Here is a 57671-nt window from a genome sequence, read left to right on the forward strand (position 1 = left end):
GAGAGCGCCATGACGGGCAAAAGCAGAAGCAATGGATGGATGCCCGGCGCGATCGTCGTCACCCAGAGGCCAATGAACGCGCTCAGTGCGATGAATTCGCCATGCAGAAGATTGACGATCCGCGTAACCCCGAACACCAGGGCGAGCCCGACACCGAACAGGCCGTAAAGTCCGCCAAGCAGCGCGCCGTTAATGACGGTTTCAACCCAGACCACTGACGAGTTCCTTTTCCTTGGGTCCCGACCGCCCCATTCCGAAATACGCGCGCGACAGCGCATCGTGATCCAGCTCTGACGATCTGGCGCACAGGGAAATCCTGCCTTCGAGCAGGCAATAGATCCGGTCAGTGGCCGACGCCGCGCGCTTGACATCCTGCTCGACGATGACGATCGACGTACCCTGTGAGCGGATGGACGCGAACGATGCGTAGATCTGGTCGATGGCCACAGGTGCGAGGCCTAGTGAAATCTCGTCGCAAAGCAGAAGCTTCGGATTGGCCATGAGCGCGCGGCCGATCGCCGCGAGCCCTTGCTGGCCCCCAGACAGGGTATCCGGCATCTGCGCTCGCCGCTCGGACAGCAGCGGAAACAGCTCGTAGACCCGAGACAAGTTCCAGTAACCCGGCCGACGGTTGAATGCGCCGATCTTCAAGTTCTCCTCGACATTGAGCGAGGGAAACAGTTTGCGCCCCTCGGGAGCAAGCGCAACCCCGATCCGCGCGATCTGCTCCGCAGGAGCGCGCGACAGATCTCGTCCGTCCAGCGCGATCGTCCCTCGCTTCTCGTCGATCAGACCGGCGAGGCATTTGAGAAATGTGGTCTTGCCCGCGCCATTCGCACCGACCAACGCGATACTTTCTCCCGCGGCGATCTCGATGTTCAGGCCGAAGAGAGCCTGAAAATCGCCGTAGAAGGCTTCCAGGCCGGAAACGCTAAGCAACGTCATCGGCCGGAATCCCCATGTAGATCTCGCGTACCACCGTGCTGGCCATGACCTCGGCGGGAGGCCCCTCGAGAATCTTGCGGCCGAAATGCAGAACGGCGATCCGATCGGCCACGACCTGCAATGTGTTCGGGATGTGCTCAATCCAGATGATCGCGTGGTTGGCCCTCAATGCGACCACGAGATCCACCAGCGCGCTTACCTCATGCTCCGCGAGACCTCCCGCAATCTCGTCCAGCAGGAGAAGCTTTGCCCGCGAGGCGATCGCCTTTGCGAGCTCCAGACGTTTGCGGTCGAGCAGACGCAGACCGCCTGCCGGAAGATTCGCCTGGGCGAGCAACCCGGTCGTCGCAAGGACTTGGCGCGACCATTGCTCGGCATCCTGCCCGGCAAGGTTGGCGGCATAGCACGAAGCTGTCAGCACGTTCTCGTAGACTGACAGATGCTCGAACGGTCGCGGAATCTGGAAAGCCCGCACGATTCCCGAGCGCGCACGACTGTAGGGCCGTGCCGGCCGCAGCTCGCGGCCGGCAAGGCGGATCTGACCGGCGTCCGGCGTGATGACGCCGGTCAGCATGTTGAATAACGAACTCTTGCCCGCGCCGTTTGGCCCGATCAGCCCAAGGCACTCGCGCTCACCAAGCGACAATGCGATGTCGTCGGCAACGACAACTGCGCCGTAACGTTTTGACAGGCCGCTGATTTCGAGAAGCGCGTTCATCGGAGCAAGCGACGGAGATTCCTTGTCGATCTTCCCAGCTAGGCGAGTTGGGAAAGCAGTTTCAGCTCTGCGTCGGGCTTCACCCCTGACGTACCGCTATTCACGATCAGGAGCTCGAACGGATGTTTACCCGACTTTGCCTTGCGCCATTGGCCGCCAACCAGCGGCTGCACTGCGACGTTCTTGATCGGCGAATCCTTGAAGTTGAGTGGACCGACGATCGTGTCGATCTTGAGGGTCGCGATGGCCTCGCGGAGGGAGTTCTTGTCCTTCGGATCGGCAGCGTTCTTGATGGCGGCGAAGCCGACCTCCCAGAGCGAATGGGAGATGCCGAGCGGCTGGGTCCATTGCTTGCCGGCCGACGCCTCGTATTCGTCGGCCAATTGCTGCGCGGTCTGCCCGGTCAGCGAGGAATTGTAGCCGAGGTGCGGATTCCAGAGGACCTCTGTCGACATTCCGTCACCGCGATCGCCGAGCGCCTGAACCCCGCTGGGAAACAGAAACGGACCCGCAACCGTAATCACCTCGGGCCTGAAGCCGGCTTGCGCGGCCTGATTCATGAAGGTGACGAAATGGCTCGGATAGGTCGTGCCCGTGACGATGCCCGCATTCGCGTTCTTCATCGTCGCGATCTGGTTCGTGAAATCGTCGTTGCTGAGCTGGAAATACCCGGCTGGGGCTTCGGTATAACCGGTCTTCTTCAATACTGCAGGCAAGCCGCGCGCCGGGTCGGAGAATCCCCGACCCGCCGGCGTATCCATGTAGAGACTGCCGACGATTTTGTTCGTCTTCACCGTGTTCCACATGTTGGCGTAGAGATTGAAGACGTCGCCTGCGCCGATGCAGTAGTGGAACGTGAACGGAAAGCCCTTGTCGGGCGCACCATGACGGCCGAAGAACCAGGCCTCCCACGGCGACAGGGTCGAGATCAGCGGCACCCCGCGCGCGTCCGCGAGCTCGTCCGCCGCGCCTGCGATGTTCTCGCCGTCATTGGTCAGAACGAGATCGCACTTCTCGCGGAGGATAAGCTCGTTCGCCACGGTGTTGGTGCGATTGGCATCCGACTGATTGTCTTTCATGACGAGATCGACGGCATAGGTCTTGCCCCCGACATTGAGGCCGTTCTTGATCGTCGCCTTCACGCGCTCCAGCACCCAGGGATCGGTGGCCCCGAAGTCGGCGCGCGGGCCAGACATGCAGGAGATGTAGCCGATCTTGATGGTGCGGGTATCGGCACGCGCGACGTTGGCCAGTGGGACGCCACCAGCAACGGCAAGCGCCGCGACGCTGCCGGCCTTGAGCATGTCACGGCGCGTCGGTCCCGACCCTCTGGTCTCCTGAGAATTCTTGCTGGTCATCCTCCCCTCCCTGGATTGAGGAAATCGCTGTTCGTTTCTCACCCATGCCTCTCGTGCGTGAAACGCCGAGTTTTTTTGAACGTGATCATAAATGATCGCGTTCATATTTATTGTCAAGCGTGAATCCGGCGGCTTCGCGATGAGTTGCGTTGATGGATGCGGACCCGGCGAACAAGCGGCTGGTTAAAGGCTCCGCCGGCGCGAACCCGCGGCCTAAATGAAAAAAGCGGCGTTGCGCCGCCGCCCGACCCTAGCGCAATGAGCTCGATGCGCTGCGTAGGGGTCCGAAAAAATGCGGCGTCAGGTAGAAGGCCCCGGTTGGAAAAGCCAAAGCCTCGAGTCCATTTTTACAGGACTCGAGGCTTCTCGCACGATGCGCCCTGAGCAACAGGACGGACGAAGGATGGGCACCTCCTTCGGCTACTTGTGGTACAATGGAGACTTCGGTGCAGCAGGCTGATCGGGCGCCCAGAGACGGAAGCTCAGGTTCGCGAACACCGAGAAGCCTTTCGTGATCGTCGCAGTATCCACTCCCGCAGCCGGAGTACCTCCGGACGCGTTCGCGGAAAACTCGTTGAGGGCCCAAACGTTCAACGCGACGGGCCCGAAGTCGTAGCCGACCAGTGCTCCCGCGGCCCATATATTGTATCTGTTGACGTTGATGGCGTTGCCATAGAAGGCGCTGGATTTGTCGTCGCTGACCTGGCCGACGTAATAGCCGACCGGACCCACCGTCCATTTCCCGATGGTCTTGGTCGCCGTGAAATCGGCATGGAAGACGTTGCCGCTCTGGTACTGAGTGATCGTGTTTTTCGTATTGAATTCCTCATAGAAGTTGGCGGTCAGATTCCAGCCATCCTTCAAGTAGGAGACAATAAACTCGGGCTGGAATGTCCACCAGGGATTGCCGATGTTGCCCAGTCCGTTGGCGCCGGTGATCGTGCCATCCGGTGCGTAGATGCCAAGGCCAGTCTTGATGAAGAAGCCGCTGTCGCCAAGCTTCCAGCTCAATTCAGCCGGCACGACATAGGTGTTGTGAACTCCGGCCATCTGGACGTTCACGGGATTGCCGACGCTGGCCATGATGAACGGCTGAACGACGACTGCAGTGTAAGTCGCGCCCAGAAACGTCCAGCCGGGAACGAACAAGAGACCGTTTGCCTCGGCCGCGACCTGCACGCCGGTCTTCGTACCAGTGGGATTCAGCAGCGCATTGCCTGGCCCGGTGAGATTGGTCTGATAGGTCAGCGCCTGGTTGAAACTATAGATGCCCGGGGGTGGATCGCCTGCACTGGCACCGATGGTGATGCCGGGCTTTTGGGCCCAACCGGGAGAGCCAAATTCGTATGCGAGCGCCGGCGTTGCCATCGCTGAGGCGGCAGCCGTGAAAGCAATCAAGGTACGCACCGTTCTCATGTTTTCCCCCTGGTGGTTGACGCCTGTTGAGGCGCTTTCATCCCGCGCGATCCGTCGTTTCTTGTCTCGACTGCGCCCCTCCCTAGACACCCCATCGGAGAAAACGCATCTTTTTTGAACATGATCGATTTTGATTTTGATCATAAATGACTGCGTTCAATATTTTGTCAATAGCGAAGTTGCGCGCTCTTGGAAGACCGGCGGCGCTTTCCCGAAGCCTCCGGCAGAGCGAGTTGCCGATCTGCTCAGCCGAACGGAGGCGGATCGGTAACGATCCGCGGGCGCCAACTGCGAGCATCGCATCTTCGCGGTGCGTTACCGAAGCTGTCACGCGCGTGCTGCGCGACTCCGAACATCGATAAATGTCCAGCATCAATGGAATGCAAAACTGGCCTTGGACGCAGCGCAGTTCGGAGAGCTATCTTCCTATCGAAGATCGGCGTTCCAAGCCGACAGACAGAAATAACGGTACGGCTTCGGCGAAGATGGCCGGAAGCGAGTGACCCCGACCGCAAGGCGCTCCAGCTGCTTTCGGCGAGTCGCTTCTACAACAAAGTCAATGGTGGGGAGACATCTGGTGGGCGGCTTCAGGCGCATATTCGTCTATACGCTGTTGTTCTTTCTGTTGGTCATAAACTATATCGACAGAGTCACGATCTCAGTGGCCGGAAGTTCAATCGCGTCAGAGTTCAAGCTGACTCCGATTGAGTTGGGATATCTCTACTCGTCGTTTCTCTGGATCTACGTCTTTTGCCTGCTTCCGGCAGGAGCCGCGACGGACCGTCTTGGAACAAGACGTATCGTGGCGATTGCCGTCGGCTGCTGGTCCGTGTTTCAGATGCTGGCCGGATTCACGACCAATTTCGTGACCCTCGTTATCACCCGCCTCGGGTTGGGCACGTTCGAGTCTCCGACCAACGCAGCGGCGAATCGGGTCATTCGCGAGTGGGCTCCCGACAAGGAGCGCGGTCTGGCGACAGCCGCCTACATTACGGGATCCTTCGCCGGCCCCGCCTTCGGCGCCCCTGTTGTGGCGTGGCTTGTCGTGGATTTCGGTTGGCGCACGGCCTTCATCGTCACCGGCAGCTTCGGATTGGTCTGGCTCACGATCTGGCTATTCTTCTTTCAAACTCCCGAAAAGGCGCGATGGCTGGGCGACGCCGAGCGCAGGAAGATCCTGGACGAGCGCCGCATCCCCCCACAATCGGCGGCGGATTCCGCCGGCCTTGGCTACCGGCAACTCGCGATGTCGCCGGCCATGTGGGGCGTGGCCGCGACCGCAGCCTGTATGACCTACACTCAATACATGCTGCTGGCCTGGCTCCCGGGCTATCTACAGACGGCACGCGGCCTCAGCGTTCTCAAGAGCGGATTCTATACTGCCATCCCCTACGCTACCGCCGTCGTCGCATGCCTTGTCCTGAGCTCGTTGGTGGATCGGCTCTTGACCGAGCAAGGCCGCAAGGCAGGCAATCGCCGCTACGCCGTCGCAGTGGCCATGCTGCTGACTGCCACCATATTGCTGGCGCCCTACACGGACTCGATCAACGTGGTCATTGCGCTCATGGCGATTTCGCTGACATTCAGCGCCTGCGCAGTGTCCTGGAACTACGCCCTCACCAACGATCTCTTGCAATCCTACGCCGACGCAGGCCGCGCGTTCGCTTTCCTTACGCTCGGCGGCAATTCATTCGGCATGCTCGCACCGATCGTCACCGGCTATCTGGTCAACGATCTCGGCAGCTTCAACATCGCATTCGCGGTCGCCGGCGTGCTGTCACTCCTCGGAGCCGCGCTCGTGCTGATCGTGACGCGGGGAACAATTGGCGATCGCCGAACCCCGATGGTCGGAGCTCAATCCTGCAACACCATATAGGGCGGCGCCTGCCAATCCTTTCCGACATTGCGCAGCATGGGCTCGACCGCCGTATAGGACGAGCGCAGATGAGCTTCGAGTGCGTGAGCAGCACCTGCGATATTGCCAGCTGCGAGCGCCTCCAGGACGACCAGATGCTCGTCAAGCGCCCGCTGCCGCGACGACATGCCCTTCACATGGCTCAAGGAAATATTCGTCGCGATCAGTGGCAGCTGACTGCGCCTGATCGCCTCCGCCATGGGCCGGCTGGCGCATTGCAAGACAATGTCGATGTGCAGGTCCCGCTCCAGCCTGTTAAGACGCTCGACGGTTAGGGATTTCGGACGCTCGCGAAACAGACGCGCCCGCTCCACCCTTTCGGTAACGATGGCCTTGTCGACGCGGGTTGCCGCACTCCGCAACGCCTGGGGCTCGAGAATCCATCGCATCTCATAGTGAGCCTTGAGATCCTCCGCGGTCATCCGGCCTGCATACCAGCGCGAGGATTCCTGACGCACAAGTCCAAGACGTTCGAGCCGCACCAACGTTTCGTGCGCCAGCGTCCGGCTGACCCCGTAGTATTCGGCCAAGCGGCTGGCGTTGATCGCGAAGCGGCCGAACAACAGGCAGGCAGCGATCTCCTCCTCCAGCTTGGGGTAGAATTTGGAGCGCCAGCTTCGCTGACTGACTCGCTCCTCATAGTGTTTCGGCAGGATCAGATCGGCGCCCGTGATTTCACGGCGGAAAGGCGGCTCGTTCAAACCGATCGCATAGCCGCGCCCCTCCGCCGCTCGCACCATCTCCTCGCTTTCCAACGCGTCCAGTGCCGATGCAACGGTTGTCCGGCTGAGCGACAAAGCGCGCGCAAGGGGAGCTACCTCGAGAATCATTCCTGGCGGAAGCTTCCCGATGACGATGTTGTGCTTGAGCGTCTCATAGGCGAGCCTGGACAAGTTCATCAATTACGCTCCGGCCATGCCGGTCCCTCATCCACTTTCCCGCGCGCAATCTATCACATCGGCCGCGCCCTCATTTGTAAATGCGGGTCGCGACCGCGTTCTTGCGGATATAGCCCCAATCATAGGCGACGCCCAGTCCCGGCCCTTCGGGCACGGCCACGCAGCCATCCTTGCCCACGCAATCGAGCTGGTCAGTGTAACCACAAGTGTAAACCGGCGCCACCATGTTCGGCATGTTCGGGCCAACCAAGGCCAGCTCGTAATAGTTCGAGTTGCGCATTGCCGACATCACGTGACGCATTGCAGGTCCGCAGGCATGAACCTCGCAGTCGAGGCCGAACGATTCCGCCAGATGCGCCGTCTTCATGGCGCCGGTGATTCCGAAATCATACTCGGGATCGACGCGGAGGTAGTCGGTGCCGCCGGCAACGATGATGTCTGCTTTCGGCTCGAGGCCACGGATATATTCCGTGATCAGGATAGGCGTCTTGATCAGCTCGCGCAGCTTCTTGTGCACGAAGGCCGAGCGCCCCGAATCGCGCATCGGGTCCTCGTACCAGAAGAAATCGGCCTCGTCGCATGCTTTGCCGACATAGAGCGCATCCGAAAATTTGCGCAGCTGGCAGCCCGCATCCAGCATGAGCACCATGCGATCGCCGACCTTTTTGGCGCAATGGAGCACATTTTCGGCCTCGCGCCGTGCATCGCCCTCATTCCACCCATGGATCTTGTAGGCGCGGAAACCGCGCTCGTAGCACTCCTCGGCAAACGCGACATAGGCTTCCTTTGAGTCCAAGCCGCCGTCGTCATCGCCCAGATAAGTCGAGGCATACACCGGCAAACGTTTGCGATAGCCGCCGAGGAGCTCGCTGACCGAGGCGCCGTACTTCTTGCCGGCAAGATCCCAAAGCGCGATATCGAGCGGTCCATAACCGAGACCCGACCATTGTCGCATCTCGCGTTTGCAATCGTCATGTATCTCCTCGCGGTGCATCGGGTCGCGCCCGACCAGGAACGGCGCGAGCATGTCCATTTCGCCGCGCGTGCCCGGGCTTGCACCCCAATTGGTGACATATTCGCCGCGCTCGCCGGCATCGGTCTCGATGGCAATGGCATTCTTGGTGACCGTGACCGAGCCGCCCTTCTTGAACCCGATACGATGCCCTGAGCCGATCCGGTAAAGGTTCGGCGCCTCAAAGGTGAAGTCTACGATTTCTATGGATTTGATCTTGCTCATGGCCGTCCAGATGGGGTTGATCGAGCGGAAAGCTCGGTGGAACAAAGAGAGCGACCGTTGGTCGCCCAGCGAACTAGTGAAGAAGCTGTCCGAGAAAATTTCGGACGCGCGGATGGGCGGATGCCTCGAAGAACTCGGCAGGCGCGCCTTCGAAGACAACCGTGCCCTGATCCATGAACACGACCTTGTCGGCGACCTGGCGTGCAAAGCCCATCTCGTGGGTGACGCACAGCATGGTCATGCCCTCCTCAGCGAGCGAGACCATCGTATCGAGCACCTCTTTGACCATCTCGGGATCGAGAGCCGAAGTCGGCTCGTCGAACAGCATGATCCGAGGCTGCATGCACAAGGCTCGCGCGATCGCGACGCGCTGCTGCTGGCCGCCTGAGAGCTGACCCGGAAACTTCCGGGCCTGTTCGGGGATGCGAACCTTTTCGAGGAAGGTCATGGCGAGGTCCGCGGCTTCCTTCTTCGGCACCTTTTTGGCGTGCACCGGAGCGAGCATGCAGTTCTCGATGACGCTGAGATGCGGAAACAGGTTGAACTGCTGGAAGACCATTCCGACATGCCGGCGGACCACCTCAACACCTCGAAGCCCCGGCTCCAGACGCACACCGTCCACGGTGAGCGAGCCGCCCTGGAAATCCTCAAGCCCATTGACGCACCGAATGAAAGTCGACTTTCCTGAACCCGACGGTCCGCAGATCACGACCCGCGCGCCTTGATCGACCGAGACCGAGACCTGGCGCAAGGCGTGGTGAGAGGCGTACCACTTGTCCACGGCTTCCGCTCGCACAGCCGTGCTGGCCTGCTCTTGTTCAATCGCCGCCATATTATTTTCTCTTCGTTAGAAGGCAGAAAGCGCGGGCAGCGGCACGCCGACATATTTTTCGTGCAGCTTTGCAAGCTCGCCACTCAGACGCTCCGCGTAGACAAAAGTGTTGATCCACTGAAGCAGGTCGAAAGAGCCCTTGCGCACGCCCATGCCGAAATGAGATTCGCTCAACGCGAACTTCATCTCGAAATTCTGCGAGCCCTGGGTCTTGGCGATGTTTGCCGGGATCAGCCAATTTTCGGCGATTGCATCGACCTGGCCGGACACCAGCGCCTGGATGCAGGCCGAGGGGTCGTCAAGACGCACAAGCTGCGCCTCCTTGGGCGCGACAGCCGTGATCATCGGCTCGGCGGCGCCGCCGCGAATGACCCCGACCTTGAGACCCTTGAGATCATCCGGGCCCGCAATCTTCTTGTCCTTGGACGCAAGAACGCCGAACTTCACTCCGCCATAGGGAATGGTGTACATGACCTGCAGCGCCCGCTGCGGGGTGACCGCCAAGGTGGCGAGAAGAATGTCGGCCTTGTTGGTAATCAGGAACGGAATTCGGTTCGGTGTCGTCACCGGCACGATCTCGAGCTGGACGCCGAGGGCCGTTGCCATACGCTTGGCGAGCTGAACCTCGTAGCCGTCCGGCTCCATCTTCTCGTTGACCGTACCGAAGGGCGCGTTCGTCGTATCGATCGCGACCAGAACCTTACCGCGCTTGACGATCTCGTCGACGGTCTGGGCCTTTGCCATCGGCGCAGAGACAAGCGCCGCAGCGAGGCCGACTACTGCAAGCGCTGTGAAGCGCCCAAACTGCTTGAATATGGTCATGCGATAATCCTCCCTTTGTCGTCTTTGGGCTTTCTCAAGCCGATCCGCCCTGCAGCGTCGGCTCGAGTGTTTTGAGATCGGCGGCTTTGGGATGAAATCCCCGCGCCAGGCGGGACTCGAGATATCTGCTGAGCAGCGACAGCGGCCAGCACAGCATGAAATAGATCGCCATGACCGCGGCGTAGACGAGGAGCGGCTTCAACGTCACATTGCTGACGACCTGCCCGGCGCGGATCAGCTCGGCAAAGCCGACAATGGCGGCAAGCGACGTGCTCTTCACCACCTGCACAAGGAAGCCGACCGAAGGCGCAAGCGCGATGCGCAGAGCCTGAGGCATGATGACGAGCCGCAGCCGCTGCGGATATGACAGCGACAGCGCAATCGCCGCCTCGCTCTGCCCTCGCGGAACCGCCTCGACGCAGCCGCGCCAGATATCGGCCAGGAACGCGCTCGTGTAGAAGGTCAGCGCCAGGCTGACCGCAGTCCACGCATCCAGCGGAAAGCCGGCAAAGCTCAGTCCGAAATAGAACAGAAAGAGCTGCATCAAGAGCGGCGTGCCCTGGAACAGCCGGATATAGCCAGCGGCGAGCAGCCGCAGTACGCGGCTTGCCGGCTGAACCCGCACGAAGGTGATCAGCAGACCGCCCAGGCCACCGAAAACGAAAGCGATCAGGGAAAGAGCGATTGTCCAGCGCGCCGCCAGCAACAGATAGACGATGTGATGCCAGGCAAATTGCTGCATCGCGCTATCTCGTCGCCTGGAGGAACGGAAACGCCTTGCGACCGAGCAAATCGAGCGCACCTTGCAACAGCATCGCGCTCACGAAATACAGCACGGTGACCGCGATATAGACCTCGAACGACCGGAAGCTGCTGGACTGCAACGATGCGGCAACCGAGCTCAGATCGTCTGCGGAGATGCTTGAGATCACGGCACTGCCGAGCAGAACCAGAATGCACTGACTGGCAAGCGCCGGATAGATCGTGGCGAGCGCCGGCTTGAGAATGATGAGCCGATAGATCTGTGCGCGTGTGAGAGCGAGCGCAGTCCCCGCCTCGATCTGCCCCTTTGAAATGCTTTGGACGCCGGCCCGGATGATCTCCACCGCATAGGCGGCGAAATTGAAGGTCAGCGCGACGACCGCCCCGACATCCGCGCTCATTTTTACGCCGAGCGCAGGGAGGCCGAAGAAGACGAAGAACAGTTGCGCCAGCAGCGGCGTGTTGCGAACGATCTCGACATAGATCGTCCAGAGCATGCGCACAAAGACCGATCCGTAGGTCACCTGATAGGCGCCGATCGCGGCAATCATCGTTCCCAGCGCGACCGAAACCAGCGTGATCCGAACGGAGAGCCAGGCCCCATGCAACAGAAGAGGCCAGTTCCCGAAGATGACGCCGAAATCGAGCGAATTCTGCAAGGCCGGTCATCCGTTGGCGCGTTAAAGGTTCCGGACACACAGAAGACGTCGGGCGCAAACGCCACGCAGCCACACCATTGCTGTCGCGAAACCCGGGGCGACGTGCGCCCCTTCTCCCTGTGCATCTCGGAGGCGCTCAATCCACCCGGCGCCACCTTTCCTTGAAGCCTGATTAGCGCATATGCACTTTGAATGCAATATGCACTTTCCCGTTTCGGAAACTCAAAACCCGTGGAGCGCTCCACCATCGACCACGAGAATATGACCCGTGACATAAGCGGCGGCATCGGAAGCAAGATAGGTCATGGCCCAAGCGATGTCGGAATCCGTGCCGAAATGCTGCATGGCGATGCGCCCATCGATCTTCGCCTTGCGCACGGGATCGTTCGCCAGCGCACCGCGCGACAGAGGCGTGTCCACCCAACCCGGTGCAACGCCGTTGACGCGCACCTTCTCGGGCGCAAGCTCGGTCGCCATCGCACGTACAAGGCCGATATGGGCGGATTTCGCCGCCGAGTAGCCGATGACCAGGGGAATTCCCAGGAACGAACACATCGACGCTGTGAAGAGAATCGAGCCCCGCCCGGACTGCGTCACCTGCGGCAAAAACGCCCGGGACAACGCGTAGGCACCGGTGACATGCACGTTGAGCACCGATTGAAACTCTGCCGGCGTCATCTGCTTGATTGGCTTCTTGATCGTGAAGCCGGCATTGTTCACCACGATCGAAACGGGGCCGACGCGCTCCTCCACGGAGGCCGCAAACGATTCCGCTTCGTCGGTCCGCGTGACATCGAAAACAGCCGACTGCGTACCACCGCCAAGTTCCTCGGCTGCGGCTTTGAGCTTGCCCTCGTTTGTTCCGTTGATCGTGACCTTGGCGCCCGCAGCAAGAAAGCAGCGCGCAATCGCAAGTCCAAGACCGCTGCCACCGCCCGTGATCAGCGCATGATGCCCTGCTAGTCCGAACACGGACAAAGCTTGCGGAACAGTTGCCTCAGCCACGGCCAGGACCTTTCACGTCGACCAGGATCTTGAGCGCGCTCCCCGGCTCCATGCTCCAGCGCCGCATGGCTGTGTCGGCCTCGCCAAACGGAACGACCTGCGAGACGATTGCGTCACCGATCTTGGGATTCCGGCGCATAAACGCGATCACATCGTGGAAATCCGCCATCTGGGAGCCGCGCGATCCACGGATCTCGATCTCCTTCATCACGAAATACTTGGTCTCGTAGGCGACAGCGCTCTTGGCGTAGCCGACATAGACGACCCTTCCGCAGGAGGCAGCGAGCGTCACCGCCTGCTGGAAGGTGATTTCGCTGCCGACGGCTTCGATGACCACTTCCGGTCCGTCATCGCCTGTGATCGCCGCAATTGCCGCCACGACATCGCCGGCCGACGCATCGACCACATGCTGAATGCCAAGACTGCGCGCTGTTGCGAGCTTTGCCGCGCTGAGATCCACGCCGATCACACGCGCGCCGCGATCAAGCGCCCCAAGCGCGGCGCCAATTCCGATCATCCCGCAGCCCAGCACCACCACCGTCTCGCCTGACTTGACTTCGGCGCGGCGCACCGCATGAAACCCAACCGCAAGCGGCTCGATGAGGGCAAGATCCCGCGGCTTCATACCTTCTACGGGAATGACCTTCCCATGAGGTACGCAGATCAGTTCGGTCAGCGCCCCTTCCCGCTGCACGCCGAGGGTTTGGTTGTGCTTGCAGGCATTGGGACGGCTCATGCGGCAGGAATTGCAACGGCCGCAATTGAAGTAGGGCAGCACCGTCACGGCCTGACCGACCTCGAACTGAGATGGCACGTCGGCGCCGAGGCCGGCAATCACGCCGGAGATTTCATGACCGGGAACGCGCGGATAGCTCATCAGCGGATTGGCTCCGCGATAGCTGTTCAGATCCGTGCCGCAATAGCCGATGAACGATATGCGGATGGCAATCTCGCCGCATTCCGGCGAGGGCTCGGCGATATCGACGAACGAGAGCTCGCCGGGTCTCACCATTGAAACTGCCTTCATCGGCCTGTTCCTCCCAAAGTTCGTTCAGGGCGACCGCAAAGTCGCCCGTAAGTGCACTTTGCATGCACATTTCATTTTCGTCATACGCCATCGTCATGACTAATGGCAAGGCGCAATTTTCAGGACCTGGCGGATCGCCGGCCCTCGCCGCGGCTGACCAACACCGCCCTCAACTGCCCGAGCGGCCATGCATCTCCGGAAAATAGAGATCCTTCCAGTCCGCAGGCTTTCTCTGGATAATTCCGGTGTCGTACATGAAATCGATCATCGCGACCGTGTTCGTCGGCGTGGTCGTGAATATCGCGCCCGGCTGGCTGAGGATCGCCACGACCTCATCAACCGTGAGCTTGTCCTTCGAAACGCCGAGATAGAGTTCCGCGGCTTCATGCTTGTTCGCGTTGATGAAGGAATTCGCTTCGTCCAGGGCCGCGATCAGAGCCTGAATGACCTTGGGATCGCTGTCGTGAACACGCTTTGTCGTGAAGATCAGGTTGTTGGTCGATGGGCCGGAGAACAGCTCATTGGAATCGAAGACTTTGTGGATGCCGTTTGCCTTGAGCTCGATCTCGGCATAAGGCGAGCTCGAGAAATGGCTGTTGACCTCGTGGTGCGGATTGAGCAGCGCTTGCACGGCTTCAGGATGGGGAAGCTGTACCGTCTGCTGATCGAGCTTGTTGCGTCCTTCCTTGCCGTAGATCTTGTCCAGGCCCATCGCGAGCATCACGGCCTGGTTGGACACTTTCACGGTCGGAACGGCGATGCGGTCGCCGGCCGAGAAATCTTTCAGGGACTTAACGTTGGGGTTGCGCGTCAGAAGCGCCAGCGGCAAGCCCGACGCCGCAGCAACCGCCTTGACGTCTCCGCGCGTTCGATTCCAGATGATCGCGAAGTTCGATATGCCGGCCAGGACGAAGTCGACATTGCCGGAAATCAGCGCATCGAGCGTGGCGCCGCCATTCGCGAAGGTCAGCCACTGTGCTGACAGATCGGAGGCACCGAGCGCGGCCGCATGCTTCTCGAACAGCTTCTTCTGCTCCATCACGATGAGCGGAAGGTTGTTCATCTGAAGCTGCTTGGCGAAACGGACGTCCTTGGCCCTGACGGTCCCGGCGCTCAAAGTCACAGCCAAGAAGGCCACGCAGGCAGCGGCGATGCACCTCTTCATCAATATCCTCCCCTTGCTGGCCCCTGTTGGCGGTGCCAGGCGTTCTTGTTTCTTGTCGAGGCGACCGCGCTTCAGACGCCCGGCCGGGTCACGCGCGGAGAATCATTTATGATCGGCAATTGCGCGCTGTAGCCGACGAAGCAAATCATCGAGCTCCGCATGATGATGCGCGGAAAGCTTCGGCCCCGGGGTACGCATGGTCGCATGCCGGATCGCACCTCTGCGGCGCATCACTTCCTTGCGCGCGGCAACGCCCCAAAATCCTTGCGCCTCATAGTTGAGTAGAGGCAGATGGCGATCGAACAGATCCTGAGCCGCATCGCGCTCGCCACGCGTGAACAGACGCCACACGCCTGAAAGCATCTCCGGGTGCGAGAAGCCCGCCATCGGACCGTCGATCCCACGGCCAAGCTCATAGGGAAGATACAACCCGTTATTGCCGGTCAGAATAGCAACACGGCGCTTCTGTCCGGCGCGGAGCTGAGTGATCTTCTCCAGACTCGGGAGATCCTCCTCCTTCACGACCTGGATTTGCGAAAAGCTCTCGATCAGCCGCAGCATCGATGGAACCGACATCCATACGCCGGTCGAGAACGGAAAATCCTGCAGCACGGTCGGCACATTTCCGATCCGCTCGAACACGGCGGAGAAATAGGAAAACAACTCCTCTTCCGTCCTCAGGCCCGGCGGGGGCGCGATCATCACCCCCGAAGCGCCCGCATCCATGGCACGGGCGCAGAGCTCGCTGAGGTGCACGAGATTCGGGCTGCTCACGCCAACGATCACAGGCTTGGATGACGCGCGCGCGATGAAGCGAGAGCTGACGGCAACGGCTTCTTCCTGTGTGAGCTTTCCGCCCTCACCGCTGACGCCAAGCACGACGAAACCGTCCGCGCCATGCCCGAGATAGAAATCGGTGAGACTGTCGATGCTTGCAAGATCAATCGCACCGCGATCGTCGAACGGCGTCTGAGCGATGATGAAGCTGCCCTTGATGTTGCTGAGCATCGGCGTTTCTCCCACCATCGAGATCGGCTTAGCGATCTCTGATATCGAACACGTGCTTTTGCTTGGTGTGCGATTTGATGAAGTCCCAGTCATAGCGCACGCCGAGGCCGGGACCGGTGGGTACCGGCACCGTGCCATCCTCATCAATGCAATCGATCTGGTCGGAGTAACCGCAGGAGTAGACGGGCGGGACCGTATTCGGACAATCCGGCCCGACCAGGGCGACCTCGTAGAAATTGGAATTGCGAATAGCGCCCATCACGTGACGATGCGCCGGGCCGCAGGCATGAATTTCCGCATCGAGCCCGAAAGCCTCCGCAAGATGCGCCGTCTTGATCGCACCGGTGATGCCCATGTCGTATTCCGGATCAAGGCGAACGAAGTCAGTGCCGCCGGCCACCAGAAAATCGGCCTTTGGCTCCAGACTGCGAATGTGCTCGCCGATCAGCAAAGGCGTCTTCAGCATGCTGCGCAGCTTGTTGTGGGCAAAGGCGGATTTGGACGCCCGAAATGGGTCTTCGAACCAAAAATAGCCGCCCTCATCGCAGGCACGACCGACATGAAGTGCATCGGCGAAGCTGAGCAGATCGGATGCGCCATCATACATCAGCGCCATCTTACCGCCGACTGCGCGAGCGGCTCCCAGGATCGCGCCGGCTTCCGCAATCGGATCGCCATCGAACCAGCCATGAAGCTTGTAGCCGCGATAGCCCATGTCATAGCAGTGCTGCGCAAAATCGCCATACGCCTGGGGACTGTCGAGGCCACCGTTGCGGTCGCCATGGAAAGTGCTGGCATAGGCCTTCAGTCGGTTACGGTAACTTCCCAGCAACTTCGAGATCGACGCATTCAGTTGCTTGCCCGCCAAGTCCCAGAGCGCGATGTCGAGTGGGCCATGCCCCATGTGATCGTGATGACAGAGGCGACGGTTGAACTCGTCGTAGATTGCCTCGCGCTGATCGGGATCGCGGCCAAGAAGATCCGGCGCGAGCATGACGGTCTGCGTCAGTGCGGGCCGTGTGGCCCCCCAGCACACGACGTATTCGCCGCGAGCGCCATCATCCGTCTCGATGGTCACCGCGTATTTGGTCAGTTTGAGAGAGCCACCTTTCAGGTAGGCCACGTGGTTGTGCGTGTGCGCCGCCTTGGTGGCGACCGCACCGAGGTTTTTGACCTCATATTCGAACTCGTGCACCTCAACGCGCGAAATCAGCGACATGACGCCCTCACTGGCCAAGACAATCTAGAGAGACCGCACGAATGGGACTGGGGCGTCCATTTGTCGCGTCGCAAGGTGAAGAGTCGGTCAGCTTCATGGAGGCGACTTTCGTTGTTTGGCATTGATCGGCGCAGACGACCACGAACGCTAGACGACTCCCTGCATGAACGTCCAAGGCCGTTTTCTCATTACATTAATGCACATGACGCATTAATTGCGCGAACGCGCCGCGACAGCACGGCCAAATATCGCTATCCTTCACTTCCCACCGATGCAGGAGCGACATGAATGCTGGAGTTGGCCCACATCAGATCATTCATTGCCGTAGCTTCTGAGCTGCATTTCGGTCGCGCCTCCATTCGTCTGAACCTGACTCAGCCGGCTCTCAGCCGGCAAATTCAGTCACTCGAACAAATCTTGAAGGTCGAACTCTTTGTTCGAACCAGCCGGTCGGTACGTTTGACGTCGGCTGGACACGGCTTTCTGCGCGAGGCTCACCGGCTGCTGGAGCAGGCCGAGACAGCGGTTCGTGTCGCCCGCCGGTCCGAACGAACGGAAAATGGCGCAGTGGTCATTGGATTGATCGGCGCGGCCACATACGATGTTCTGCCGAAGTTGATACGCGAGGCACGCGCTGCCTTCCCCGCGCTCGAGCTATCCTTCACCGAGATGTTGACATCCGAGCAGATCGACGCACTGGCTCGCCGCCGGATTGACCTCGGCTTGGGGAGGTTGCCATCCGGTGCGCGCGGACTGTGCACGGCAGTGATCGCCAAGGAGCGGCTCGTGCTGGCTATTCCGACCGATCACTCTCTTGCGCGCGTCGCGCGGATCACCCTGCAGGATCTTACCCGGCACTCTTATATCGGCTACGAGCCCAACCCCACGACGGTGCTCTACGAATTGCTGGAGCAGGTTTTTCGCGATTCTCAATGCAGCCCGCAAGTGGTCCAGCGCAGCAAGCAGACGCAGACCGTCCTTTCCCTCGTCAGCGCGGGAATCGGCGTTGCGCTCGTTCCAGAAACGGCTCGGCGTGCATCCTTCGACAACGTCACGTTCCGCAAGGTGGTGGGTCTGAACGGCCGCGCACTGGAAATGCACGCGATATGGAGACCGGACAACGACAATCCAGCCCTGCCCAGCTTTCGGACCCTGCTTTTGTCGGTCCTTGGATGAGCATTGACCGGCCGGCGCGTCTCCCATGGCGCTTGATCGCGGCCAATCGGGCGCCGGTCCGCAATCGATGGATCATCTCCCCGGAACAAGGGCCGTTGTCAGCGTACTGGCAACCCTAACGTCGAACTTTGTGACCGCGCGGCTTCCGTGGCGACTTGCATGGTATTGGCGCCGACCACGCTGAGGCTGACCGCGGCGTGATCCGCGTCTGCATCGATCCCAATGCAGGCCAGGCCCGCTCATACTGCTTAAAATGACAAGTTCGCCGTGACCGATCGGAACGAACCTGACAAGGCGCGTTTATCGATCATGGCCCGCAATCGGTTTGAACTGGTGAACGACAGGACTGTTTCTGACCAGGGCGGTCGGCTGTTCGAAAACGACGCCTTACTCGGCGGATCGCGGACACACTTGCCGGGGGCGACTCCCTCCGATGCCTAACACCTCGATCTCGGCGCTTTCTGCCGAAACCGGATTCTCCGGTTCACCGCAGACCCGTGTCGGGCAGGCTCCCGATCCTTCTGCGATGCTTCTCGCGCTCGGGATCGTCTATGGAGACCTGGGTACCAGCCCTCTCTATACGTTGCAGGCGATCCGGAACATCATGGGCCAGGGTTTCTCTGCCGACGCGGCGCTTGGCTCGTTATCGCTGATCTTCTGGGCGTTGATTCTCACCATCTCGATCAAATACGGAGTCCTCGTCATGCGCGCCGACAATCACGGCGAGGGCGGAATTCTGGCGCTGATGGCGATAACGGGGTCGCGCGGCTCGCGCCGTGGTCGCGCCTTGGTCGTCGTCGGGCTCTTTGGTGCCGCGCTCATCTATGGGGATGGCATCATCACGCCGGCAATCTCGGTTTTGAGCGCCGTCGAGGGCCTGAACGTGGCGACGTCGATCTTCAAGCCGTACACGATGCCGGTTGCTGTCGCGATCCTCGTCGGATTGTTCGCACTCCAGAGCCGCGGCACTGCAAACGTCGGCCGGGCCTTCGGCCCGATCATGCTCGTGTGGTTCATCACGATGGGACTGCTTGGACTTCTTGGTATCATCCATCATGTCGGTGTATTGGCCGCGCTCAATCCGAGTTATGGCATCAAGCTTCTATTCGGTCACGGCCTGATCGGCTTCATGCTGCTTGGTGGTGTCTTCCTTGCCTTGACTGGTGGTGAGGCTCTGTACGCCGACATGGGGCACGTCGGACGTGCTCCCATCAGATTGGCATGGTACGGCATAGTACTTCCGGCCTTGGTTTTGAACTACGCCGGCCAAGTCGGCAATTTCATTGATACGCCGAACGGCGACGGCAACCCATTTTTCCTGCTCGCGCCTGCCTGGGCCATCTATCCCTTGGTGGCTCTTGCAACCCTGGCGACCATCATCGCGAGCCAGGCCATCATCACCGGTTCGTTCTCGATGACCAGGCAGGCCATGCAGCTCGGCTGGTTTCCAGGCGTCCGGATTTTCCAGACCTCTGCCGATCAATACGGCCAGATCTACGCGCCTTTCGTGAATTGGACGATGATGATCTTTACCGTCGCTCTTACAATTGTATTCGGCAGTTCGGATCGGCTCGCTGGTGCTTACGGGACCGCCGTCTCCACGACCATGGTGCTCACAACCGTTCTCTTGTTCGAGGTGATGAGAACTCGTTGGCACTGGAGCCTTTGGCAATCGGCCGGAGTTGCCGGCAGCCTGGCGCTGGTCGATTTGGCATTCTTCGGAGCCAACCTGCTGAAGGTCATGGAGGGCGGATGGATTCCGCTGGTGTTCGGCGCGCTGGTGTTTACGATGATGATCACGTGGCACCACGGCATAGCCGCGCTGCATCGTCGAAACACCGCGCGATCCGAACTCATCGAAGACTTTCTCGATCGACTTGCGAAGGAAAACATCGCACGCGTCTCCGGGACCGGTATATTCCTGACGCGCCTGGGGACGGGCATGCCCCCGATGATCGTCAGCTACGTGAAGCAGACCCAATCGCTCCCTCAGACTGTGATTGCACTTACCGTCGGTTTTGAAGCCGTGCCGCGCACAAGTACGCATGATCGCATAAGGTGCGAAAAGCTTGGCGAGGGCGTGTGGCACATGACGGTTCACTTCGGCTTCGTCGAGATTCCCGATCTCCCGTCTGTACTTGCACAGGCCAAACGCGAGGGGCTGCCCGCCTGGGAACGGCCCACGTACTATGTCGAACGATACGATCCGGTAAACCGCCCAGGCAATTCGCTGCTGTCGCGCTGGCGAACGAGCCTCTTTGCCTTCATGGTTCGCAATTCCGCCCATGCCGTGGATCGCTTCCGGATGCCCACCAACGCGCTGGTCGAGGTCGGCCACAGAATAGAATTGTGACCACGCAGGGGCGAACACGACGAATATGACGCCGGCGCGATGGGCTCAGCGCGCCCATGGAGGAAGCGCTTCGTTGCCCCTTGCGCTTGCTACCGCAACCAAGATGTCAGCCAGGGCTTTCGGTTGGGAAATGAACGGCGAATGTCCGCTGTCAATATCGTAAACCTTGGTCGGCTTGCCAAATGCGAATGCATCTGCCTCGCGAATAAATCGGTTTTGCAATGCTATCGGCAGGGCATTGTCTCGTAACGTTCGAATATAGCTGCGCGGCACGCTTCCCCATTTTTCGAGCGTTCGATGTGTCAGCGCCGCAAAAGGCTCGATCGGATCATCGGGCGTGAGCAGATTAGCGGCGGACCGGAAGGTAGGCAGGTCGACATCGTTGTAGAGAGCAAACTGGAGTGCCGCGACGTATTTGGGGTCGGCGCTGCGCATGTCCATCCTCACGCATCCGATTTTGGCGGGGTCGCCCAGCAGTAACGGACCAAACGCTGACGCGGAATTTTCCGGAGCACTGAGGTAGCTCAATGCCGAGGTGCCGTCGCTCGGCATGAATGCTGCCAAATACACGACATGGTGGATCTGCTTTGCGTGCTGCTCGACGACCGCGGTCGTCGTCACCCCGCCCATGCTGTGCCCGACGATAATAATAGGCCCCCATCCCGCCTTGGTCGCGAAGTTTATGCCATCACCGACGGCCTCGACATATTGATCGAGGGTAACTCCAGCGAGCGGAGAGACTTCCGTCGAAAACTTTGAGATATCAATCGGCCGTTGAAAATAACTGTTGGGGAATCGAGCGCTCAGTCCATGCCCCGGCAAATCGGGCGCAATAACAGCGTGCCCTGCAGCGGCGAGGAGTGACGCGAGGCGCTCCCAGTGGCCGGTCGAGTGCCAGGCACCGTGGACGAGGATAAAGGTCTTTCTCTTCATTGTCTGCATATTCATCTCAGTCGATCCAACGGAGGACGACGAGACGATCATGGGCGCGACAACGCCGGCGGCAAGAAGATTTCTACGATCAAACAAAACGCCCTCCTGTTCGGGGTCCCGCCGACAGGCTGGTGTCGGCGCAATTTGGCTCTCGGCTGCGGCGATTTCCGTTGCCAGCTGCTGCATCCATCCCGCGATACGGTAGTCCTTGGCGCGCGCGGAAAAAGGGTTTTGCGGACAATTCAGTTTTCGTGAAACATGAAGAATTGGCGCCGCCGCCTCCATGCGGCGGCTTTCGCGCAGGATGTCCAAACCCCTGACGGCAGCTATTCGCAAGCTGCAGGGCATCAACGATAGCGTCGACACGATCGCCGCCGATTCCGACGCAGCTTGCGTCGCCTTCTGAAGACGGCAACGGCAGCAACACCACACGACATTCGTGTTGCCGGAGCGTACGCGCGCGTTGATGACGGCGCGGTTCGCCGGCGATTGCTGGAGATCGGTGCGACGAGGCGCGCCTGGACGCTGGACAACTAGGCGGAGCCAGCCCCGATCCGCATGTCACTTGCTGGTGGTCCGTTGGGATACAGCGCCCGCAGGGCAACGTCGACTGTTCGCTCCAGATCAGCCAACTTGGCAATTCGGCCCGTGACCCGCAATCCCTGCCCGAAGCTGTAGAGGAACAGCGCAGCGTCCGCCGGTTCGATCTCCGCCGTGATCTCACCGCTCGCTTGCCCGCGCTCGACTGCGGCATGCAGAAGATCGGTGATCTGCTTCATGCCGGCGCGAATCTCCGCCGTCAGCTCCTTGTCGCCGCGCCTCAACTCGATCGTGGTGTTGGTGACAAGGCAGCCGCGCGGGCCGGATGCGGTTGCGGAAACGTAGGAATAGTGCAGCAGCGCATCACGTAGCCCCGCATAGGTGGTGTTTGCGTGCTGCAATCTGTTGCGGAAACGTTTTCCCGCCTCATCTATGTAGGCCTTCAACGCGGTGGTGAACAACTGATGCTTGTCACCATATGTCGCATACAGGCTGTTGCGATGAACTCCGGTTGCCTCGACGATATCGGCGATCGAGGTCGCATGATAGCCGTTGTCCCAGAACGTTCTGGTTACGGCAGCGAGCACTGTCGCTTCATCGAATTGCCGGGGTCGTCCGATTGTCAAGGTCTTGCTCCAGGAAGGCGGAAAAATGTGAGATATCAATCCGCAATATCGATCTGACTGGTCTCCGGCAGAAAGAACAGTGCGACCAGAAACGTGGAAGCTGCAAACACGATGGGATACCAGAGGCCGAAATACATGCTGCCTGATTCCGCGTTCATTGCGAACATCGTCGCCGGCAGCAGACCACCGATCCAGCCGGTCCCGATCTGGTAGGGCAAGGAGATGCCGGTGTAACGGATATTCGTCGGAAATAATTCGACGATCCCTGCTGCCGCAGGCCCCTGGGCCATTTGTGCCAGGAGCACAAGCACCAGCAACAGGCCGACAATCTGCAACGCACGCGGTGTGAGCAGGTCGGCGATGCCCGTGAGCCGCAGCGTGTCGCGGTCGCCGGCAGCGGGATAGCCGGCCTGCCTGACTTGCTCGGCAATCCGAGTTGCGAAATCAGGGCCCGCTGCGACGCTGACACCATTGACGCTGACGGATGCCGGCGTTCCCGCAGGTTCCTGCACATTGCGATAGCTGACCGACGCCCGCGATAGCGTCGCCTTGGCGATGTCGCAGGGGCTGGTGAATTTCGTGGTGCCGGCCGGGTTGAACTGAAATGCGCAGGTTACAGGATCGGCGTGAACTTCGACGATCACTGTCGCTTGGGCATGGTAGAGCGCCGGATTGGCACGTTGAGCAAGGGCATCGAAGATCGTGAAATACCCGATGGCGGCAATTGCGCATCCCGTGAGGATGATCGGCTTGCGGCCTATATGGTCGGACAGCCATGCGAAGAAAACGCAACCTGCGGAGCCAAGAATCATGGCGGTCGCGAACAGCAGGTTCGCCGAATAGGCATCGACCTTCAATGTCGAGGTCAGGAAGACCAGCGTATAAAACGTACCGGTATAGCCAAGCACCGCGGTGGCGGTCGTCATACCGAACAGCGCAATCAACGCCAGCCGGATGTTCTTCCAGCGTCCGAGCGCCTCGCGCACCGGCGCGCGCGACTGGCGGCCCTCGGCCTTCATCTTCAGAAAGGCCGGGCTCTCGTTGAGCCGCAGGCGGATCCAGAGTGAGAGCGCAAGGAGCACCAGAGACGCGAGGAACGGAATCCGCCATCCCCAAGACTTGAACTGCGCCTCGTCGAGCACGCTCTGCGTGAGCAGAATGATCGTCAGGGACAGCAACAAGCTGAAGGCGATGGAGGCCGGAATCCACCCGGTATAGAAGCCTCGGCGGCCAGGCGGCGCATGCTCGGCAACGTAGATCGCAGCACCACCAAACTCGCCGCTGATCGCGAGCCCCTGCAGGATCCGCAGGGTGATGAGAACGATGGGCGCGGCAATGCCGATCTGGTCGGATGTCGGCAACAGGCCCACGATCAATGTGGAACTGCCCATGATCGCGATCGTCGTCAGGAAGATGTATTTGCGGCCGATCAGATCGCCGAACCGGCCGAACACCAACGCGCCGAATGGCCGCACCAGGAAGCCGAGGGCGAAGGTCAACAGCGCAAAGATGTTGCGGGTCGCCTCATCGAACGGACTGAAGAATTTCGCACCGATCGTGGTCGCCAAAGCGCCGTAGAGAAAAAAGTCGTACCATTCGAAGACGGTGCCGACGCTGGAGGCGAGAATGACGCGCCGCTCCTCTCTCGTCATGGCCGAAACCTGCACATGCGGCGTTGCGATATCAATGCTCATCATTAGTCCCTTTCACATGCGGATGGACCGGCAATGGATCTTGCGGGCACGCCGGCATTGCTGCGGAGAGGGCAAGGCGGCGGGCCCAGGATAGAGTTCACTTCCAGACCGAGCTGGAGCAGCGCGTCGTCATGTCCAGACAGAGCTTCGAGACATATGCCGACTGGCAGGCGCGCTTTGGTGATGCCTGCAGGCAACACAAGGGCCGCGCCGCCCGCGAGGCTCAGCGGGGCGACATTGCGGCCATAAGCGAGCTTCGCCGGCACCGTCTGGCCGTTGATCTCCACATCGGGTGCTGGCGAAACGCGCTTTGCCGCTTGCAATGGCGCGGCCATCGGCAGAACCGGATGCAACAGCGCGTCCAAATGGTGGTCGGCGAAGTGGCGGCGATAGACGGCCAATAGCTGCTGCCGCCGCTCGATGGCGCGCCAATAGTCCGCAGCCAGAGCGGAAGGATCGTTTGACTTGAGATGCAGGTCGTCGCCCAGCCGAGCGACCAGCGCCGCCATCGTGACCGACGGGGCGTGAGCCGCGAGATAGAGCTCCAGCATCTCGGGGGCTTCGTGGGCGATAATGGAGGCCGCCGTACCGGGGACAAGCTCATGCAATTCGGGAATGTCGGCACAGACGATCTCCACGCCTGCTGTCGAGAGCCGCTGGACCGCGTCGGTGAATATCCGCTCGACCTCGCGATCGAGGTTGCCGAGATAGAAGTCGGGCGCGATGCCGACACGGGGGTTGCGCGACAAGCTTCGCGCGACCGGCTGCCCGCTCGCAGCAACGTGCATCACGTCATCGAGTAGCTTGATATCCGCGACCTCGCGCGCAATGAGCCCCACGGTATCCAGCGTGCGCGCGAGCGGCATCACGCCGTCCAGGGGGTACCGGCCGAACGAGGGGCGATAGCCGACGACCCCGCAAAACGAAGCCGGGATTCTGATCGAGCCGTTGGTATCAGTGCCGAGCGCCGCTGGCGCCATGCGAACGGCGACTGCGGCAGCACTTCCGCTGCTGCTGCCACCGGCGATATGATCCGGGGCATGCGGATTGCGCACCCGCCCAAAGTTGGGATTGTCGCCCGTCCATCCCATCGACAATTCGTGCAACCCGGTCTTGCCGAGCAGGATGGCGCCCGCCCGGCGTAATCGATCGACGACGATGGCGTCACTGGCCGGCCGATGGTGCCGCAGCGCCGCTGTGCCGCCGCTGGTGGGCAATTCCGCAGTGTTGATGTTGTCCTTGATCGCAATCGGCACCCCGTGCAGGCGGCCAAGCGGCAGGCCGCGGGCACGGTGGAGATCGGCGGCCCGGGCCTGATCGCACACCATCTCCGCATCGATCGAGATGAACGCATTGAGCTGCGCCCCCCTGTCGCAGGCATCCAGTAAGGCCTCGGCATAAGCAAGGCTCGTCACCTCGCCCTCGCAGATCAGCCGAGCGGCCTGCGCCAACGAGAGCTCTGTGAGCTGGCTCGCTGGCTCCGACGGGCGGACGGCAGTCCTCGGCATGCGCCCCGATCCCAACATTTTAGCGCCAGACCGCCGCTCCACTGGCGTCGGTGCCGACATAGCGAGGCGCGCCACCAGATCCTTCGCGGGTCGTTTCCAACCCCGCAATCGCGATCGCACGTGCCGGCTTGCCGGCGGTGCCGGCGAGCCGTTTGCGCTTGAGAATCTGGTTCGGCTCCGAGTGGTAGTAGCGCTCGATCGCGTTCACATCCGGAAACTCGACAATGACGATTCGCTTGGGATGCCAGTTACCCTCGATCGGCCGATAGTCGTTTCCGCGGACCAGAAAGCGGCCGCCTGCGGCAACGACATGCTGGGTCACTTCCCTCTCATATTCGTCCAGGCTCGGACCGTTCTCCACGTCAAGCTCAATTACGAAATAGGCAGGCATGTCTTGCTCCTTTCGGCTTGCTTTTCGGAACGATCATTCCTAATCTGTGGCAGTTGGTGATCGATTGTCAACTTCAGCTCCGGCTCACCGGAACGCATGCTCGGTACGGTTAGCCCCCGGCACTCGCAATGATCGGTGCGGGATCGGCGCGGGACAGGTTGTCGGCCACGATGGACTGCACGGCGACTGGATCGATGGCATGCAGGTCGCCCTGCCCAACCCGGGCGGCGGCGGCCGCTGCCGCACCCATCGCCATGCATGGACCGATGACGCGGATGGCAGCCAATGCAAACGGCTCTGCATCGACGCAGCGGCCGGCCGCAATGAGATTGCGCAAATCCGCAGCAATCATGCAGGACAGAGGGATCCAGGTGAGATGGCCGGCCGGAAACTCTTCCCAATAGACCCCTTCTTCACTGCCGTGGAATTCGATCGGCCAGGCGCTGCGCGCGATTGCATCGTCGGCCCGCGTTCCCTTGCGAACATCGGCCGTACGAAACGTGCGTCGACCGACCATGCAGCGCGTCTGGCGGACGCCGGGTTGGCCAACACTGCGGACGCGCGACTTGCCGAAAGACGCCGGAAACTCTTCGACGAGGAAACGAAGCGCCCGGTCGATGTCGCCACGGGCCTCGAGCGCTCGCGCCGTCATCGCCACCGAGTCCAGCGGCGTCTGGTAGTGGTTGAGATTGACGAGACAGATGTTGCGGCCAGGAAAGGCGAAGACAAAACCGTCCCTGCGACGAAGGCCGTAGTCCCCTGCCCGTTCGGACAGTCGAGCGATGATTTCCGCGCGCGGTGGAACCGGTTGCCCGACCCCTTCGATGGCGAACATGCTGGTGCCATAGACCGGAACGTCCGCCACCTGCAGGCGTGCGCCTGCAAGGGCCGCCACGACGGCATCGCCGCTGGCATCGATGAACGTTCCGGCCGCGACCTCCACCGTGCCATAGCGCGTGTGAGCCAGCAGTCGCTCGATCCGATCGACACTGCGGGATACCGACTGAATGACTACGCCGAGGATGACGTCGACTCCCGCTTGGCGAAGAGCCTGAGCGTAGACGGCCGCCAACTCGGTTTCATCATAGAGAGCAACCAGGCTGTTCCGCCCCGGTCTGAGTGCCAGAGCGTTGCGGCGCCGCAATTCGCTCAGCATTTCATTGGCGAAGCCGTAGGTGAGTTGATAGGGAGCGGATCCGGTCGAATAGAAGCCGCAGAAAGTCCCGATCAGGCCGTTCACGGACTGGCCGCCGATCTCCGGAAGAGCATCGAGCAGGCAGACGCGCAGGCCCAAACGGCTGGCTTCGATCGCGGCCGCGATACCCGCTGCTCCCGCGCCGACGACACAGACGTCGGCGCTGACGGAAACGTCTCGCGGAGGCTCCGCAACAAGCTCGATCCTGCGAGGCTCAATCATGTCGAACGAGACTTCCTCTCTACGGCTCGCTTGCCGCGCCATATCACGGTGAAGCTAACGAAATGTTCGAGGTCGGATAAAGCCCGGATCGGGCAACTCAGTATTCGCGGAGCGTGAAAGATGGATACGATCGCCACAATGCGAGCTTTCGTCGCCGTCGCAACGACAGGAAGCTTTACGGAGGCAGCTCGGCTGCTCGACCTCGTACCCTCGGTCGTGACGAAGCGGGTCATGCAGCTCGAGCACATGCTGGGCGTGTCGCTTCTGCATCGAACCACTCGCAAGGTGACCCTTAGCGCAGCGGGCGAACACCATCTGTCCCGGTTCACAACCGCGCTGGAGGCACATGACGAAGCCATCGCCGAGGCCAAGAGGGGCGTCGAGCGCCTCTCCGGCCCCCTCGTCGTCAAGGTACCGGCCACACTTGGGCATCTCCGGCTCAACGACGTGATCTATGATTTTGCAAGAGCACATCCCGATGTGAACATCGAGCTCCTCTCGATCGATGGCCCTATGAATCCGGTGGCCGAAGGAATCGACATCGCGATCACTGCGTTCCCCGACAGCTTCAACGGTGTTGCGGACGAATTCCTCTGGCCCCTACGGCGGAGTCTGTATGCAAGTCCGCGGTACCTGGCCGGCAAGCCGGAGCTGCGTCATCCTGCGCAACTTGCGGAGCATCAATGCCTTGCTTATCGACCGGCCGGATCCACATGGGCATTCCGACACAAGACCGGCCTCATCAGCATCGATGTCAAGCCGCGCCTGTGCAGCAACGACATGACGCTTCTGCTTCAGGCGACTCGGAACGGCATGGGAATCGCTCTCCTCAGCGACTATGTCGCCGCATCGGCCACCGAGCGTGGTGAGGTTGTCAAAGTCCTCAGGAGTTTTTTGATTCCGGATCTCTGGATCAAAGCGATGATACCACTCGATCGACTGGGCCGGCCAAGGACGACCGCCCTGCTCAAGCACATCAGACGAAATTTTCAGATCGAGCAGCGATCCGATCACACCGATCACCAGTAACCCACGCAAATATCACTAATTTAGTCGGGGTCACTGCGCATCCGACGATCGGATTTTTTCGTTGAGAAGCTTCGGGAGATCAACTGGCTGACTTCGGATTGAACGCGGCATGGATGCCGTCGCTCGCAAGGTTGAGCGCAAGCACAGTCAGCATGATTGCCGCTCCCGGGATCGCGGTCATGTACCAACCCGTGCGGAGAGCATCGCGTCCGGTGCCGATCATCGAACCCCAGCTAATCAAATTGGGATCGCCGAGACCTAGAAAGGACAGACCAGCCTCGGACAGGATCGCTTGTGCAACAAGGATCCCTGCCGAGACGATAACCGGCGTCCAGGCATTGGGGAGGATTTCGCGAATGATCAGGTGGAGATCGCTAGCGCCGAGAGCCTCGCTTGCGAGGACGAACTCTCGCTCGCGCAGAGTGCGGAATTCGGCCCTCACGAGCCGCGCGACTCCGGTCCAGGAGGTTGCACCAAGCGCGACGATAATAGTCTTGATTGAAGGCTGCAGGATCGCGACAAGAATTATCGCCAGCAGAAACGACGGAATTGTCTGAAAGAACTCGGTCACCCGGCTCAAAACCGCGTCGGCCCGTCCGCCGTAAAAGCCCGAGACCGATCCGACCAGCAAGCCAATCGCCAGCGAAATCAGCGCGGCCAATCCCCCCACAAGAAGCGAGACGCGCGCGCCGTGGAAGATGCCAGCCAGGAGGTCACGTCCCATCAAGTCGGAACCGAGCGGTACCGACTCATCCTGGCCGGGCCAGACGAAGGGTGCAGCCACCATGTCCATCGGATCACCTGGGAAAAGCTTTTGCGCGAACAGCGCCATCAGGGCGACACCGATCATGACGCTTGCCCCGAACAAGATCGCAGGATTCAGGAAGCGAGGTTTCATGTCGGGCGTTCCGTCATGCGACGGCGAAGCCGCGGATCGAGCCGCATCTGCAGGATGTCGACAGCTATGTTCGATAGCACCACAAGCGTGCCTGAGAGCAGGAGTATTCCAAGCAACAGGAGCACGTCTCGGCTGCGGATCGCCTCGAATGAAAGTTGGCCGAGCCCAGGCCAAGCGAAGACCGTCTCGACTACGATCGAGCCGCCAAGGACCGCGCTCGATTGCAAGCCCAACATGGTCAGCACGGGCAGCATCGCGTTGCGTAGCGCATGGCCGAACATCACCCGCCCTTCGCGCGCGCCCTTGGCGCGGGCGGTACGGACGTAGTATTCGGACAACTGCTCGATCAACGCAGCGCGCGATAACCGTGCATAGACTGCAACATAGTAGATCGACAACGTGACCACTGGCAGCACCAGGTGCCAAGCTACGTCAACGAGGTCCCGTAGCCCAGCATGGCCCGCGCTCACGTCGCGGATCCCACCCACCGGAAACCACGGCAGCTTGACCCCGAAGACCACGATCAGCATCAGTGCCGTCCAGAACATCGGCGCGGAGTATCCCAGCGTGGAAAGCGCCGACAGCGCAACATCCACGAGACCATTCGGTTGCCGCGCCGCCAACATGCCGAGCCCCATCCCCGCCACGACCGAGATCGCCATTGCGATGCTCACGAGGACCACCGTCGCAGGAAGGCGTTCTATTATCAGCTTCGCCACGGGCTCACCGAAGCGGAAGGAATAACCCAGATCGCCCTGAAGCACCCCGCCGACATACGACAGGAGCTGTTCGGGCAATGTCCGGTCGAGCCCAAAGCGTGCACGCATCTCTGCCACCTGTGCCGTCGAGGCCGCGCCACTTTCTGTCGCGACGACGTCGGCCAGGTCGCCGGGTAGCGCCTTCAGGAGAGCGAAGTTGAGCACCGTGATCGCCAACACGATGCCAGCGAAATGTAGAAGGCGAAACAAGAACCGTCGAGCCATGGAGGTCCTAGATTGATGTATTCGCTACGTCTGTGGTTTCCATGCTGCAAGCGATCTAGCTCAGGCAATCTGGTCCCACCAAACGTTGGCAAAATTGTTCTGACTGTGATCAAAGGTGTCGGTCACGTTGCGCAGCCTCTTGTCCCAGACTCCGAACCAGCGGAATTCGAACAGGTCGAGCCGCGCCAAATCCCGCTGCACGACCTTCTGCAATTCCTTGTAGTCCTCGACGCGCTTCGCCGGATCGGTCTGACTCTGCGCATCCTCGAAGAGCGCGTCGGCCTTCGGGTTCGCGTACCCGGACGCGTTGAACCATGGCGTACCCTTCGATTCCGCCTTCGACCAGAAGTGCTGCTCAATGCCGAGCTGCGGGTCCTGCCAGTTGACACCCCAGGAACTGACGAGCTGGAAACTGTAGTCGGTGAAGACGTTCTTCGTCCATGTCGCTAGGTCCAACGAGCGTAGCTCGACGTCTATACCCACCGCACGCAGTGCTTGGCGGACAAATTCGCCAGTACGACGGTAATCGTCTCCAAAGGGGATATAGTCGTGCGTCAGCTTGAAGCGCCAACCGTCGGCCTGCTTCGGATAGCCCGCTTCGTCAAGCAACCGCTCGGCCTTCGGCTTGTCGTAGGGATATTGCTCGGTATCGGGTTGATAGAACCCCTTAAGCAGGGACGACACCGGTCCGGTCGCAGGCACCGCGTAGCCGCCCCAGACCGTTTTAGTAAGCAGGTCGCGGTTGATCGCGTGCAGGATGGCGGCCCGTACCTTGTGGTTGCCCAAGATCGGGTCGCGCCAATTCGGGATCAACCATAGCGTGCCTGAGAAACCGTTATAGCCGTCAGTCGAAACGACGAGCTTGTCGCTCCTCTTGAAGCGGTCTGCGTCGGCGAAGGTCACGGGGTTGCGCTCACCATACTGCACCACGCCGGTTTCTAGCGCGTTGGCGCGACCAGCCACATCGGTGATGATCTTCCAGGTCAGCTTGTCAAGGAAGGGGCGGCCTGCTTGCCAGTACTTGCCGAAGCGCTCGAGCGCGATGTGACTACCGCGCACCCATTCCTTGAACACGAACGGACCGGTGCCGACCGGCGCATTGTTGTGCAGATTGTTCGGGATATCGGTGCCTTCGTAGAGATGCTTCGGCAGGACCGGCGCCGAAACCACATCGAGCGCATTGATCAGCACTGGCGTTGGCTCGGACAAGTTCAGGACGATGGTATGCTCGTCGAGCGCCTCGGTTGAGGTCAGATGCCGCAGCACGCGCCGGGCGGTGGGAGCATATTGCTTCCAGATGATATCGGCCGAGAATTTCACGTCAGCCGAAGTGAAGGGAGTTCCGTCATGCCAGAAGACGTTCTTACGCAGATGCAGAGTCCAGACGAGGCCGTCCTTTGAGGTTTCCCAGCTTTCGGCAAGTTGAGGACGAGGTGAGAGATCGGGACCGTAATCCAGCAGGCCATCGAATATCTTGCTGAATACCGCGCGGCCGGGCGTGGAAGTGTTGATGAAGGCGGCAATTGTCGGCGGCTCGGGGTGGATCACCGCACTGAGCGCTCCGCCTGCCCTGGCCCCCTCGACCGTGTTCGGCAACGCCTTGTCGAGCGCATATGCGGCATGCGGGAAGCCACTCAGCAGGGTCGAGCCCAGCAACGCACTCGTTAGCCCAAGAAAGCCACGACGCCCAAGACGCGCGCCCGTTAACGTGCCGTTACCCGCGGGCCAAAAAGGAAACTTCTTCATGATCAGTTGTCCTATCGTTCGGTGAAGAGGGATAGCCAGGTGTTTGCGGTTCGCTGATGCGAATGCGCTCGCTCCGGATCGTTCTTTCAGCTCGCGGAGGCGGTGCTGCCGCGGCGCTGGCCAGTAACTTGCGGGTGTAGGGATGTTCGGGGCAACGCCAGATGCAATCGACACCGGCACTTTCGACGATGGAGCCGCTCTCCATCACCATCACGCGGTCGGAGATATAACGCACAACGGAAAGGTCATGGCTTATGAAGATGTACGATAATTTGTACTCTTCACGCAGCTCGACCAGCAGATTCAGAATCTGAGCCTGGATCGAGACATCAAGTGCGGAGACCGGTTCGTCGCAGATCACGAGCTCGGGACGCAACACCAGAGCGCGGGCAATGCCGATGCGCTGCCGCTGCCCCCCTGAGAATTCGTGGGGCCAACGCCGCGTTGCGTCGCTCGGCAGGCCAACATCGTTGAGAATTGCTCGAATGCGCCGGTCGCGCTCGTGCCGATCGGTCAACCCGTGGATGCGCAATGCATGGCCGATGATCTCCTCAACTCGATGCCGTGGATTGAGCGACCCGAACGGATCCTGGAAAATCATCTGCATCCGGCGTCGCCAGGGCGCCATCGCTTTGCGCGAAAGCCCCGCCAGATTTGTGCCGTCGAAAAGGATACGGCCTGCGCTCGTTGGCGTAAGACCGAGGATTGCTCGCGAAAGGCTCGATTTACCGCAACCCGACTCCCCGACAAGTCCCACAGTCTGACCGCGCCTTACATCAAAGGTGACGCCGCGCACCGCCTCATGATAGGTCGTGCCCTCCCCATAGCTGACCCGCAGCCCTTCAACCGAAAGCAGCAATCCGGTCTCGTGGGTGACCTGTACCTGGCGTGGGACAGGACGTGTCAGGGCGAACCCTCCCTCCGGTGTGCGCACGATCTCGGCCAGTCGCCGGCGACTGTAATGCAAGCGCTCATCCGCACCATGCAGGGAAGCCGCGATGAGGCTTCGCGTGTACCCATCCTGCGGCTCAGCAAAGATCCGGACCAACGGGCCTTCCTCGCGTTTCTTGCCGCCGTACATGATGAGGACACGGTCAGCCCATCGCGACACGACGCCTAGATCATGGGTTATGAGCAGCACCGCCATGCCAAGGTCGCGCCGCAACCCGTCGATCAGTTCCAGAATCTCCGCCTGGATCGTGACATCCAGCGCAGTTGTCGGTTCGTCTGCAATCAACACATTCGGGCGGCAAGCTATAGCCATAGCGATCATCACACGCTGCCGCTGTCCGCCTGATAACTGGTGCGGGTAGTCGTCGACCCGCCGCGCTGCTTCGGGCAGTTTCACCTGCTCCAGCAAGGCGATCGCACGCTTACGCGCGTCTGCGCGCGAGATCCGTTCGTGAAGCATGATCGCTTCAGCGATCTGACGTCCAACCGGCTGCAGCGGGTTCAGTGAGCTCATCGGCTCCTGGAAAACCATCGCCACGTCACGCCCACGCAGCTTTGCCAGCTCCCGCGGCTTTAGTGCTCCGATGTCGCGTCCATCGACCTCGATCTGCCCGCTTATTCTGGCCGACCGCGGCAGAAGGCGCAAAATCGCAAGGGCTGTCGTCGACTTGCCGCAGCCGGATTCGCCGACCAAGGCGAGCATCTCCCCCGCCATGAGATCCAGATCGAGCCCATCCACCGCCCGAGCGGCCGGAAAATCGATCGTCAACCCTCGCAAGCTGAGGACCGGGGCAGCCGCGAGACTCCCTGCACTGTTCTTTGGCATTTCTATCGTGCAGCGATCCCGGAAGGCCATCGTCCTGCGCAGCACGCGCTAGGCGAGCGAGTATCAAACGTTCGAAATATCTATCAGTTTCTTGGGCATAAAGCTTGCCGTAGTTCTTTCCGAGAATGGCAGAGATGCTCTGTCGAGCAGCCGCACATTGGATGATTAATTTCCAAACCGTCGTCGATAAGAAACCTCGAATGGACCGATCCGGACGAGGAACTCTAACTCATCAAGGGCACCGTTTCAGGTGCCACATAACTGAAAGACGAGACCGCACATCGCTTACGCCTGGGAGAATTAGGATGCGAGCTCATCGAGGTGCAGCCATAGCTTGAGCGCTTGCATTTTTTCGATGCAGAGCTGACAGCACTGCCTGCCCATGGGGAGGTCCAGCCTGACGCGCGCGGAGATCGAACGACCGCCGACCTATTCAATCATATTCGGCTACTTCCGCCATACCGACGGACCAGGCGGTATTGGTTGTGTCGAGTTGGCGAACGCCGTCATTGCGTCGATCGCCTGAGCAGTATCGTCCCCGAGGCGTCTCCAGGCGCATGGCTCAGAATCCGGGGGATCGCGGCAATCAGCTCAGCGGTGAACGGATGCGAGGGACGCTCGAAAACTGTGTCGACCGGGCCGCAATCGACCACCTTACCCCTTCGCATGACGAGAACGCGACTGCATAAGAGCCGGATCAGGTTCAGGTCGTGTGAGATGAACAAATACGAAAGACCATGCTGGCTGCGCAGGCGTTCCAAGAGATGCAGCACACCGGCCTGCACTGAGACATCCAACGCGGCGGTCGGCTCGTCGAGGATTACCAGATCGGGCTCCAGTGCCAGCGCGCGGGCAATGCCAACGCGGGCCAACTGGCCGCCGGAAAGTTCGTGGCGCCGCCGATTGAAGTGGGAGCGTTCAAGCCCGAGGTCATTCAGCGCTGCAGCCGCCCGTAGCTCGGCGGCCTGCCGTGAGAACCGCTTCAGACGCCGTAACGGCGTGGCCACGGCGGTGAGCGCATCGTCGCGGGGATCGAGTGCCGCGCCGGCGTCCTGGAATATAAACTGAATCCTGGAACGCCAAGGAGAGGCGGCGGCGTGGCGAGCCGACCGCACGCCAATATCGTCGCCGTCGAAACGTACCGTTCCCGAATCACAATCGAGTAGTCGGGCAATCAGCCAGCCGAGCGTAGTCTTGCCCGAGCCGCTCTCGCCCGCAACGCCCAGGGCCTCGCCGCGCGCCAGCTCAAAGCTGACATCATCGACCGCGCGGCGAAGGCTCGGCCCGGCGCCGAACGTCTTGGTCAATCCGCGCACTTCAAGCATAGGTCGCTCCACTCGCATGGCACGCCACCCAATGGTCGGGCGCGACAGCCCGCCAGAGGGGAATGTTCCGCGCGCACACCGGCGCGCGCAGCGGGCAGCGATCGTAGAAACGGCACGCGGGAAGGTCAGCGCGGCCAAGATCGGGCGCCTCTCCCGCAACCGGCGCGATATCGGTCAACAACCGACCTGGCACCGGCGTTGCGGCAAGAAGTGCGCGTGCGTAAGGGTGCACTGGCTCAAACGGCCTCGCCGGCGCACGCTCGACGACCTGCCCCGCATGCATCACCGCGATGCGGTGGCTGCGTTCGCTCGCCAACGCAAGGTCGTGGGTGATGAGAACAACTCCAAGCCCCCGTTCGCGCGAGAGATCGGCAAGAAGATCCAAAACCAGTTTCTGCGTCGTGGTATCGAGCCCTGTAGTCGCCTCGTCGGCAATGAGGAGTTGCGGAGAAGCCGCCAGGGCCAAGGCAATCATCACGCGCTGGCTGCTGCCGCCGGACAGCTCGAACGGGAATGCGCCTGAACGGCCGGCAAGGCCGACCCGCCCCAGAAGGGAGTCCACCTGCGCGCGCGCCGTCGCACGCGACTGCGGTCGGTGATTCCGCAGCACGTCCTCGATCTGCCGGCCGACGCTGCGGATCGGATTGAGCGCGCGTGCCGGGTTCTGCAGGACGATTGACATCGTCGCGCCCCGAAGCTGCCTCATGCGCTCTGGCGCGAGGCCGAGCAGTTCCTCGCCGTTCAGGCGTACACTGCCAGCGGTCACCTTGGCGGAAGATGGCAAAAGGCCGATCACGGCAGCCGACGTCATCGATTTACCCGATCCGCTCTCGCCAACCAGTGCCAGCGTCTCGCCGCGTTCAAGCGAAAAATGGACGTGGTCGAGTAACGTAAAGCTGCGGCCCGATGCCTGCCGGAGTTCAAGCGTGAGATCTTTGACCTCGAGAAGAGGAGACGACACCGTCGCGGGCATCATCGCGCTCGCCTGGGATCGAGCCAGTCGCGCGCTGCGTCTCCGGCCAGCGTTAAGACGTAGACCACGACAAAGAGAGCAAAACCCGGCGCCAGCGCGATCCACCATTGTCCGGAGAGCAGGTATTGCGCGCCGTCAGCCACCATCACGCCCCATTCCGGATTGGGCGGGCGGATGCCGACCCCGATGAATGACAGGCCGGCGGTGTTGAGAATGGCCCATCCGAAATTAACCGACATCTGCGTCACCAATGTCGGCAGAATGTTGGGGAGCAGAACGCCTGTCACGATGGTCCACTCCCCCGCCCCTCCCAGTCTGGCGGCGGCCACATAGGCGGCCTCGCGGCGAGAGCCGATCTCAGCCCTTGTCAGGCGAATGTAGAACGGCAGGTTGATGATTGCGGTCGTAGCGATCACGTTACCGAGGCTATTGCCGAGCACCGCTACCAGAACCATCGCGGCGACAAAGAGCGGAAACGCCATCAATACGTCGACGATGCGGCCGACCAACCGGTCGATGCGTCCGCCGAAATATCCACAGGCCACCCCGATGGGCGCCCCCACGATTACCGAAAGCGCGACCGCAGATCCCGCGGCGAACAGGTCCGTTCGAGCCGCCACCACCAGCCGCGATAATACGTCACGGCCAAGTGCATCAGTTCCCAGCCAGTGCAGCCACGAGGGCGATTCCAGCCGATGCGCGATCGAGGTTGCTGCGGGCGGCCACGGCACGAAAGTTGGACCGGCCACGGCAAGCAGCAAAAGGGCCACCAATGAGGCGATAACGAATGCCGCTCTCATGCGCCTCTCGCCGCGCGGGGATCCACCAGCAGGCACAGCACATCGACCAGCAGATTGACCAGGGCGAAGAGACCGGCCACCAGCAGAACAAATCCCTGGAGCGCAGCGAAGTCGGCGCCTTGCAAGGCCTCCAGCGCATAGGAGCCGACGCCCGGCCAAGCAAACACCTTTTCGACGATGACATTGGCCCCGAGCATGGCCGAAAATATCAGCCCCATCATGACCAGGATCGGCGGTAATGCGTTCGGTAAGCCGTAGCGCAGCAGAACCATCGACCGCGGAAGTCCGAGCGCCTTTGCAGACAGGATGAAATCGCTGGCGAGCACCTCGAGCAGCGTCGAGCGCGTGATCCGCACCAATGGAGCAATGGCGAAGGATGCCATCGTCACGCAGGGCAGAACCGTACGCCCAAGTGCCGACACGAAAGCTTTCGCATCTCCGGCAATGATTGAGTCAATCAGGGGCACGCCCGTGATCGGCCACGGCGCCGCGATGCGTGCATCCAGCATGCCGGTCGGCTCGCTGGTCCACCCGAGCTGAAAATAGAAGACGTAAATCAGCAGCAGCCCGGTGACGAAGCCGGGCAATGCACCGCACAGGACGGTCAGCAGGCGGCTTGCCCGGTCCGCAAATCCGCCCGGGCGCGCCGCCGCGGCGATACCGAACGGCAGTCCAACGATGACTGCCAGCAGGAATCCGCCGAGCGCCAGGGTGAGCGAAGCCGGAAGACGGCGGCGGATATCTTCCAGAACAGGATGCCCGGTCGTGGTCGACACGCCTAGATCGCCGCTCAGTACATCGCGACTGTAGAGCAGAAACTGCCGCGGTAGACTCTGGTCGAGGCCGAGCTTGTGCCGGATAGCCTCGATCTCTACCTGCCCCATTCCCGGGCCGGACGCCAGATAGGCCGCGGGATCGGCCGGCAGGAGACGCATGACCGCGAATGTCAATATGAGCGCCCCGGCGGCGACGGGCAGTGTCGCCACCACTCGTCGGCCAAACATCTTGAGCAAGGAAGTACGCATCTTTCTCTTCGCCGTCCGATACGAACCTTGGCTCGCCCGGCCGCAGCTACAGTACGATCAACTCCAACGCAAAGGCCGGAAATCGACCTGTCCGTGAATGTAGTAAGTGAAGCCGGCCAGCCGCGGATCGAGACCAACCTCGAAGGTCGGCTGCCACAGCGGTAGAATAGGGATTTCGGCGAACGCAATACCGACGGCCTCGCGGATGGCCCGTTCATACGCGGGCCGATCCGTCTCCCATCGTGCCGCCTCGACCAGTTTGCTCAGTGCAGGATTGTCGAAATTGCCAAAATTCCAGCGCCAATCGCCCTGAAAGAAGATCCGGAAGAAGTAATCGGGATCGTTGAACCAGGCCGACGAACTCTCGACGTAGAATGGAACCTGTTTGGCTGTCAGGCGCGTCCCCCAATCGGCAGCGGAGACCTTTTCGATCTCCACAGTGATGTTGAGCTTGGCGAGCGCTTCCTGCACCAGAAGCGCGATCGGCTCCGCAATGGTTGTATCGGCAATATTGTAGCTGAAGCTGGTTTTGAGACCGCCCGCCTGCCCGGCCTCCCGCAACAGTTCGATCGCGCGTTCTAGATTGGCTTTGTACGGATAGGGCTGCGGAAAACTCGCATCGGCTGGTGCATTTTGAGAGGCGCCGAACAGCTTCACACCATGGCCGAACACCGCGGCCTGGAACAAATCCTCATAAGGCAAAGCAAAGGCAATCGCCCGGCGCACCCGCACGTCGTTGAACGGCGGCGTCTTGGTATTGAAGGCGAGGAAGCGGAACGTATTGGTCACGGGCACCGAAACGATGCGGGCCTGCTTGCGCGCGATGATACCGTCGATATCCTTTGGCGGGAGTTGCAGCACGATGTCGGCATCGGATTTGACGAGTGCCGCGACCCGATTCGCGGCCGTCGGCACTACCTCGAACACAGCGCGCTCAGCCTGAGGCAGTTCACCACCGGTCCAATCCGCGAAACGCTTGTAGCTCACACGTTGGCTATCCCAACGATCCACCGCGAAGGCTCCCCCGCCGGCATCGTTGGTGCGCACCCACTCGGCCGCCCAGGGATCCGCGTCGCTGCCGTGTCGTTTGGCCAATTGCGCATTCAGCACCGAAGCGAAGGTGAGAGCGAGATTGGGCAGCGTATAACGATCCGGTTTTTCAAGGCGGACGGTCAGCGTGTGATCGTCGACGGCCGTGAACTGACCGGGGTCGGTCAGCGAGCCCGTGGCCAGTTGCCGCTTCGAGGCCGGCAGGCTCACTCCTCGATCCAGCGACCATTTCACGTCCGCGGCAGTGATCGGGGCTCCATCATGGAAACGTGCGCCGCGACGCAGATGAAACACGAGAGTTCGGCCGTCATCCTGCGTTTCGTAACGCTCCGCCAGCTCTCCCTTGAAACGCGTATAGTCGTAGCGAAAGATCCCGGGCGTAATCTCCGTGCGATCGAAATTGATCAGGCGGTCATAGACATTGGTGAATGCACCGAGCGATGGCGACGAGACGCCCGTGCCATGCGGATCGAGGCTATTGGGACCGCCCTCCGCCAGCACACGCAGGCTCGAGCTTGCCGAATTAGCAGCCAGTGAGCCGCGCGAATTCAGCGCCGGCAGGGTAGCGGCCCCAAGAATAGTGCTGGCGAGAAATTCACGGCGATTCATCTGTAGCTCCGGCCTTGCGAGAATAGGCGTCCAGCGACGCAAGCGGCTTTGGTAGACTGCCGTGCAGCCAGTGGTGGCCGACGGCGTGGTATTTCCAGCGAACGGGATCGTGAACCGTGTGCGTACGGGCGTTGCGCCAATGGCGATCGAGATCGTGAATCGAGCGTGTGGATTGCGTTCCGCTCAGCTCGATCAAGGTGCTCGACGCATCGAGCGCGATTTCGGTGGTTGCGATCTTGGCCTCTGCCGTCGCAGCATTGCCGTCGGTAACCTGCTCTGACGTCGGCAGTTCGGAGACTTCGAGAAGCCGGGCGGCACGATGAAGCAGAGCTTCCGCTGCGTGCAGGCGGACGACAAGGCCACCGATCTTGCTTAGCGTCAGCGGGTCCTTTGCGGGGTCGGGATCCGTCGCCTCGGGAACGGGCCGCACGCGCTCGCGAACCCATTGTTTGAGGTCAGCAAGCGATGCCCGCGCGATACCGAGATCGATCGCTGCGTGCAGCAATTGGGCATAAGTCGCATGAATCGTCGGCGGATCAAGCAACCTATGGCGGGCAAGGACATGGAGCGGTTCGACAGCCACGTCGGTCAGCGTCACGCTGCCGGAGGCGGTCGTGCGCTGTCCGAAGCCGTCCCAATCTGCAGCGATGGCTAACCCTCGCGTGCCTCGCGGCACGAAAGCCAGAACCGCCCGCTCCTTGTCGTCTTTGGCGGCTACAGGCACCCAGTGAGCGAACAGCGCGCCGGTGGCGTAGAATTTCTGTCCGTTCAACCGCAGGCCGTCGGGCGTCGTCGACAGCCGTGTACCGATAAAACGGAAGGTTTTGGTGCCAAGTTCGGAGACGGCATTGCCGAACCGCTTGCCGGCCAACACCTGGGCGAAGAAGAATGCCTTTTGCTCCTCCGTTCCGACCAGACGCACCGCATCGACCAGGCAGTAGTGGTTCTGAGGGATTTGCCCAAGTGAAGGATCGGCCTCGGAGATAATCGCCGTGACCTCGGCAAGAGTTGCAAGCGAGACGCCTGCCCCACCCCAGGCTTTTGGCACTCCGATTCCCCAGAGCCCCGACGCCGAGAAACGCTCGACCTCTTCTTGCGGCAACCTGCTTTCACGGTCGCGTTCGGCAGCGCCAACCGCAAACTCGCCAGCCAACGCGCGCGCGATCGAAAGCGCCTCTGCGTCATCACGAATGACATGAGCCGCGCCTGCCGTGACCGTGGAAGACTGGAAGTTCATGCCGTGAGTTGTCTCCAGCTTGGGTTCGAGCGACGCCCTGGATGGATCGCGTCGAGCCATGGACCATGACCAAAGAGCTTCTCGCGAAGGGTGCCAGGGGCATAAGCCTGCCGGTAGAGGCCGCGTTCCTGCAGGCGAGGCACCGCCAGCTCCGCAAAATCGGAAAAGCACTCGGGCGTCACGGTTCGGATCAGATTGAAGCCGTCGATGTCGGCTTCGCGGACCCAGGATTCGATATGATCCGCGATCGAGTCGGGATCACCCACGACAACGGGGTAACGCCCACCGAGTGACATATCGGCGAGCAGTTGCCTGACGGTCACCCCAGTCGGCCCATTGACGCTGTCGGCGACGGAACGGATACCATTGGACTCGATCTTGGGGATCAGCTCGTCGAGACCGAAGCGCGCCAGGTCGATACCGATCGCTGCGGACAATTGCGCCAATCCTGCTTCCGGCAATGCAAAGCGCCGGTAATCGCCGTATTTCGCGGCAGCGCTTGTTTCGCTTTCCGCCACGACAACATGGAGGCCGGTCAGAATCTTCACCTCGCGGGGGTCACGTCCGGCCTCGCCGACGAGCCGGCGCAGATCTGCAACCAGCGCCGCCGTCTGCTTTATCCCGCGGTTCGGCACGAAGATCGCTTCGGCGTGACGGGCGGCAAACCGGCGGCCCCGCGCCGAAGCTCCCGCTTGAAAAAGGACGGGAGTTCGCTGCGGCGACGGCTCGCACAAATGAACCGCGTCGAGCTGGTAGAATTCTCCCCGATGCCGCACAGCTTGTACGCGCGACGGATCGGCATAGATGCCGCGCCTACGGTCGGCGAGCACGGCATCAGGCGCCCAGCTATCCTCCCAGAGGCGATAGACAACCTCCATGAACTCATCCGCGCGATCATAGCGATCATCATGCTCCGGCTGTCTTCCGGAACCGTGTCCACGTGCGGCGCTGTCGAGAAACCCAGTGACGATATTCCATGCGATACGTCCATCGGTCAGATGGTCGAGCGTCGAAAGCCGGCGCGCCAGTGCATAAGGTGCTTCCGTCCCGGTATTGAACGTCACGCCGAAACCGAGGTGATGCGTGACGGACGCCATCGCGGAAACGACCAGGGCCGGATCGTTGACCGGAACCTGAGCCGCCGCCTTGACGGCCGCATCAGCGCCGCCGCCATAGACGTCATAGAGCCCATTCACATCGGCGAGAAAAATCCCGTCGAACAGACCACGCTCCAGAATGCGTGCGAGCTCGAGCCAGTAATCCAGCCGCCGGTAGGATATCGCCCGGTCGCGCGGATGACGCCATAACCCATGGTCGATGTGGCCGACGGCGCTCATCTCAAAGGCGTAGAGGGCGATCTGCCGTGTCCGTGGCACGGCCATCTCAGAACGGCCTGCTGCCCGCCAAGCTGATGCGCTTCATCAGACGCCTCTGCTCGCCGGGAAAACCCGCGCGCGCATGCAAGGTGATCTGATTGTCCCAATACACGATGTCACCGACGCTCCACTGGTGCACATAGCGGAAACGTGGATCAGCCAGATGGGCGCGCAGCCGCGCAATCAGCGCAGCACCGCGGTCCGGGGCATAGCCCACGATCTCGACCTCCGTGGCTGCGCCGAGAAACAGCGCGCGCCGGCCGCTCTCCGGATGGGTACGCACGAGCGGATGATCGATGAACGGCCGCGTCGCCTCAATATCGGGGGTCCGGTAGAGGACTGCACCACCCGGCAATGGTGCCCGCGCTCGCAGGAACGGATTGTAGGTAATCAGCCTGAGATCATCGATCTCGCGCTTGGTTTCATCGTCCAACGCGTCATAGGCAGCAGCAAGGCTGATGAATGACGTGTCGCCGCCGCTCGGCGGCACCTCGATGGCATAGAGCAGCGAACCGGACGACGGCACCGGAACCCATTGATGGTCGATATGGGCCGTCAGCTCGCGATTGCCGAGCACGCCGTCTTCCGTGACATTCGACACCACGACAATATCGGGCTGCCTGCCACTGCTATCCGAACCCAGCACCGGCGCATCATGCGGCGGCGTGAAAACCGCACCAAACCGGGTCGCGAAATCGAGGAATTGCCGATCCGTCGGGCTCTGGTTCTTGAACACCAGGATCGAGTGCTCACGCAGCGCCTCCTTGAGAGACAGAATTTCATCGGGGCGCGCGCGGGTTGCATCGAAATCGCTGATCTCCGCTCCAAGAGCGGCCTTGATGGCGGCGATTTTCAAGGAAGGTTGTAAGTTCGACACCATATCGGATCCCATTCGCGCCACGCAGCGCATCAGCTACCGCGCAAGCCGGTTGCACGCGGAAGCGCATGATAGACCCTTCGTCCGAGAATAAACTCCATAATTGAGCGGATCCTGAAAACAGGATTTCACGAACGCATCTTCGTACACTGCGTGTATGCCACGAGGGTCCCGTTGATGCTTGGGCGCCCGCGCTGCGTGTCATCCGCGGAGAAACAAGAATGCCTATGCTCTCCTATCCACATATCACCCGTGCGCGCGCGGCGACATCCAGAACGTCAGCGATCGTCGTCAATGGCGAGCACGGCGAAACTCGCCAGCCAATGTTCTCCCATGTAATCGCCGGCAATATGTGGCAATCCCACTTCGAGATGGCGCTCAGCCGCCTCGTGCAGGATCGGACGACGCGCATCATCATGCGGCAAGGTTACGGCGAGAGAGTGCCAGCACCACGCGCGGCTGAGATTGAGCCCGTCCAGATGAGCGATCTTGCCGTCTGAGCGATCCGTCACGATCGAAGGGCGGAACAGCGTTGCGGGTTCGCGCCGCGCGAGCTGCGGCAGGAAGCGGTCAAACCAGGCAAGGAACCGGCCTGGCGCCAGCAAGCGACGCATGCACTCCGCCTCGATCAAGGCCGACGACTGGAAGTCGTCTCCGCCCGGCTCTCCCCACGCGGGACAGCCTTCGTCTGCGCCGTACCAGCGTAGCGCCGTACTCAGCAACAATGCCGTGAGGTCCTCGTCGCTCGTCGCAGCAGCATAATCGGCGGCCATGCGCAATCCGAAGGCAGTGTTGAAATGCGTACCCACGCGCACCGGATAAGTGGACAGCGGCAGGAAATCTCGGAACCGCTGCGCAAAGATCTCCGCAAGGGGCGCCAGTCGCTCGGCCCAGCGCGGCTCGTCGAGCTTGAGAAGCTCCGCGGCCAGCTTCAGGAGCCAGCCCCAGCCATAGGGCCGCTTGAATCCTCGCGCCGTCGGTGCCGCCAGATAGGCGCATTCGACACCGACCTTCTCCGTAACGAGCTGCTCGTCGAACAGAGCGCGAATCTCTTCCGCGACGGGAGAGCGCGGATGGCGTCGCAGCAGTCGAGCAAGCATCCAGTAGCTGTGGACGCAGGAATGCCAATCATAGCTGCCATAGAAGACAGGATGCAGTTCCCGCGGCGTTCGAGCATCCTGCGGTCCGGCAAGCACTTGATCCGGCTTGTTGGGATACTCCTTACAGACGTGACCGAGTGCAATGCGGGCGAAACGGACTGCGAGGTCTTCGGAAAGGATCCTATAGGTCATTGTCGCGGTGGTCCTCTGTCACACGCCGGAGCAGCAATTCGATCAGGCGCGGTGTCACGTAGATGGGAAACTGTGCGGCAGCGAAGAATAAGGTCGTCATGGGCGATGCTGCCGCCCCCATGGCGGACCAGACGAGTCCAATATTGCGGTTACCGAGAATGAGACCGGCGGTGAGGCGCTGCGCCATGCTGTCCGGCATGAGAAGAGCACCCAGTCCCTGCAGGGAGAGATTACAGGCGAAGGCAATGCCGATGAAGGTGAGCGCAGTGGCCGGCTGCGCCTCGATCTGCGCACGTACTCCGGCCATGGTGGCTACGGCAAAGAGAAGCAGCGCCATCAATACGAGCCCGTCGATGGCCTTCGCGCATTTCCGCAATTGGATCGGGGCCTGGCTGCGAAGGAGCACGGCCAGTGCGCCGGACCCGCCGACGAGCAGAGCCAGTCTTGCGGCCAGCCCGATTGGATCGAGAGAAAGGCCCGCGAACCACGCCGCGATCAGCGGTACGGTGACGGGCGCCAGAACCATCGACAGAAGCGTAATGGCAAGCGGGATCGTCGCATCGAGGCCGAGCATGCGTGCAACCGCCGCCGTACCGCTGGAAGGAGGAGCGCACACGGACAGGACCAGCGCGATCGCCAACTCCTCTCCCAGGTTCATTGCCCGCGCTACACCACCGACCAGCAGAGGACAAACCATCATCGCGACCGCCGGCGAGAGCAGTGAAATTCGAGGCTGGCGCAACGTTCGCCAGAACGCTTCGCCGTCGAGCTGAAGAAAGGTGCCGAGAACGAGCACGAAAATCGTCCCGGCCATGAATGGGCGTACGGCTTCCGCCACGGCCGGCAGGACGAGGCCAACCAGCACGCCGATGATCAGCCATGTCGGCCCGCGCGGCATCCACCGCGCGAGGGAGCGTCCCATGCGTTGCAACTCATTCATCGCAAGACGTTAGCCGCCGAAATTACATTGTTGAAATGGATTGTTTTAATGATCATCATTGCTGTCATGAATTTAGCTGCCGTCGATCTCAACCTCCTGGTGGCCTTCGAGGCGTTGATGGAGGAGCGTCACGTCACCCGCGCAGCCGAGCGGATCGGCCTAGCCCAACCCTCCATGAGCAGCGCCTTGAGGCGATTGCGCGCGCTGTTTGCCGACGACCTGTTCCAACGCACGGCTTCCGGCATGCAGCCGACCGAAAAGGCAATGGCGCTCGCCGGACCGATCGGCGAAGCGTTGCGTCAGATCCGCGGAGCGCTCGCGCAGGAGCAGGGTTTTGATCCCGCCACGGCACGGCGGCGAATCACGCTTGCCGCGACGGACTACGGGGATTTCGTGCTGGTGCCGGAATTGACCCGACTGCTTCGACGGGAAGCACCCGGCATCGACCTTGTGGTCCGTCCGCTGGTCGATGTGACCGCCGCCCTCACGAAACTGGAACGCGGCGAGCTCGATGCGCTCGTTGGCGGACACCTGCCTGACTCGCCCCGCTGCGTCCGGCAGCCCTTGTTCTTGGAGCGTTTCGTTTGCATCCGCGACGCAAAATATGCCGCAGGATCAAAGAAACTAAGTCTCGACGATTACGCAGCCTTGCCGCACGCTCTGTTCTCGGCCGTCGGCGGAGATGGTCTGCCAGGCGTCATTGACTCTTTTTTGGCTCGCCACGGGCTTCAGCGACGGGTAGCGGCGACGCTAGCCCATGTCGTTGCCGTGCCGTTCGCGGTCGCGGGCACTGACCTCGTCGCCACGTTGGCTGAACGCGTCGCCCGATCGTTCACTGGTGCCGCAAGCGTCGCGATCGTCCCCCCACCCTTTGGTATCCCCGATTTCAGCTTCGACCTGCTGTACGCCAGACGAGCCGTCGTCGATCCTCCGCTCAAATGGATCATGGACGCCATCAGCCGGAGCGCGAGCCAATGCGGGGCCAATCGCGCGATACGATTCACTGCTCCGGGCGGAAGGCATCGCGCGACATTGCGCAGCAGGCGGTGAAGTAGATCAATGCCAGGCGCCCGACGTCGACAAAAGAGAGTGTCTCCAAGTGAACCCACAAAGGAGATCAGGGCTCGGCTCGCAGAATGCTCGACCTCGTCGGACTGCCGGCCGCATCCGCCGCCCGCTCTTCGCACGAATCCTCCGGTGGTCAGCGTCAGCGCATCGGGATCGCCCGCGCCTTGGCGCCAAAGCCCGATCTGATCATCTGCGACGAGCCGGTGTCCGCGCTCGATGTCTCGATCCAGGCGCAGATCCTCAACCTGATCTTCGCGATCGGCTCGGCGTCTCCTATCTCTTCATCAGTCACGATCTCGCCGTCGTGGAATTTCTCGCCGACCGGGTGGCGGTGATGTATCTCGGGCGCATCGTTGAGGTCGCACCCGCGTGCTGAGCTGTTCGCCCGACCCACGCATCCCTACACCCCTGTGCTACTCGACGCGGTGCCCAAGTGGGCCACGTCACCGGCTGCGGCGCGGCCGATGCCGGCAAGGGTCGCGAGATGACGAGCCGATAGAACGGATTCGAGTACTTGAACCTGTCGCTTGCAAGAATGACCTGATCGGCCTCGACGGGCGCGTCGCTGAAGATGGCTGCACCACTTGCAGTCAATGCCTGGCCGAATCCGTCCCGGTCGTCGAGCACTTCGACCATCTCATCGTATGGCAACCGGCGTTCGAGGTCTCTGGCAACGGCCGTCGCCCTGGCCTGAGCAAATAGAGGCCGGAACGGCGCCGCCAGCTCCTCGTAACGTCTGGAGGGACCGCCGCCCCAAGGACCACCGATCTGCGTCATTTCCAGCTTAACCTCCAACGCGCGCTGTTTGCGCTTCGTCAAGGCTACGTCACCACTTCCAAGTTTTCACGCCGATACGCTGGAATGATCTACCAAAGATGCTGACGTCAAGAGACAAACTCGGCGGCGCGTCTAGAACGCCCATATCCATTGCGTGGCTATGGACGAACCGTCATGCACGACGCCCGCGTCGTCCCTGGATACGCAGCAGCGCGGCTACTAACGCGTCGACGTCCTCCTGCGTGTTGTAAAGCGCAAGGGACGGTCGAACGCTACTCTCGAGACCGAAGCGCCGCAAAATCGGCTGCGCACAATGATGCCCCGCGCGGACCGCAATGCCCTCTTGGTCGAGGGCCTTCCCAACATCTTCGGTCTTGCACTCGTCCAAGATGAAAGACAGCACGCCTGCTCGCTCGCGCGGCATCGCGATGAACTTCAAGCCGGGGACGGTGAGAAGTCCATGCGTCGCATATTCGAGCAATTCGTGCTCATACGCGGCAATGTTGCTCATGCCGATCCGGCTGAGATAGTCGATCGCTGCACCCAGGCCGACCGCGTCGGCGATGTTGCCTGTTCCCGCCTCGAACCGTTCCGGCGCGCTCTGGAAAACAGTTCGCTCGAACGTCACGTCAGCAATCATGTTGCCGCCGCCCTGCCAGGGCGGCATCGTTTCCAGCTCGCTGGCACGGCCGTAGACAACGCCGATGCCCGTTGGCGCGAACATCTTGTGGCCGGAGAATACGTAGAAGTCGGCGCCTAGGGCCTGTACGTCTACCGGCATGTGGCAGATACCCTGTGCACCGTCGATCAAGACGCGGGCACCATGGCGATGAGCGATCTCGGTCATCTCCTTCGCCGGAGTGATCGTACCAAGCACGTTGGATACCTGCGTGAACGCCACGATGCGCGTCCGCGGGTTGAACAGCTTCTCATACTCCTCGAGGATGATCTGCCCACTGTCGTCGACCGGCGCGACCCGCAGCTTCGCTCCCTTTTCCGCTGCGAGCTGCTGCCACGGCACGATGTTCGCGTGGTGCTCGAGGTGAGAAACGATGATCTCATCGTCCTTGTTGACGTTGCGGCGTCCCCATGTCTGCGCGACCAGATTGATACCTTCGGTAGTGCCGCGCACGAAAATGATGTCGCGGGTAGACGGCGCATTGATGAAAGCGCGAACCTTTTCGCGCGCCGATTCGTAGGCGTCGGTCGAGCGGGCAGCCAGCGTGTGTGCTGCGCGATGGATGTTCGAATTCTCATGGGTGTAGAAGCGAACGAGCCGATCGATCACGGCACGGGGCTTCTGGGTGGTCGCGCCGTTGTCGAGCCAGACCAACGGTCTTCCGTTCACCTGCTGGTCGAGGATCGGAAAGTCGCGGCGAAAGACATGCGCGTCGAACGCGCGGGTGCCTGACACGTCAACAGAGGGAACATCCGTCCGATGTTGAATCGCAAGACCGCCGAGATCGAGCACTTCGACATCCAGCGGGAACGACGTCGCTGTCGATATTCGCGGTTGCTCGACCTGCATTGGGCGATTCGCCACGAGGAAGGATGGCGGTGCGACGGCGGGAAATGGCCCGGCGGGCGTCGAGGGCTGCGGCAGCAGCCGGCTATCGAGCGCAAGGTCGCCTTTATCAAAGCGGCTCGGCAGTGTCGCGAAATCGAGGTGACGCTGGGGCAGCGAATCGACGGCAGCCGACGGCGCGGTTGCGCTGGCAGGCGTTCCGGCATCTGGCAGTGCAAGGCCGAGCGGTGCGCGGGCTTCCGGGGCTTGCACCAGTGACAGCTCGCGATCCGCTGAAAAGATCGGCGCCGAAGGAGACGCGGCGCCGGCGGTCGGTAGGGGAATCGCCGATGAGCCGGGATTGTTGTTGGGAGTCAGAGGAATCGGGGCTGATGGCACGCCGGGAGCCGAGCCGTATGCGGGCTCGGCTCCGAACAGCGATGCCGATGGGAGGGCCGCGCCGGGGGCAGGCGCGGATGGCGCAGGCGGCGCAGCAAAGAAAGCGTTCGCCATGCGCGCGATCAACGACGGATCCGGGCCACCGGCCGCTTGCGCAGCGGTGTGATCCGGCCCTTCCAGCTTGGGTAATGCAGTCGGATTCGTCATTGTGGGCCGTCTCAAGCTTTGTTCGCCTGTCCCTGATACTTATCGCCGTACTCGTGGTACTTGCCGACTTCGACGCCATCGAGCACGCCGAGAGCGTCCTCCGTGAGCACGGCCAGCGAACAATACAGCGAGATCAGGTAAGAGGCGATTGCCTTGCGGTTGATGCCCATGAAGCGCACCGAGAGGCTCGGCGTCACCTCGCCGGGCACGCCGGGCTGAAACAGTCCGACTACACCCTGCTTCTTCTCGCCGGTGCGTAGGAGCAGGATCTTCGTCTTGCCGGCCGCGTCGAAGGGCATCTTGTCGGACGGCACCAGCGGGATGCCGCGCCAGGTAATGAATGGCGAGCCGAACATCGTGACGGTCGGCGGCGGTACACCGCGGCGCGTGCATTCGCGACCGAAGGCAGCGATCGCCTTGGGATGGGCCAGGAAGAAGTTCGGCTCTTTCCAGACCTTGGCAAGCAGTTCATCGAGATCATCCGGCGTCGGTGCGCCTCCGCGCGTTGCAATCCGCATCGACGGCGCGGTGTTGGCTAGGAGACCATATTCGCTATTGTTGATGAGCTCGCCTTCCTGACGCTCCTTGACCTTCTCGATCAGCAGTCGAAGTTGCTCCTGGACCTGATCGAAGGGATGGCTGTAGAGGTCCGACACGCGGGTTTGGACGTCGAGCACCGTCGTCACCGCGTTCAAAAAGTATTCCCGGGGCTGCTCCTCGTAGTCCACGAACGTTTCCGGCAAATCCGGATCGCGGTCACGCGGCGGGCTGCATTGCACGTCGAGCGAGGATACGGCTGTTGCGCCACGCGTCTCCTTGACTCGATTGAGGCGGAAGATACCTGCTTCGACCGGCGTCCACTGCAGAAGCGGCACCAGCCATCGCGGTGTGATGCCGCCCCACTGCGCTCGGGTTTTGGTCGCGTTGGCAAGTTGACGCGCCGCACCTTCGGCAAGCGTTCGTCGGGAGTCCGTATCGTCGGCCATGGGCATTCTCCAATCCGGTATTGCTGATCAGCAAGGGCAACCGTTTGGATTTTCCATCCACGAAATGATTTTGATTGGCAATGCCATGCCAATAGGAATCTCAACGAGGACATTATTTTTCTCCGTTATAGCGGAGTCACGGCTTTTATAATGGATATCGATGTCGACCTCTCAAGCACCAGAGGCATCGGCGCTCCGCAAGCCTGTTTGCGGCTCCGGGTTAGTGCGGCACAACAGGAGTTCGGGCAGCGCTCAATCGCGGCGAATACCAAAGGGCCGAATACAAGAGATACGACAAGGGCGGCAAGGAAGGGGGCCGACGCCGCTTTTTCGGTCACGCGATCGTCCGAGGAAGCGTCGGCACCGCGGCAAGCAGCCGCTTCGTGTAGTCATTCTGTGGCCTGGCATAGATGGCTTCCGCCGCGCCTTCCTCTACGATCCGCCCACGGTGCATGATCGCCACGCGGTCACAGAGATGCCGGACGACCGATAGGTCATGGCTGATGAAGATGAGCGACAGATCGAGCTTAGATCGCAGGCGGATCAACAGATTGATGATCTGCGCCTGGATGGAGACATCGAGCGAAGCGACCGGTTCGTCGCAGACGACGACGTCCGGCTGCATCGCAAGCGCACGCGCAATGGCGATGCGCTGGCGTTGACCGCCGGAGAATTGGTGAGGAAAGCGGTCGGCATAAGCCGGATCGAGACCCACGGCCGCGAGCCATTGCCTGATGTAATCTGTTGTCTGGCCGCGGCTGATCAGGCCGTGCGCCAGCGGTCCTTCAGACAGGGTATCCCCGATGCGCATGCGGCCATTGAGCGAGGCGAAGGGATCCTGAAAAATGGTCTGTATGCGCGTGGTGATCTTGCGCGGCATCGAGCCGGAGCTCATCACCGGCTGGCCGGCGAGCCGCACACGACCTGAGGTCGGAGCCATGATCCCGGCTGCCATCCGGCCGAGCGTGGATTTTCCCGATCCAGATTCGCCCACGAGACCGAGAACTTCGCCCCTGTTCAAGACGATGTCGACACCATCGACGGCATTGGGCGTCGATGGTGGCTTCGCGCCGGTAAGCCGAAACTGCAGTCTTGCGAACAGGCTGGCCGGCTTTACGAATGTCTTGACGGCATCGTTTATGACGAGGTAGGGGCTGCCGAGCGCGACAACGTCGCCGGAAGTCACCTTTCGCGCCGGCGGCGCTGCATCGGGAACGCCGGCGCTGCGCAACAGCAGCTGACCGGGACTGGCGCGCGAGGGCAGAGCATTCAGCAGGGTCTTGGTGTAGTCATGCTGTGGCTTGGTCAGGACGGCAAGTGCGGGTCCGCTTTCCACGATATGGCCCGACCGCATCACAGCGACGCGGTCGGCGATGGAGGCAACGGTTGCGAGATCGTGGCTGATCCATATCAGCGCCATGCCGAGATCGGAGACCAGCGCCTTCATCTCCCTCAGGATCTCGGCCTGAATCGAAACGTCGAGCGCCGTCATGGGTTCGTCGCAGATGACGAGCTTCGGCCGATGCAGAAGTGCGATCGCGATCGCGACCCGCTGCCGCATGCCGCCGGAAAACTGATGAGGAAAGAAATCGACCTTTCGCTCGGGCTCGCTGATGCGCACCTGGGCCAGGGCGGCAATCGCCCGTTCGCGCGCTTCCCTTGGGCCGATCCGTTCATGGGCTTCCAGCCCAAGCCTGATCTGCATTCCGATGCTCAGCACCGGGTTGAGCGCCGCCATGGGGTCCTGGAAGACCATGGAGACGGTCTTGCCGCGGATTTTTCGTAGCTCTTCCTGCGGCAGGCCGATCAATTCGCGACCTTCGAGCTTGATCGACCCTTCCACGATGCGGCCAGGTTCGTCGATCAGCCCAATGATCGAAAAGCCGGTCGCCGACTTGCCGGAACCGGATTCCCCGACAATACCAAGCACTTCGCCCGGCGAGACCGAGAAGGACACGCCGTCCACCGCCCTCACCTCGCCCCGGCTACCCGGAAACCAGGTCTTCAGATTGCTGACGTCAAGCAGAGACCGCCTCGTCTCGCTGAATGGCAGGGCGATCATCGGCGCAGCCTCGGATTGAGCTGGTCGCGGATCTGGTCGCCGACCAGATTCAGCGACACGATGAACAGGATCAGCGCGAGGCCAGGGTAGATCGAGATCCAGTAACGCCCTGAAAGCAGATACTGGAAGCCGTTGGCGATCAGCATGCCGAGCGACGGCTCCGACGGCGGAAGACCGACACCGAGGAAGGAAAGCGTCGCTTCGAGAGAAATGGCGCTGGCAATCTGCACTGTCGCCACGACAATCAGCGGCGGCAGGGAGTTCGGCAGCATATGTTTGAAAACGACACGCCAAGGCGATAGCGGGATCGAAAGCGCAGCCTCGACATAGTCCTTCTGCCGTTCCGCGGCGGCCGTGCCATGGGCGGTGCGGGCGAAATAGGCATACTGCGCAAAGATCAGCGCCAGGATCAGTTGGTAGCGCCCCTGGCCGAGCAGCGCGGCGATCACGAACGCAAGCAGGATCGCCGGAAAGGAAAGCTGCAAATCGACGAGCCGCATCGCGACGCTCTCCACGCGCCCGCCGATATAGGCCGCCGTACAGCCGACCAGCGCACCGAGGGCAAAGGCGACAGCGCCGGCGATCACGCCCATCTGCAGCGAAATGCGAAGGCCGTAGATGATTGCCGACAAGAGATCGCGACCTTGCGAATCCGTGCCGAGCCAATGCGTATAGCCGGCGCTTCCGACATAGCCCGGCGGCCGCCGCGCATCGCGAAGCACGAGATGGGCGAGATCGTAGGGATCCTGCGGCATCACCAAGGGGGCGACGACGGCCAGGACGACAATCAGGACAACGACGATCGCTGCGCCGGTGGCGACCTTATTTTTTCTGAAGTCGTCGAGAAAACGGAGAAAGGGACTGTCGCGCATCATGCGCGCCCTTTCCGAAGACGCGGATCGAGCAAGGCATAAGTGAGATCGACCATAAGATTGATGAAGATGAATAGCAGGGCGATCAACATGAGATAGGCAACCATGACAGGCCGGTCGAGCGAGGTGATGCTGTCGATGATGAGCTTACCGAGACCGGGCCAGGAGAAGATCGTTTCGGTCACTACGGCGAAGGCGAGAGTGGAGCCGAGCTCGAGACCGAAGACCGTGACAAGTGGGATGGAAATCAACCGCAAGACGTGGCGGCGCAGAATGATGAATTCCGAAATGCCGGCCGCGCGCGCGAACTTCACGGTGTCGCTCAGCATCAGCTCGCGCGTGCCTGCTCGGGCGAGACGGATCATCAGCGAGAACTTGAACAGCGCAAGATTAAGCGCGGGCAGGACGAGATGCGAAAGGCCGTCGACTGTCAGGAAACTGAACTGCGTGCCGAACAGGCTGACGGTCTCGCCGCGGCCCCCGGCCGGCAGGCAGCCACACTGGACCGCGAAGACCATGATCAACATCAAGCCGAACCAGAATGCCGGAACGGAGAAGCCGAGGATCGATAAGGCCATGATGGCGCGCGATACAAAAGTATGCGGCCGATAGCCGGCATACATACCGATCGGCACCCCGACGAGGCTGGCAAACAGCACGGCGGCCAAGGTCAATTCCAGGGTCGCTGGCAAGCGCGAGAGGATGAGCTCGCTGACCGGCATGTTGTAGACGAAGGATCGGCCGAAATCGCTATGGACCAGGCGGCCGAGAAAGCCCAGATATTGCTGCCACAGCGGCTGATCGAGACCGTATTGGGCGATGACGGCGGCACGAATGTCCTGCGTCGCATCGGGCGAGATCAGCACGTCCACCGGATTGCCCACGGCATGGACACCGCAGAAGACCAGCACCGACATGGCGACGACCACGATGCAGGCCTGCCAGGCTCTTTGGAGGATGAAGCCAAACATATCTCGTCCGCTCTACGGCTTTCGCCTGCACATTCAGTGCCAATCGCTTTCCAGCAGACTTCTCGTCTCCTCGACCGCAACGGCCCAGACGGCATGCATGTCGTCGTCTGCTCGCTGATAGAGGCCATGGTAATTGCCGTCGCCCAGCAATTCGCGCTTCTTCGCCGCGCCGACACGCGCAAGAGCGGCAAAATCGATCTGCGCCTTGGCGGATTGCGGCTGAGCGGAATCGTTGGTGCGTGTCCAGGGAAAGTTTTCCATCCAGGAGGCATGCGATGCCGCGGGATCGAGCTCCATCACCTTGGCCCAGGTGCGCGGCGCGCGCCACCAATCGTGGAATTTGACCGAGGCATCGGAATGGAGATTCAGCCATTCGGAGATGATCGTCGTGGCCGGCGCGTTGCCGCCGTGGCCGTTGACCACGAGGATGCGGCGAAAGCCGGACCGGTAAAGACTGTCCATGAGATCGCGGATGACGCCGAGATAAGTCGAAAGCGAGAGACTGAGCGTGCCGGGAAAGGCTTCGAAGGAGGATGCTAGACCATAAGCCAGCACCGGAAAGACCGGGATGCCGAGGCCGGCTGCGGCATCGACCGCGACCTTTTCGGCAAGAACCATGTCCGTGGCGAGACTGAGATAGGCGTGTTGCTCGACGCTGCCGATCGGAAGGATGCAGCGATCGTCTTTTTTGACCTGCTGCTCGAGTTGCAGCCAATTCATGTCCTGAATCTTCAAACAGTCCTCCTGTTCTAAAGCTGCTGCAATCGGCGCAAGGATTTTGCGCGATCCCATCGAGGCATAGCGCTCCTATGCTCAAATCGCCCCATTCGCCCGTCAACACGTTCCAAACGAGACTAAAAAAAGAGGTTGACGGTCAAATAATCTATAGTCAAGTTCCAAACGGAACTAAATTCATTTGATGTGAAAGACCCCTGCCGTGACCTCGGTGCCCGATTCCGCTTTGGAAGAGCTGCTGCAGGAAGGGGGAAAGCGTGCCGCCGGCGATCAGCCGGTGGACGATCTGGTGGCGATCAAGCTGTGGCAAAATCCGTGCTGGCTGTCGTTTCGCATCAACTTCCTGGCCCTCCAGTTCAATGAGCCGATCTACCGGCTCCTGGAGAAGGAACATGGCGTGAGCCGCCCGGAAGTGGTGGTCATCTACGCGCTCGGTCTCTCCGATGGATTGAAGGCAAGCGCGATCTGCAGTTCGTCCGGCTTTCCCAAGAATACGATCAGCCGCGCGATCCAGCGCCTGATTGACAAGAACATCGTCCGCCGCGAAGTCGATCCGGCGGACCTGAGAAGCTTCGTCCTTTACATCACCAACGAAGGCAAAAGCATCGTCGATCAAGCCATGCAGCCGATGATCGAACGGGAGAGAGTCATGATGTCGGGACTTACTCCGGCGGAACGGCTCATGCTTTCCGAGCTGCTGGCGAAGGTTGTCGTGGATTCTCCGAATTGGCCCCCAATCCTTACCGAGGAGCATGAAGAGTGAGGTTGTTTCAAAGTGCACGCATCGTTGCGCTTGCACCGATATTGTTGAGCAGCGTTTCCAGTCTCGCCACGGCGGCCGACCTGACGATCGGTGTACGCGCCGGGCCGTTGTCCATCGACCCCGATTTCACCTCGGCCGGCACCCACGCCGAGGCGATGAAGCACATCTATGACACGCTGATAAAATCAGGCAACAATCTCGAACTGCAGCCGGGACTTGCGACGAAATGGATGCCGATCGATGCCACGACTTGGGAGTTCAAGCTTCGTGAGGGCGTCAAGTTTCACGACGGCTCCGATTTCACCGCGGACGACGTCAAATTCTCGATCGAACGCATTCCGCGTGTCACCGGCCCCAATCCGACGACGATCTATGTCCGTCGCGTCAAGTCCGTGGAGGTCGTCGATGCCCATACGCTGCGCATCAAGACCGATGGCCCGGCGCCAACCCTGCCGAATGATTTCGTTCGCCTGTTCGTCGTCTCGCATGTCGCGGCCAAGGATTATTCCGACACGCCGGAAAAGGCGGCGGAGGGATTCAATACCGGCAAGGCGGCGGTCGGCACCGGACCGTATAAATTCGTATCCTGGACTCCCAAGGAGCAATTGGTGCTGCAACGCTTCGACGACTATTGGGGCGGAAAGGAGCCTTGGGACAAGGTCGTCCGCAAGGAGATTCCCAACGATGCCGCACGCGTCGCGCAGCTCAAGGCCGGCCAGGTCGATCTGATCGCCCGCATTCCCGCCTCCGACGTGCCCACGCTGCAAACCGATTCGAAGCTGAGAATCGTGCGGGAAAACAGCGTTTACTCCTTCAATATCTCGTTCGACTTCCGTGACAAGCCGCCGCAGGTCAAGGCGAAGGACGGCTCCCCGCTTGCGAAGAATCCCTTCCAGGATCCGCGTGTACGCGAAGCCTTCGATCTGGCGATCGATCGCGAGGCGATCGCCGATGTTGCGATGGAAGGCATGGGCGCGCCGCAGTCGCAATTGGTGACAGCGAACATCTTCGGCTACAACACCAATCTCAAGACCACGGTCGCGAACCCCGAGCGGGCAAAGAAGCTTCTCGCCGAAGCCGGGTATCCCGATGGTTTCAAGGTCGTTCTCACCTTCACCAACGACCGCCTGCCGGGCGACAAGGAGGCAGGCACTACCATTGCCCAGATGCTGACTGCGATCGGCATCGACGTGCAGGTGAATGCCCAGCCGGGCGCGGTGTTCTTCCCGGCGAACACTCGCGGCGATTATTCGCTGACGATGTCGGGCTGGGGAACGTTGACGGGTGAATCCAACTATACCCTGTCCTCGCTAGTTCATTCCAATGCGCCGGACAAGAAACTCGGCGCATACAACGTCCGCAACTATTCCAATCCTCAGCTCGACGCGTTGATTCAAAGTGCCGGCGTCGAAATGGACGGCGACAAGCGCAAGAAGGATCTGGAAGCTGCAAATGCACTGGTCGCGAGCGATCGGCCGAACCTTGCGATAGCCTCCATCGTTTCAGCTTGGGGCATGAAGAAAGGATTGAACATCACGCCGCGCTCGGACGAAGATACTCTCGCTACAGATATTCGGCCTGCCAAGTGAGCATGCACAGCAAAAGCTGGGTCTTGGCCCAGCTTTCTCGACTCATAGGCGTTTTGCATGGTCCCGCTCCGATCAGATGCCGAGGATAGACCGACGCGAGCTCGCTCTCGTCATAAAGTGCAATCGGACTGCTACGCGCAGCCCGAAATTCCAGCGCGCCGGCCTGCCCAAGCTCA

Annotated in this window: 49 protein-coding genes and 1 pseudogene (1 of these 50 cut by a window edge); 8 read left to right on the forward strand and 42 right to left on the reverse strand. The window is 61.1% G+C overall.

What is annotated here, in order from left to right; all coding sequences use genetic code 11:
• From ACV1FX_RS29225 to ACV1FX_RS29245, 5 genes are all read right to left on the reverse strand, one after another.
• Positions 1-215, reverse strand: the beginning of a protein-coding gene (locus ACV1FX_RS29225; RefSeq protein ID WP_473121025.1) for a branched-chain amino acid ABC transporter permease. 652 nt of this gene lie to the left of the window's left edge; only the first 215 of its 867 coding nucleotides appear in the window; it begins with the start codon at positions 213-215; its stop codon lies off the left edge, out of view.
• Positions 202-945, reverse strand: coding sequence for an ABC transporter ATP-binding protein (locus tag ACV1FX_RS29230; RefSeq protein ID WP_473121026.1), 744 nt, complete (start codon positions 943-945; stop codon positions 202-204). The genes ACV1FX_RS29225 and ACV1FX_RS29230 overlap by 14 nt, the downstream gene beginning before the upstream one ends.
• Positions 932-1663 carry an ABC transporter ATP-binding protein gene (locus tag ACV1FX_RS29235; protein WP_473121027.1) on the reverse strand — a complete coding sequence of 244 codons (732 nt, stop codon included), beginning with the start codon at positions 1661-1663 and terminating at the stop codon, positions 932-934. Before ACV1FX_RS29235 ends, ACV1FX_RS29230 begins: the two co-directional genes overlap by 14 nt.
• A gap of 38 nt (positions 1664-1701) precedes the next feature.
• Positions 1702-3021 (reverse strand): ABC transporter substrate-binding protein, encoded by a 1320-nt coding sequence (locus ACV1FX_RS29240; protein ID WP_473121028.1) that lies wholly within the window; start codon positions 3019-3021, stop codon positions 1702-1704.
• A gap of 420 nt (positions 3022-3441) precedes the next feature.
• Positions 3442-4581, reverse strand: a complete 1140-nt coding sequence (locus ACV1FX_RS29245; RefSeq protein ID WP_473121029.1) for a SphA family protein — start codon at positions 4579-4581, stop codon at positions 3442-3444.
• A gap of 415 nt (positions 4582-4996) precedes the next feature.
• On the opposite strand from ACV1FX_RS29245, the gene ACV1FX_RS29250 reads away from it, so the two are divergent.
• A complete protein-coding gene (locus tag ACV1FX_RS29250) occupies positions 4997-6313 on the forward strand; it encodes an MFS transporter (RefSeq protein WP_473121030.1) in 1317 nt (438 codons plus the stop codon).
• Here the strand turns inward: ACV1FX_RS29250 and ACV1FX_RS29255 are convergent.
• The 11 genes from ACV1FX_RS29255 to ACV1FX_RS29305 all read right to left on the reverse strand — a co-directional run bounded on the left by ACV1FX_RS29255 (position 6292) and on the right by ACV1FX_RS29305 (position 16987).
• Positions 6292-7251, reverse strand: a complete 960-nt coding sequence (locus tag ACV1FX_RS29255) for a GntR family transcriptional regulator (protein ID WP_473121031.1) — start codon at positions 7249-7251, stop codon at positions 6292-6294. The genes ACV1FX_RS29250 and ACV1FX_RS29255 overlap by 22 nt on opposite strands.
• A gap of 70 nt (positions 7252-7321) precedes the next feature.
• The gene (locus ACV1FX_RS29260) at positions 7322-8488 is read right to left on the reverse strand and encodes an enolase C-terminal domain-like protein (protein ID WP_473121032.1); all 1167 of its coding nucleotides are present in this window, start codon (positions 8486-8488) and stop codon (positions 7322-7324) included.
• A 73-nt stretch (positions 8489-8561) separates the two neighbouring features.
• Positions 8562-9320: an amino acid ABC transporter ATP-binding protein gene (locus tag ACV1FX_RS29265; RefSeq protein ID WP_473121033.1), complete on the reverse strand. Its 759-nt coding sequence runs from the start codon at positions 9318-9320 to the stop codon at positions 8562-8564.
• A 15-nt stretch (positions 9321-9335) separates the two neighbouring features.
• A complete protein-coding gene (locus tag ACV1FX_RS29270) occupies positions 9336-10142 on the reverse strand; it encodes a transporter substrate-binding domain-containing protein (RefSeq protein ID WP_473121034.1) in 807 nt (268 codons plus the stop codon).
• 34 nt (positions 10143-10176) lie between these two features.
• Positions 10177-10884, reverse strand: coding sequence for an amino acid ABC transporter permease (locus ACV1FX_RS29275; protein ID WP_473121035.1), 708 nt, complete (start codon positions 10882-10884; stop codon positions 10177-10179).
• Positions 10885-10888: 4 nt separating this feature from the next.
• Entirely contained in the window at positions 10889-11563 is a 675-nt protein-coding gene (locus ACV1FX_RS29280) for an amino acid ABC transporter permease (protein WP_473121036.1), read from the reverse strand.
• 222 nt (positions 11564-11785) lie between these two features.
• Positions 11786-12568 (reverse strand): SDR family NAD(P)-dependent oxidoreductase, encoded by a 783-nt coding sequence (locus ACV1FX_RS29285; RefSeq protein WP_473121037.1) that lies wholly within the window; start codon positions 12566-12568, stop codon positions 11786-11788.
• Complete coding sequence (locus tag ACV1FX_RS29290) at positions 12561-13595, reverse strand: zinc-binding alcohol dehydrogenase family protein (protein WP_473121038.1); 1035 nt, start codon at positions 13593-13595, stop codon at positions 12561-12563. Before ACV1FX_RS29290 ends, ACV1FX_RS29285 begins: the two co-directional genes overlap by 8 nt.
• A gap of 169 nt (positions 13596-13764) precedes the next feature.
• Positions 13765-14760 carry an ABC transporter substrate-binding protein gene (locus tag ACV1FX_RS29295; protein ID WP_473121039.1) on the reverse strand — a complete coding sequence of 332 codons (996 nt, stop codon included), beginning with the start codon at positions 14758-14760 and terminating at the stop codon, positions 13765-13767.
• Between the two features lie 102 nt (positions 14761-14862).
• Entirely contained in the window at positions 14863-15768 is a 906-nt protein-coding gene (locus ACV1FX_RS29300; RefSeq protein ID WP_473121040.1) for a dihydrodipicolinate synthase family protein, read from the reverse strand.
• A 28-nt stretch (positions 15769-15796) separates the two neighbouring features.
• The gene (locus ACV1FX_RS29305; RefSeq protein WP_473121041.1) at positions 15797-16987 is read right to left on the reverse strand and encodes an enolase C-terminal domain-like protein; all 1191 of its coding nucleotides are present in this window, start codon (positions 16985-16987) and stop codon (positions 15797-15799) included.
• Between the two features lie 288 nt (positions 16988-17275).
• Between ACV1FX_RS29305 and ACV1FX_RS29310 the strand changes: the two genes are divergently transcribed.
• Positions 17276-18163 (forward strand): LysR substrate-binding domain-containing protein, encoded by an 888-nt coding sequence (locus tag ACV1FX_RS29310; protein WP_473121042.1) that lies wholly within the window; start codon positions 17276-17278, stop codon positions 18161-18163.
• 526 nt (positions 18164-18689) lie between these two features.
• Entirely contained in the window at positions 18690-20516 is a 1827-nt protein-coding gene (locus ACV1FX_RS29315; RefSeq protein ID WP_473121043.1) for a potassium transporter Kup, read from the forward strand.
• Positions 20517-20561: 45 nt separating this feature from the next.
• Here the strand turns inward: ACV1FX_RS29315 and ACV1FX_RS29320 are convergent, their stop codons facing one another.
• The 6 genes from ACV1FX_RS29320 to ACV1FX_RS29345 form a co-directional block, all read right to left on the reverse strand.
• The gene (locus tag ACV1FX_RS29320) at positions 20562-21761 is read right to left on the reverse strand and encodes an alpha/beta hydrolase (protein ID WP_473121044.1); all 1200 of its coding nucleotides are present in this window, start codon (positions 21759-21761) and stop codon (positions 20562-20564) included.
• 221 nt (positions 21762-21982) lie between these two features.
• Positions 21983-22615 carry a TetR/AcrR family transcriptional regulator gene (locus tag ACV1FX_RS29325; RefSeq protein WP_473121045.1) on the reverse strand — a complete coding sequence of 211 codons (633 nt, stop codon included), beginning with the start codon at positions 22613-22615 and terminating at the stop codon, positions 21983-21985.
• A 35-nt stretch (positions 22616-22650) separates the two neighbouring features.
• Positions 22651-24309, reverse strand: a complete 1659-nt coding sequence (locus ACV1FX_RS29330; RefSeq protein WP_473121046.1) for an MFS transporter — start codon at positions 24307-24309, stop codon at positions 22651-22653.
• A 2-nt stretch (positions 24310-24311) separates the two neighbouring features.
• Positions 24312-25817 carry an amidase family protein gene (locus ACV1FX_RS29335; protein WP_473121047.1) on the reverse strand — a complete coding sequence of 502 codons (1506 nt, stop codon included), beginning with the start codon at positions 25815-25817 and terminating at the stop codon, positions 24312-24314.
• A 19-nt stretch (positions 25818-25836) separates the two neighbouring features.
• Positions 25837-26208 (reverse strand): DUF1330 domain-containing protein, encoded by a 372-nt coding sequence (locus tag ACV1FX_RS29340; protein WP_473121048.1) that lies wholly within the window; start codon positions 26206-26208, stop codon positions 25837-25839.
• 109 nt (positions 26209-26317) lie between these two features.
• Positions 26318-27667, reverse strand: coding sequence for an FAD-dependent oxidoreductase (locus tag ACV1FX_RS29345; RefSeq protein WP_473121049.1), 1350 nt, complete (start codon positions 27665-27667; stop codon positions 26318-26320).
• Between the two features lie 78 nt (positions 27668-27745).
• Here ACV1FX_RS29345 and ACV1FX_RS29350 point away from each other — a divergent pair, with 78 nt between their 5' ends.
• Positions 27746-28654 carry a LysR family transcriptional regulator gene (locus ACV1FX_RS29350; RefSeq protein ID WP_473121050.1) on the forward strand — a complete coding sequence of 303 codons (909 nt, stop codon included), beginning with the start codon at positions 27746-27748 and terminating at the stop codon, positions 28652-28654.
• A gap of 79 nt (positions 28655-28733) precedes the next feature.
• Here the strand turns inward: ACV1FX_RS29350 and ACV1FX_RS29355 are convergent, their stop codons facing one another.
• The 14 genes from ACV1FX_RS29355 to ACV1FX_RS29420 form a co-directional block, all read right to left on the reverse strand.
• A complete protein-coding gene (locus ACV1FX_RS29355) occupies positions 28734-29504 on the reverse strand; it encodes an ABC transporter permease (RefSeq protein ID WP_473121051.1) in 771 nt (256 codons plus the stop codon).
• Between the two features lie 44 nt (positions 29505-29548).
• Positions 29549-30535 carry an ABC transporter permease gene (locus ACV1FX_RS29360; RefSeq protein WP_473121052.1) on the reverse strand — a complete coding sequence of 329 codons (987 nt, stop codon included), beginning with the start codon at positions 30533-30535 and terminating at the stop codon, positions 29549-29551.
• A 60-nt stretch (positions 30536-30595) separates the two neighbouring features.
• Positions 30596-32281, reverse strand: coding sequence for an ABC transporter substrate-binding protein (locus tag ACV1FX_RS29365; RefSeq protein WP_473121053.1), 1686 nt, complete (start codon positions 32279-32281; stop codon positions 30596-30598).
• Entirely contained in the window at positions 32250-34001 is a 1752-nt protein-coding gene (locus ACV1FX_RS29370; RefSeq protein WP_473121054.1) for an ABC transporter ATP-binding protein, read from the reverse strand. The genes ACV1FX_RS29365 and ACV1FX_RS29370 overlap by 32 nt, the downstream gene beginning before the upstream one ends.
• Before the next feature lie 563 nt (positions 34002-34564).
• Positions 34565-35383, reverse strand: coding sequence for an ABC transporter ATP-binding protein (locus ACV1FX_RS29375; protein WP_473121055.1), 819 nt, complete (start codon positions 35381-35383; stop codon positions 34565-34567).
• Positions 35376-36359, reverse strand: a complete 984-nt coding sequence (locus ACV1FX_RS29380; protein WP_473121056.1) for an ABC transporter ATP-binding protein — start codon at positions 36357-36359, stop codon at positions 35376-35378. Before ACV1FX_RS29380 ends, ACV1FX_RS29375 begins: the two co-directional genes overlap by 8 nt.
• Positions 36356-37156: an ABC transporter permease gene (locus ACV1FX_RS29385; protein WP_473121057.1), complete on the reverse strand. Its 801-nt coding sequence runs from the start codon at positions 37154-37156 to the stop codon at positions 36356-36358. Before ACV1FX_RS29385 ends, ACV1FX_RS29380 begins: the two co-directional genes overlap by 4 nt.
• Positions 37153-38160 (reverse strand): ABC transporter permease, encoded by a 1008-nt coding sequence (locus tag ACV1FX_RS29390; protein ID WP_473121076.1) that lies wholly within the window; start codon positions 38158-38160, stop codon positions 37153-37155. Before ACV1FX_RS29390 ends, ACV1FX_RS29385 begins: the two co-directional genes overlap by 4 nt.
• A gap of 78 nt (positions 38161-38238) precedes the next feature.
• Complete coding sequence (locus ACV1FX_RS29395; RefSeq protein WP_473121058.1) at positions 38239-39840, reverse strand: ABC transporter substrate-binding protein; 1602 nt, start codon at positions 39838-39840, stop codon at positions 38239-38241.
• Entirely contained in the window at positions 39827-41077 is a 1251-nt protein-coding gene (locus ACV1FX_RS29400) for an SfnB family sulfur acquisition oxidoreductase (protein ID WP_473121059.1), read from the reverse strand. Before ACV1FX_RS29400 ends, ACV1FX_RS29395 begins: the two co-directional genes overlap by 14 nt.
• Positions 41074-42459 carry an LLM class flavin-dependent oxidoreductase gene (locus ACV1FX_RS29405; protein WP_473121060.1) on the reverse strand — a complete coding sequence of 462 codons (1386 nt, stop codon included), beginning with the start codon at positions 42457-42459 and terminating at the stop codon, positions 41074-41076. Before ACV1FX_RS29405 ends, ACV1FX_RS29400 begins: the two co-directional genes overlap by 4 nt.
• A gap of 1 nt (position 42460) precedes the next feature.
• On the reverse strand, positions 42461-43330 hold the full coding sequence (locus ACV1FX_RS29410; RefSeq protein ID WP_473121061.1) for a TauD/TfdA dioxygenase family protein: 870 nt from the start codon (positions 43328-43330) through the stop codon (positions 42461-42463).
• A 278-nt stretch (positions 43331-43608) separates the two neighbouring features.
• The gene (locus tag ACV1FX_RS29415; RefSeq protein ID WP_473121062.1) at positions 43609-44622 is read right to left on the reverse strand and encodes a DUF2891 domain-containing protein; all 1014 of its coding nucleotides are present in this window, start codon (positions 44620-44622) and stop codon (positions 43609-43611) included.
• The gene (locus ACV1FX_RS29420; protein ID WP_473121063.1) at positions 44612-45544 is read right to left on the reverse strand and encodes a bile acid:sodium symporter family protein; all 933 of its coding nucleotides are present in this window, start codon (positions 45542-45544) and stop codon (positions 44612-44614) included. The genes ACV1FX_RS29415 and ACV1FX_RS29420 overlap by 11 nt, the downstream gene beginning before the upstream one ends.
• A 3-nt stretch (positions 45545-45547) precedes the next feature.
• On the opposite strand from ACV1FX_RS29420, the gene ACV1FX_RS29425 reads away from it, so the two are divergent.
• Both ACV1FX_RS29425 and ACV1FX_RS29430 read left to right on the forward strand, forming a co-directional pair.
• Positions 45548-46612: a LysR family transcriptional regulator gene (locus ACV1FX_RS29425; RefSeq protein WP_473121064.1), complete on the forward strand. Its 1065-nt coding sequence runs from the start codon at positions 45548-45550 to the stop codon at positions 46610-46612.
• 80 nt (positions 46613-46692) lie between these two features.
• Positions 46693-47118: pseudogene (locus ACV1FX_RS29430) on the forward strand (ATP-binding cassette domain-containing protein); the annotation flags it as partial.
• Between the two features lie 461 nt (positions 47119-47579).
• Here the strand turns inward: ACV1FX_RS29430 and ACV1FX_RS29435 are convergent.
• The 6 genes from ACV1FX_RS29435 to ACV1FX_RS29460 all read right to left on the reverse strand — a co-directional run bounded on the left by ACV1FX_RS29435 (position 47580) and on the right by ACV1FX_RS29460 (position 55143).
• Positions 47580-49517: a family 2A encapsulin nanocompartment cargo protein cysteine desulfurase gene (locus ACV1FX_RS29435; RefSeq protein ID WP_473121065.1), complete on the reverse strand. Its 1938-nt coding sequence runs from the start codon at positions 49515-49517 to the stop codon at positions 47580-47582.
• An 11-nt stretch (positions 49518-49528) separates the two neighbouring features.
• A complete protein-coding gene (locus tag ACV1FX_RS29440; RefSeq protein ID WP_473121066.1) occupies positions 49529-50503 on the reverse strand; it encodes a family 2A encapsulin nanocompartment shell protein in 975 nt (324 codons plus the stop codon).
• A gap of 334 nt (positions 50504-50837) precedes the next feature.
• A complete protein-coding gene (locus ACV1FX_RS29445) occupies positions 50838-52565 on the reverse strand; it encodes a dipeptide ABC transporter ATP-binding protein (RefSeq protein WP_473121067.1) in 1728 nt (575 codons plus the stop codon).
• On the reverse strand, positions 52562-53437 hold the full coding sequence (locus ACV1FX_RS29450) for an ABC transporter permease (RefSeq protein WP_473121077.1): 876 nt from the start codon (positions 53435-53437) through the stop codon (positions 52562-52564). Before ACV1FX_RS29450 ends, ACV1FX_RS29445 begins: the two co-directional genes overlap by 4 nt.
• The gene (locus ACV1FX_RS29455) at positions 53437-54408 is read right to left on the reverse strand and encodes an ABC transporter permease (protein WP_473121068.1); all 972 of its coding nucleotides are present in this window, start codon (positions 54406-54408) and stop codon (positions 53437-53439) included. Before ACV1FX_RS29455 ends, ACV1FX_RS29450 begins: the two co-directional genes overlap by 1 nt.
• A gap of 33 nt (positions 54409-54441) precedes the next feature.
• Positions 54442-55143: a creatininase family protein gene (locus ACV1FX_RS29460; RefSeq protein ID WP_473121069.1), complete on the reverse strand. Its 702-nt coding sequence runs from the start codon at positions 55141-55143 to the stop codon at positions 54442-54444.
• A 202-nt stretch (positions 55144-55345) separates the two neighbouring features.
• Between ACV1FX_RS29460 and ACV1FX_RS29465 the strand changes: the two genes are divergently transcribed.
• Both ACV1FX_RS29465 and ACV1FX_RS29470 read left to right on the forward strand, forming a co-directional pair.
• On the forward strand, positions 55346-55906 hold the full coding sequence (locus ACV1FX_RS29465) for a MarR family winged helix-turn-helix transcriptional regulator (protein WP_473121070.1): 561 nt from the start codon (positions 55346-55348) through the stop codon (positions 55904-55906).
• Positions 55903-57495 (forward strand): ABC transporter substrate-binding protein, encoded by a 1593-nt coding sequence (locus tag ACV1FX_RS29470; protein WP_473121071.1) that lies wholly within the window; start codon positions 55903-55905, stop codon positions 57493-57495. The genes ACV1FX_RS29465 and ACV1FX_RS29470 overlap by 4 nt, the downstream gene beginning before the upstream one ends.
• The last annotated feature ends 176 nt before the right edge of the window (positions 57496-57671 follow it).

The organism is Bradyrhizobium ingae (assembly GCF_055791185.1).

What these genes read in the sequence shown, in the direction of transcription:
- ACV1FX_RS29305 (WP_473121041.1), bottom strand. Translation starts at nt 16,987, where the DNA reads ATGTCGCTGATTTCGCGCGTTGAGGTGCACGAGTTCGAATATGAGGTC.
- ACV1FX_RS29440 (WP_473121066.1), bottom strand. Translation starts at nt 50,503, where the DNA reads ATGGCCGACGATACGGACTCCCGACGAACGCTTGCCGAAGGTGCGGCG.
- ACV1FX_RS29335 (WP_473121047.1), bottom strand. Translation starts at nt 25,817, where the DNA reads ATGCCGAGGACTGCCGTCCGCCCGTCGGAGCCAGCGAGCCAGCTCACA.
- ACV1FX_RS29235 (WP_473121027.1), bottom strand. Translation starts at nt 1,663, where the DNA reads ATGAACGCGCTTCTCGAAATCAGCGGCCTGTCAAAACGTTACGGCGCA.
- ACV1FX_RS29445 (WP_473121067.1), bottom strand. Translation starts at nt 52,565, where the DNA reads ATGATCGCCCTGCCATTCAGCGAGACGAGGCGGTCTCTGCTTGACGTC.
- ACV1FX_RS29300 (WP_473121040.1), bottom strand. Translation starts at nt 15,768, where the DNA reads ATGCTCAGCAACATCAAGGGCAGCTTCATCATCGCTCAGACGCCGTTC.
- ACV1FX_RS29230 (WP_473121026.1), bottom strand. Translation starts at nt 945, where the DNA reads ATGACGTTGCTTAGCGTTTCCGGCCTGGAAGCCTTCTACGGCGATTTT.
- ACV1FX_RS29250 (WP_473121030.1), top strand. Translation starts at nt 4,997, where the DNA reads ATGGTGGGGAGACATCTGGTGGGCGGCTTCAGGCGCATATTCGTCTAT.
- ACV1FX_RS29450 (WP_473121077.1), bottom strand. Translation starts at nt 53,437, where the DNA reads ATGCGCGACAGTCCCTTTCTCCGTTTTCTCGACGACTTCAGAAAAAAT.
- ACV1FX_RS29240 (WP_473121028.1), bottom strand. Translation starts at nt 3,021, where the DNA reads ATGACCAGCAAGAATTCTCAGGAGACCAGAGGGTCGGGACCGACGCGC.
- ACV1FX_RS29360 (WP_473121052.1), bottom strand. Translation starts at nt 30,535, where the DNA reads ATGGCTCGACGGTTCTTGTTTCGCCTTCTACATTTCGCTGGCATCGTG.
- ACV1FX_RS29390 (WP_473121076.1), bottom strand. Translation starts at nt 38,160, where the DNA reads ATGTTTGGCCGACGAGTGGTGGCGACACTGCCCGTCGCCGCCGGGGCG.
- ACV1FX_RS29270 (WP_473121034.1), bottom strand. Translation starts at nt 10,142, where the DNA reads ATGACCATATTCAAGCAGTTTGGGCGCTTCACAGCGCTTGCAGTAGTC.
- ACV1FX_RS29310 (WP_473121042.1), top strand. Translation starts at nt 17,276, where the DNA reads ATGCTGGAGTTGGCCCACATCAGATCATTCATTGCCGTAGCTTCTGAG.
- ACV1FX_RS29245 (WP_473121029.1), bottom strand. Translation starts at nt 4,581, where the DNA reads ATGATCAAAATCAAAATCGATCATGTTCAAAAAAGATGCGTTTTCTCC.
- ACV1FX_RS29350 (WP_473121050.1), top strand. Translation starts at nt 27,746, where the DNA reads ATGGATACGATCGCCACAATGCGAGCTTTCGTCGCCGTCGCAACGACA.
- ACV1FX_RS29420 (WP_473121063.1), bottom strand. Translation starts at nt 45,544, where the DNA reads ATGGGACGCTCCCTCGCGCGGTGGATGCCGCGCGGGCCGACATGGCTG.
- ACV1FX_RS29265 (WP_473121033.1), bottom strand. Translation starts at nt 9,320, where the DNA reads ATGGCGGCGATTGAACAAGAGCAGGCCAGCACGGCTGTGCGAGCGGAA.
- ACV1FX_RS29255 (WP_473121031.1), bottom strand. Translation starts at nt 7,251, where the DNA reads ATGAACTTGTCCAGGCTCGCCTATGAGACGCTCAAGCACAACATCGTC.
- ACV1FX_RS29260 (WP_473121032.1), bottom strand. Translation starts at nt 8,488, where the DNA reads ATGAGCAAGATCAAATCCATAGAAATCGTAGACTTCACCTTTGAGGCG.
- ACV1FX_RS29340 (WP_473121048.1), bottom strand. Translation starts at nt 26,208, where the DNA reads ATGCCTGCCTATTTCGTAATTGAGCTTGACGTGGAGAACGGTCCGAGC.
- ACV1FX_RS29275 (WP_473121035.1), bottom strand. Translation starts at nt 10,884, where the DNA reads ATGCAGCAATTTGCCTGGCATCACATCGTCTATCTGTTGCTGGCGGCG.
- ACV1FX_RS29405 (WP_473121060.1), bottom strand. Translation starts at nt 42,459, where the DNA reads ATGGCCGTGCCACGGACACGGCAGATCGCCCTCTACGCCTTTGAGATG.
- ACV1FX_RS29400 (WP_473121059.1), bottom strand. Translation starts at nt 41,077, where the DNA reads ATGAACTTCCAGTCTTCCACGGTCACGGCAGGCGCGGCTCATGTCATT.
- ACV1FX_RS29345 (WP_473121049.1), bottom strand. Translation starts at nt 27,667, where the DNA reads ATGGCGCGGCAAGCGAGCCGTAGAGAGGAAGTCTCGTTCGACATGATT.
- ACV1FX_RS29355 (WP_473121051.1), bottom strand. Translation starts at nt 29,504, where the DNA reads ATGATCGGTGTCGCCCTGATGGCGCTGTTCGCGCAAAAGCTTTTCCCA.
- ACV1FX_RS29375 (WP_473121055.1), bottom strand. Translation starts at nt 35,383, where the DNA reads ATGCTTGAAGTGCGCGGATTGACCAAGACGTTCGGCGCCGGGCCGAGC.
- ACV1FX_RS29395 (WP_473121058.1), bottom strand. Translation starts at nt 39,840, where the DNA reads ATGAATCGCCGTGAATTTCTCGCCAGCACTATTCTTGGGGCCGCTACC.
- ACV1FX_RS29455 (WP_473121068.1), bottom strand. Translation starts at nt 54,408, where the DNA reads ATGTTTGGCTTCATCCTCCAAAGAGCCTGGCAGGCCTGCATCGTGGTC.
- ACV1FX_RS29415 (WP_473121062.1), bottom strand. Translation starts at nt 44,622, where the DNA reads ATGACCTATAGGATCCTTTCCGAAGACCTCGCAGTCCGTTTCGCCCGC.
- ACV1FX_RS29435 (WP_473121065.1), bottom strand. Translation starts at nt 49,517, where the DNA reads ATGACGAATCCGACTGCATTACCCAAGCTGGAAGGGCCGGATCACACC.
- ACV1FX_RS29295 (WP_473121039.1), bottom strand. Translation starts at nt 14,760, where the DNA reads ATGAAGAGGTGCATCGCCGCTGCCTGCGTGGCCTTCTTGGCTGTGACT.
- ACV1FX_RS29380 (WP_473121056.1), bottom strand. Translation starts at nt 36,359, where the DNA reads ATGATGCCCGCGACGGTGTCGTCTCCTCTTCTCGAGGTCAAAGATCTC.
- ACV1FX_RS29290 (WP_473121038.1), bottom strand. Translation starts at nt 13,595, where the DNA reads ATGAAGGCAGTTTCAATGGTGAGACCCGGCGAGCTCTCGTTCGTCGAT.
- ACV1FX_RS29365 (WP_473121053.1), bottom strand. Translation starts at nt 32,281, where the DNA reads ATGAAGAAGTTTCCTTTTTGGCCCGCGGGTAACGGCACGTTAACGGGC.
- ACV1FX_RS29330 (WP_473121046.1), bottom strand. Translation starts at nt 24,309, where the DNA reads ATGAGCATTGATATCGCAACGCCGCATGTGCAGGTTTCGGCCATGACG.
- ACV1FX_RS29315 (WP_473121043.1), top strand. Translation starts at nt 18,690, where the DNA reads ATGCTTCTCGCGCTCGGGATCGTCTATGGAGACCTGGGTACCAGCCCT.
- ACV1FX_RS29385 (WP_473121057.1), bottom strand. Translation starts at nt 37,156, where the DNA reads ATGAGAGCGGCATTCGTTATCGCCTCATTGGTGGCCCTTTTGCTGCTT.